Origin of the sequence: Duganella sp. Leaf126 (assembly GCF_001423125.1) — a bacterium.
Classification (GTDB): domain Bacteria; phylum Pseudomonadota; class Gammaproteobacteria; order Burkholderiales; family Burkholderiaceae_D; genus Rugamonas.
The window spans coordinates 740,926-796,964 of the sequence record NZ_LMNW01000001.1; the positions used below are offsets into that span (position 1 = coordinate 740,926).

Annotated in this window: 56 protein-coding genes and 3 pseudogenes (2 of these 59 only partly in view); 9 read left to right on the top strand and 50 right to left on the bottom strand. The window is 62.6% G+C overall.

Annotated elements, in window-relative coordinates:
• The 4 genes in view from ASF61_RS03150 to ASF61_RS03165 are tightly spaced (at most 59 nt apart) and all read right to left on the bottom strand, a layout consistent with a single transcriptional unit that may run on beyond the window.
• Window positions 1-3,008, bottom strand: the 5' portion of a protein-coding gene (locus ASF61_RS03150; RefSeq protein ID WP_056150989.1) for an efflux RND transporter permease subunit. The gene continues 85 nt to the left of window position 1, outside the view; 3,008 of the gene's 3,093 nt are visible here — the first part of the coding sequence; its start codon is at window positions 3,006-3,008; the stop codon falls past the left edge of the window.
• Between the two features lie 2 nt (window positions 3,009-3,010).
• Entirely contained in the window at window positions 3,011-4,183 is a 1,173-nt protein-coding gene (locus tag ASF61_RS03155) for an efflux RND transporter periplasmic adaptor subunit (protein ID WP_056150991.1), read from the bottom strand.
• Between the two features lie 59 nt (window positions 4,184-4,242).
• Window positions 4,243-5,577, bottom strand: coding sequence for an ATP-binding protein (locus ASF61_RS03160; protein ID WP_229205685.1), 1,335 nt, complete (start codon window positions 5,575-5,577; stop codon window positions 4,243-4,245).
• A gap of 17 nt (window positions 5,578-5,594) precedes the next feature.
• On the bottom strand, window positions 5,595-6,323 hold the full coding sequence (locus tag ASF61_RS03165; RefSeq protein WP_056151267.1) for a response regulator: 729 nt from the start codon (window positions 6,321-6,323) through the stop codon (window positions 5,595-5,597).
• A 203-nt stretch (window positions 6,324-6,526) separates the two neighbouring features.
• Between ASF61_RS03165 and ASF61_RS03170 the strand changes: the two genes are divergently transcribed.
• Window positions 6,527-7,030: a Spy/CpxP family protein refolding chaperone gene (locus ASF61_RS03170; RefSeq protein ID WP_056150994.1), complete on the top strand. Its 504-nt coding sequence runs from the start codon at window positions 6,527-6,529 to the stop codon at window positions 7,028-7,030.
• 280 nt (window positions 7,031-7,310) lie between these two features.
• Here ASF61_RS03170 and dsbD read toward each other — a convergent pair whose 3' ends face one another.
• The 29 genes from dsbD to rplC all read right to left on the bottom strand — a co-directional run bounded on the left by dsbD (window position 7,311) and on the right by rplC (window position 23,748).
• On the bottom strand, window positions 7,311-9,230 hold the full coding sequence (gene dsbD / locus ASF61_RS03175; RefSeq protein WP_056150996.1) for a protein-disulfide reductase DsbD: 1,920 nt from the start codon (window positions 9,228-9,230) through the stop codon (window positions 7,311-7,313).
• A gap of 274 nt (window positions 9,231-9,504) precedes the next feature.
• Window positions 9,505-9,903: a 50S ribosomal protein L17 gene (gene rplQ, locus ASF61_RS03180; RefSeq protein WP_056150999.1), complete on the bottom strand. Its 399-nt coding sequence runs from the start codon at window positions 9,901-9,903 to the stop codon at window positions 9,505-9,507.
• A gap of 177 nt (window positions 9,904-10,080) precedes the next feature.
• Window positions 10,081-11,058: a DNA-directed RNA polymerase subunit alpha gene (locus ASF61_RS03185; RefSeq protein WP_056151002.1), complete on the bottom strand. Its 978-nt coding sequence runs from the start codon at window positions 11,056-11,058 to the stop codon at window positions 10,081-10,083.
• 140 nt (window positions 11,059-11,198) lie between these two features.
• Window positions 11,199-11,822 (bottom strand): 30S ribosomal protein S4, encoded by a 624-nt coding sequence (gene rpsD / locus ASF61_RS03190; protein ID WP_056151003.1) that lies wholly within the window; start codon window positions 11,820-11,822, stop codon window positions 11,199-11,201.
• Between the two features lie 316 nt (window positions 11,823-12,138).
• The gene (rpsK, locus tag ASF61_RS03195; protein WP_008444339.1) at window positions 12,139-12,543 is read right to left on the bottom strand and encodes a 30S ribosomal protein S11; all 405 of its coding nucleotides are present in this window, start codon (window positions 12,541-12,543) and stop codon (window positions 12,139-12,141) included.
• 14 nt (window positions 12,544-12,557) lie between these two features.
• Window positions 12,558-12,923: a 30S ribosomal protein S13 gene (rpsM, locus tag ASF61_RS03200; protein WP_019923475.1), complete on the bottom strand. Its 366-nt coding sequence runs from the start codon at window positions 12,921-12,923 to the stop codon at window positions 12,558-12,560.
• A gap of 27 nt (window positions 12,924-12,950) precedes the next feature.
• Window positions 12,951-13,064, bottom strand: a complete 114-nt coding sequence (rpmJ, locus tag ASF61_RS22515) for a 50S ribosomal protein L36 (RefSeq protein ID WP_005663407.1) — start codon at window positions 13,062-13,064, stop codon at window positions 12,951-12,953.
• Between the two features lie 32 nt (window positions 13,065-13,096).
• Window positions 13,097-13,315 (bottom strand): translation initiation factor IF-1, encoded by a 219-nt coding sequence (gene infA, locus ASF61_RS03205; RefSeq protein ID WP_005663428.1) that lies wholly within the window; start codon window positions 13,313-13,315, stop codon window positions 13,097-13,099.
• An 18-nt stretch (window positions 13,316-13,333) separates the two neighbouring features.
• Window positions 13,334-14,668, bottom strand: a complete 1,335-nt coding sequence (secY, locus tag ASF61_RS03210) for a preprotein translocase subunit SecY (protein WP_056151005.1) — start codon at window positions 14,666-14,668, stop codon at window positions 13,334-13,336.
• 33 nt (window positions 14,669-14,701) lie between these two features.
• Complete coding sequence (rplO, locus tag ASF61_RS03215; RefSeq protein WP_008444334.1) at window positions 14,702-15,133, bottom strand: 50S ribosomal protein L15; 432 nt, start codon at window positions 15,131-15,133, stop codon at window positions 14,702-14,704.
• A 27-nt stretch (window positions 15,134-15,160) separates the two neighbouring features.
• Window positions 15,161-15,343, bottom strand: a complete 183-nt coding sequence (gene rpmD / locus ASF61_RS22520) for a 50S ribosomal protein L30 (RefSeq protein ID WP_019923477.1) — start codon at window positions 15,341-15,343, stop codon at window positions 15,161-15,163.
• A gap of 10 nt (window positions 15,344-15,353) precedes the next feature.
• Window positions 15,354-15,872, bottom strand: a complete 519-nt coding sequence (rpsE, locus tag ASF61_RS03220; protein WP_019923478.1) for a 30S ribosomal protein S5 — start codon at window positions 15,870-15,872, stop codon at window positions 15,354-15,356.
• A gap of 9 nt (window positions 15,873-15,881) precedes the next feature.
• A complete protein-coding gene (gene rplR / locus ASF61_RS03225; protein WP_056151007.1) occupies window positions 15,882-16,244 on the bottom strand; it encodes a 50S ribosomal protein L18 in 363 nt (120 codons plus the stop codon).
• A 13-nt stretch (window positions 16,245-16,257) separates the two neighbouring features.
• Window positions 16,258-16,791, bottom strand: coding sequence for a 50S ribosomal protein L6 (rplF, locus tag ASF61_RS03230; RefSeq protein WP_056151009.1), 534 nt, complete (start codon window positions 16,789-16,791; stop codon window positions 16,258-16,260).
• Window positions 16,792-16,801: 10 nt separating this feature from the next.
• A complete protein-coding gene (gene rpsH / locus ASF61_RS03235; protein WP_056151011.1) occupies window positions 16,802-17,197 on the bottom strand; it encodes a 30S ribosomal protein S8 in 396 nt (131 codons plus the stop codon).
• Between the two features lie 14 nt (window positions 17,198-17,211).
• Entirely contained in the window at window positions 17,212-17,517 is a 306-nt protein-coding gene (gene rpsN / locus ASF61_RS03240) for a 30S ribosomal protein S14 (RefSeq protein WP_019923482.1), read from the bottom strand.
• A gap of 6 nt (window positions 17,518-17,523) precedes the next feature.
• Entirely contained in the window at window positions 17,524-18,063 is a 540-nt protein-coding gene (gene rplE / locus ASF61_RS03245; protein WP_056151013.1) for a 50S ribosomal protein L5, read from the bottom strand.
• Window positions 18,064-18,069: 6 nt separating this feature from the next.
• Window positions 18,070-18,384 (bottom strand): 50S ribosomal protein L24, encoded by a 315-nt coding sequence (gene rplX / locus ASF61_RS03250; protein WP_056151015.1) that lies wholly within the window; start codon window positions 18,382-18,384, stop codon window positions 18,070-18,072.
• Window positions 18,385-18,394: 10 nt separating this feature from the next.
• Window positions 18,395-18,763 (bottom strand): 50S ribosomal protein L14, encoded by a 369-nt coding sequence (gene rplN, locus ASF61_RS03255; protein WP_019923485.1) that lies wholly within the window; start codon window positions 18,761-18,763, stop codon window positions 18,395-18,397.
• 265 nt (window positions 18,764-19,028) lie between these two features.
• Window positions 19,029-19,298, bottom strand: coding sequence for a 30S ribosomal protein S17 (gene rpsQ, locus ASF61_RS03260; protein ID WP_056151017.1), 270 nt, complete (start codon window positions 19,296-19,298; stop codon window positions 19,029-19,031).
• Window positions 19,295-19,486, bottom strand: a complete 192-nt coding sequence (rpmC, locus tag ASF61_RS03265; protein WP_056146773.1) for a 50S ribosomal protein L29 — start codon at window positions 19,484-19,486, stop codon at window positions 19,295-19,297. Before rpmC ends, rpsQ begins: the two co-directional genes overlap by 4 nt.
• 12 nt (window positions 19,487-19,498) lie before the next feature.
• Window positions 19,499-19,918 (bottom strand): 50S ribosomal protein L16, encoded by a 420-nt coding sequence (gene rplP / locus ASF61_RS03270; protein ID WP_019923487.1) that lies wholly within the window; start codon window positions 19,916-19,918, stop codon window positions 19,499-19,501.
• Window positions 19,919-19,920: 2 nt separating this feature from the next.
• Window positions 19,921-20,703, bottom strand: a complete 783-nt coding sequence (rpsC, locus tag ASF61_RS03275) for a 30S ribosomal protein S3 (protein ID WP_056151019.1) — start codon at window positions 20,701-20,703, stop codon at window positions 19,921-19,923.
• Window positions 20,704-20,712: 9 nt separating this feature from the next.
• Window positions 20,713-21,045: a 50S ribosomal protein L22 gene (rplV, locus tag ASF61_RS03280; protein ID WP_174864456.1), complete on the bottom strand. Its 333-nt coding sequence runs from the start codon at window positions 21,043-21,045 to the stop codon at window positions 20,713-20,715.
• The gene (gene rpsS / locus ASF61_RS03285; RefSeq protein WP_050409767.1) at window positions 21,042-21,317 is read right to left on the bottom strand and encodes a 30S ribosomal protein S19; all 276 of its coding nucleotides are present in this window, start codon (window positions 21,315-21,317) and stop codon (window positions 21,042-21,044) included. The genes rplV and rpsS overlap by 4 nt, the downstream gene beginning before the upstream one ends.
• A gap of 9 nt (window positions 21,318-21,326) precedes the next feature.
• Complete coding sequence (rplB, locus tag ASF61_RS03290; protein ID WP_056151022.1) at window positions 21,327-22,157, bottom strand: 50S ribosomal protein L2; 831 nt, start codon at window positions 22,155-22,157, stop codon at window positions 21,327-21,329.
• Entirely contained in the window at window positions 22,157-22,471 is a 315-nt protein-coding gene (rplW, locus tag ASF61_RS03295; RefSeq protein WP_019923491.1) for a 50S ribosomal protein L23, read from the bottom strand. Before rplW ends, rplB begins: the two co-directional genes overlap by 1 nt.
• A complete protein-coding gene (gene rplD / locus ASF61_RS03300; RefSeq protein ID WP_056151025.1) occupies window positions 22,468-23,088 on the bottom strand; it encodes a 50S ribosomal protein L4 in 621 nt (206 codons plus the stop codon). The genes rplW and rplD overlap by 4 nt, the downstream gene beginning before the upstream one ends.
• Window positions 23,089-23,091: 3 nt before the next feature.
• Window positions 23,092-23,748, bottom strand: a complete 657-nt coding sequence (gene rplC / locus ASF61_RS03305; RefSeq protein ID WP_056151027.1) for a 50S ribosomal protein L3 — start codon at window positions 23,746-23,748, stop codon at window positions 23,092-23,094.
• A 351-nt stretch (window positions 23,749-24,099) separates the two neighbouring features.
• On the opposite strand from rplC, the gene ASF61_RS03310 reads away from it, so the two are divergent.
• A complete protein-coding gene (locus ASF61_RS03310; RefSeq protein ID WP_056151029.1) occupies window positions 24,100-24,951 on the top strand; it encodes a PEP-CTERM sorting domain-containing protein in 852 nt (283 codons plus the stop codon).
• Window positions 24,952-25,019: 68 nt separating this feature from the next.
• Here ASF61_RS03310 and ASF61_RS03315 read toward each other — a convergent pair whose 3' ends face one another.
• From ASF61_RS03315 to rpsL, 11 genes and pseudogenes are all read right to left on the bottom strand, one after another.
• Entirely contained in the window at window positions 25,020-27,776 is a 2,757-nt protein-coding gene (locus tag ASF61_RS03315; protein WP_056151030.1) for a TonB-dependent siderophore receptor, read from the bottom strand.
• Between the two features lie 203 nt (window positions 27,777-27,979).
• On the bottom strand, window positions 27,980-28,984 hold the full coding sequence (locus tag ASF61_RS03320) for a cupin-like domain-containing protein (protein ID WP_056151033.1): 1,005 nt from the start codon (window positions 28,982-28,984) through the stop codon (window positions 27,980-27,982).
• A complete protein-coding gene (locus ASF61_RS03325) occupies window positions 28,977-29,690 on the bottom strand; it encodes a SapC family protein (RefSeq protein ID WP_056151035.1) in 714 nt (237 codons plus the stop codon). The genes ASF61_RS03320 and ASF61_RS03325 overlap by 8 nt, the downstream gene beginning before the upstream one ends.
• A gap of 82 nt (window positions 29,691-29,772) precedes the next feature.
• The gene (locus ASF61_RS03330; RefSeq protein WP_229205686.1) at window positions 29,773-32,754 is read right to left on the bottom strand and encodes a TonB-dependent receptor; all 2,982 of its coding nucleotides are present in this window, start codon (window positions 32,752-32,754) and stop codon (window positions 29,773-29,775) included.
• Between the two features lie 283 nt (window positions 32,755-33,037).
• The gene (gene rpsJ, locus ASF61_RS03335; RefSeq protein ID WP_005663509.1) at window positions 33,038-33,355 is read right to left on the bottom strand and encodes a 30S ribosomal protein S10; all 318 of its coding nucleotides are present in this window, start codon (window positions 33,353-33,355) and stop codon (window positions 33,038-33,040) included.
• A 259-nt stretch (window positions 33,356-33,614) separates the two neighbouring features.
• Window positions 33,615-33,695: pseudogene (locus tag ASF61_RS24505) on the bottom strand (elongation factor Tu); the annotation flags it as partial.
• 83 nt (window positions 33,696-33,778) lie between these two features.
• Window positions 33,779-34,782 (bottom strand): annotated as a pseudogene (tuf, locus tag ASF61_RS03340) (elongation factor Tu); the annotation flags it as partial.
• A 1-nt stretch (window position 34,783) separates the two neighbouring features.
• A pseudogene (locus ASF61_RS23860) lies at window positions 34,784-35,004 on the bottom strand (GTP-binding protein); the annotation flags it as partial.
• Between the two features lie 69 nt (window positions 35,005-35,073).
• Window positions 35,074-37,179 carry an elongation factor G gene (gene fusA, locus ASF61_RS03345; RefSeq protein ID WP_056151039.1) on the bottom strand — a complete coding sequence of 702 codons (2,106 nt, stop codon included), beginning with the start codon at window positions 37,177-37,179 and terminating at the stop codon, window positions 35,074-35,076.
• Between the two features lie 114 nt (window positions 37,180-37,293).
• Complete coding sequence (rpsG, locus tag ASF61_RS03350) at window positions 37,294-37,764, bottom strand: 30S ribosomal protein S7 (protein ID WP_008444271.1); 471 nt, start codon at window positions 37,762-37,764, stop codon at window positions 37,294-37,296.
• 149 nt (window positions 37,765-37,913) lie between these two features.
• Window positions 37,914-38,294, bottom strand: coding sequence for a 30S ribosomal protein S12 (gene rpsL / locus ASF61_RS03355; protein ID WP_019923502.1), 381 nt, complete (start codon window positions 38,292-38,294; stop codon window positions 37,914-37,916).
• 332 nt (window positions 38,295-38,626) lie between these two features.
• On the opposite strand from rpsL, the gene ASF61_RS03360 reads away from it, so the two are divergent.
• Entirely contained in the window at window positions 38,627-40,333 is a 1,707-nt protein-coding gene (locus ASF61_RS03360; protein WP_056151041.1) for a phosphoethanolamine transferase, read from the top strand.
• 66 nt (window positions 40,334-40,399) lie between these two features.
• On the opposite strand, the gene ASF61_RS03365 is transcribed toward ASF61_RS03360, so the two are convergent.
• The 6 genes from ASF61_RS03365 to ASF61_RS03395 all read right to left on the bottom strand — a co-directional run bounded on the left by ASF61_RS03365 (window position 40,400) and on the right by ASF61_RS03395 (window position 47,940).
• Window positions 40,400-41,371, bottom strand: coding sequence for a TIGR01777 family oxidoreductase (locus tag ASF61_RS03365; protein ID WP_056151043.1), 972 nt, complete (start codon window positions 41,369-41,371; stop codon window positions 40,400-40,402).
• Window positions 41,368-41,922 (bottom strand): GbsR/MarR family transcriptional regulator, encoded by a 555-nt coding sequence (locus tag ASF61_RS03370; RefSeq protein WP_056151045.1) that lies wholly within the window; start codon window positions 41,920-41,922, stop codon window positions 41,368-41,370. The genes ASF61_RS03365 and ASF61_RS03370 overlap by 4 nt, the downstream gene beginning before the upstream one ends.
• Before the next feature lie 41 nt (window positions 41,923-41,963).
• On the bottom strand, window positions 41,964-42,428 hold the full coding sequence (locus ASF61_RS03375) for a DUF2269 domain-containing protein (RefSeq protein WP_056151047.1): 465 nt from the start codon (window positions 42,426-42,428) through the stop codon (window positions 41,964-41,966).
• A gap of 2 nt (window positions 42,429-42,430) precedes the next feature.
• On the bottom strand, window positions 42,431-44,428 hold the full coding sequence (locus ASF61_RS23865) for a DoxX-like family protein (RefSeq protein ID WP_229205687.1): 1,998 nt from the start codon (window positions 44,426-44,428) through the stop codon (window positions 42,431-42,433).
• A 162-nt stretch (window positions 44,429-44,590) separates the two neighbouring features.
• Window positions 44,591-46,207: a methyl-accepting chemotaxis protein gene (locus tag ASF61_RS03390; protein WP_056151271.1), complete on the bottom strand. Its 1,617-nt coding sequence runs from the start codon at window positions 46,205-46,207 to the stop codon at window positions 44,591-44,593.
• A gap of 119 nt (window positions 46,208-46,326) precedes the next feature.
• A complete protein-coding gene (locus ASF61_RS03395; RefSeq protein WP_056151049.1) occupies window positions 46,327-47,940 on the bottom strand; it encodes a DNA mismatch repair protein MutS in 1,614 nt (537 codons plus the stop codon).
• A 282-nt stretch (window positions 47,941-48,222) separates the two neighbouring features.
• Here ASF61_RS03395 and ASF61_RS03400 point away from each other — a divergent pair, with 282 nt between their 5' ends.
• From ASF61_RS03400 to ASF61_RS03425, 6 genes are all read left to right on the top strand, one after another.
• Window positions 48,223-50,367, top strand: a complete 2,145-nt coding sequence (locus tag ASF61_RS03400) for an exo-alpha-sialidase (protein ID WP_156369428.1) — start codon at window positions 48,223-48,225, stop codon at window positions 50,365-50,367.
• A gap of 180 nt (window positions 50,368-50,547) precedes the next feature.
• Window positions 50,548-51,816 (top strand): efflux RND transporter periplasmic adaptor subunit, encoded by a 1,269-nt coding sequence (locus ASF61_RS03405; protein WP_056151051.1) that lies wholly within the window; start codon window positions 50,548-50,550, stop codon window positions 51,814-51,816.
• A gap of 44 nt (window positions 51,817-51,860) precedes the next feature.
• Entirely contained in the window at window positions 51,861-52,574 is a 714-nt protein-coding gene (locus ASF61_RS03410; protein ID WP_056151053.1) for an ABC transporter ATP-binding protein, read from the top strand.
• 9 nt (window positions 52,575-52,583) lie between these two features.
• Window positions 52,584-53,906: an ABC transporter permease gene (locus ASF61_RS03415; RefSeq protein WP_056151055.1), complete on the top strand. Its 1,323-nt coding sequence runs from the start codon at window positions 52,584-52,586 to the stop codon at window positions 53,904-53,906.
• 37 nt (window positions 53,907-53,943) lie between these two features.
• Complete coding sequence (locus ASF61_RS03420) at window positions 53,944-55,182, top strand: ABC transporter permease (RefSeq protein WP_056151057.1); 1,239 nt, start codon at window positions 53,944-53,946, stop codon at window positions 55,180-55,182.
• Between the two features lie 38 nt (window positions 55,183-55,220).
• Window positions 55,221-56,039: the 5' portion of a sigma-54 dependent transcriptional regulator gene (locus ASF61_RS03425; RefSeq protein WP_056151059.1), read on the top strand. The gene runs 567 nt beyond the window's last position; 819 of the gene's 1,386 nt are visible here — the first part of the coding sequence; its start codon is at window positions 55,221-55,223; its stop codon lies off the right edge, out of view.

Below are 56,039 nucleotides of genomic sequence, written 5' to 3' on the forward strand. Positions count from 1 at the left end.
GTGATGTAGAGCGTGATCGCCTGCGAGAAGATCAGGCCGCCCACCACGGCCAGGCCCAGCGGCTGGCGCAGTTCGGCGCCGGCGCCCAGGCCCAGCGCGATCGGCAGCGCGCCCATGATCGCCGCCAGCGTGGTCATCATGATCGGCCGGAAGCGCAGGATGCAGGCTTCGCGGATCGCGTCCTGCGGCGCCCTGCCCTCGGTGCGCTGCACGTGCAGCGCAAAGTCGATCATCATGATGGCGTTTTTCTTGACGATGCCGATCAGCATCAGGATGCCGATGATGGCGATCATGGTCAGATCGAGCTTGAAGATCCACAGCGTGATCAGCGCCCCCACCGCTGCTGACGGCAAGCCGGCCAGGATGGTCAGCGGGTGGATATAGCTCTCGTACAGCACGCCGAGCAGCACGTAAATCACGCCCAGCGCGGCCAGGATCAGCACCACCTGGCTGCCCTGCGAGCTCTGGAACACGGCCGCGTCGCCGCCGTAGTTGGTGATGATCGACGGCGGCAGCTGCATGTCGATGCCCATCTGGTCGATCTTGGCAGTAGCCTTGCCCAGCGGGACATCGGGCGCCAGGTTGAACGACAGCGTGATTGCCTGCAGCTGGCCCTGGTGATTGACGGCGGTGGGGCCGACCGTGCGCTCGACGCTGGCAAAGCTCGACAGCTTGACCAGCTGGCCGGCCTTGTTGCGCACCGAAATCTTGGTCAGCGCGCTGTCGAACTGGCGGTCGGCGTCGGCCGCCTCCAGGATCACGTAGTAGCTGGCCGCCGGCGAATAGATGGTCGAGACCTGCCGTTCGCCGAAGGCCAGGTAGAGCGCGGTGCGCACGTCGCCGAGCGCCACGCCGAGGTTGTTGGCCTTGTCGCGGTCGATCTTGAGCGACGCCTGCAGGCCACGGTTTTGCGTGTCGCTGGTGACATCGCGGAAATCGGGGTCGGCGCGCAGGCGGTCCAGGTATTTCTGTGCCCACTCGCCGAGCGCACCGGGGCTGACCGACTGCAGCGTGTACTGGTAGCGGCTCTTGGACTGGCGCCCGCCCAGCTGCAGGTTCTGCACCGGGCTCAGATAGACGGCAATGCCGGGAATGGCGCGGGTGGCCTTGCGCAGGCTGTCGAGCACCTGCGGCATGCTGTCGCGCCGGCTGCGCGGCTTGAGCACCAGGAACATGCGGCCCGTGTTGCCGCCACCGGTAAACGACGTCACATCCTGCACATTGGGGTCGGCGCGGATCACGTCCACCACGCGGTCCTGCAGCGCCAGCATGGCCGAGGTCGAGATATCCTCGGACGCTTCGGTATTGACGCGGATTTGCCCCAGGTCTTCCTCGGGAAAAAAGCCTTTCGGAATCGCCAGGTACAGCACCACGGTCAGCGCAAACGTGCCGAACGCCAGCATCAGCACCGGGAAGCGGTGGCGCAGCGCGATGTCGAGCGTGCGGGCGTAACCGTTGCGCAATCTGGTAAAGCCGGCCTCGAACCAGCGCCCGAGCCAGTTGCCCTGGTCGTGCTCGGGGTCGATGGTATCGGCCGGCAGCAGGCGGCTGGCCAGCATCGGCACCAGCATCAGCGACACGGCCGCCGACACCAGCACCGCCAGCGCCACCACCACCGCGAATTCGTGGAACATCAAGCCGATCACACCGGGCATGAAGAAAATCGGGATAAACACGGCCACCAGCGAGACCGAGATCGAGATGATGGTAAAGCCCATTTCCTTCGCACCGATCAGCGCGGCCTGCAGCGGTTTCTTGCCCAGCTCGATATGGCGCACGATGTTTTCCAGCACCACGATGGCGTCATCGACCACCAGGCCCACGGCCAGCGTGATGCCGAGCAGCGAGACGTTATCGAGGCTGTAGCCGAACGCGTACAGCAGCGCCAGCGCCCCGAGCAGCGAGATCGGCATCGTAATGGCCGGGATGAAGGTGGCGGCAGCGCGGCGCAGGAACAGGAAAATCACCAGCACCACCAGCACGATGGTCAGCAGCAAGGTCAGGTTGACGTCGTGGATCGCCTCGCGGATCGACACCGACCGGTCGTTGACCAGGTTGATGTTGACCGACGCCGGCAGCTGCGACTGGAAACGCGGCAGCAGCCGGCGCACGCCATCGACCACCTGCACCGTGTTGGCGTCGGGCTGGCGCTGCACCAGCAGCACGATCGAGCGCTCGCCGTTGTAGCTGCCGGCCGCTTTCACGGACTGGAAGCTGTCCTCGACCGTGGCCACATCTTTCAGGCGCACCGGTTCGCCGTTGCGCACCGCCACGATCAGGTCGGCAAACTCGGACGCCTTCATCAGCTGCGGATTGCCCTGGATGGTCAGGGTCTGGCTGGGGCCGTCCAGGATGCCGAGCGGCGTGTTGGCGTTGGCCGACTTGATCGCCTGCTGCAGTTCTTCGAGCGTCAGGTCGCGCGCGTTGAGCAGGTCGGCGCGGGCGCGGATGCGCACGGCAAAACGCTTCTGGCCGTTGACGCTGACCTGGGCCACGCCGGGCAAGGTGGACAGGCTAGGCGCCACCAGGTTTTCGGCATAGTCGTTCAGTTCGGCCAGCGTCAGCGACGGCGAGTTCATGGTCATGAACAGCACCGGCGCATCGGCCGGGTTGACCTTGCGGTACGACGGCAAGTCCGTCATCTCGAGCGGCAGCTGGCGCTGGGCGCGCAGCAGCGCGGCCTGCACATCGACCGCTGCCTCGTTGACGTTGATGGCGGGATCGAATTCGAGCGTCAGCGACGAGTTGCCCAGCGTATTCGACGAGGTGATCATGGTCAGGCCGGCAATCGTGGAAAACTGCTTTTCCAGCGGCAGCGCCACCGACGAGGCCATGGTCTCGGGCGAGGCGCCCGGCAGATCGGCCGAGACATTGATGACCGGCGTGTTATAGCTCGGCAGCGCAGCCACCGGGATGTAGAAATACGACAGCACGCCGGCCAGCACCAGCGTAACCGACAGCAGCACCACCATCACCGGACGGCGGATGCACAATTCGGAAATGTTCATGCTCAGCCCTTGAAGATGGTCGGCGTACTGGCGTCGGCCGTCTTGTCGGCACTGGCAACGGCGATGATCCGGACCTTGCCGCCCGGGCGCAGGTTCTGCTTGCCGTCCACGATGACCTGCTCGTTGCCCTTGAGGCCGGACACGGCGGCAAATTCTCCGAACGCATGCAGGCGCTTGACCGGCACCACGCGCGCCGACTGCTGGCCATCGACCGCGTACACGAAGGTGCCGCTGGTGTTGCTGATGATGGCGTTCTGCGGGATCACCACCGCGTTTGGCAGCACGTGCGACACCAGCTGCGCATTGACGTACTGGCCCGGCCACAGCGTGGTGAGCTTGTTGTCGAATTCGGCTTTTACCCGGATCACGCCAGCCACCGGATCGACCGTGCTGTCGATGAAGCTCAGGGTGCCGGTCAGTTCCTTCTCCGCATTGGCGGGCGTGACGCGCACCGGCACCGGGCCGCGCCGCTGCGCCTCGAGCAGGCCGCCGAGCGCCGATTCCGGCAGCGTGAAGGCAACATTGACCGGATCGAGCTGGGTGACGGTGGTCAGCGACGTGCTCATCTGCACCAGGCTGCCCGCGTAGACATTGATGGCGCCGACACGGCCCGCCATCGGTGCGCGGATGGTGTTGTAGCTGGCGTCCACGCCGACCGCGCTGGCAGCGGCCAGGTCGGCGGCCAGCACGGCGCGCGCCGCCTCGACCTGGCTTTTGAGGGTATCGACTGCGCCCTGGGCCACGTATTTTTGCGCCAGCAAATCCTCGGCGCGCTGGTACTGGCGCTCGACGTCGGCCAGCGCGGCGCGGTCGCGCGCCACCTGGGCTGCGGCTTTTTCCACGTTGGCGCGGGCGCTGCGGTCGTCGAGCGAGAACATCAGCTCGCCGGCCTTGACGAACTGCCCTTCCCTGATGTGGACGCGCACGATGGTGCTGGTGGTTTGCGGATGCAGGTCCACGGTGCTGATCGGCGTCACCGTGCCGTTGGCCTGCAGTATCACCGGCACGTCGCGCCGCTGCGGCGCCACCACGCTCACCGTGGTCGGGCCCTGCCCTTGCCCCTGCGCCGGCGGCGCCGCGGGAGCGCCGCCGCTGCCGTTGTGGCGCATGGACCAGGCGCCGAGGCCGATGACGGCGGCCGTGGCCACCAGCGTAACGATCGTCGATTTTTTCATGATGAACAGTCTTTGTATTCTAGGTATGGCTGTTATGTCTGGTAAAACTGAAGCGGGAGCTAAAGGCGGCTCCCGTACGACTCCGGCAGGATCAGGGTCACTTCCAGACCGCCGTCCGGGTGGTTGTCGAGGGCCACGGTGGCGCCGTGCTGCTCGGCGATATTGCGGGCAATCGTCAGTCCCAGACCGGTGCCGCCCGACTCGCGCGAGCGCGACGATTCGATCCGGTAGAACGGCTCGAACACGTGCGCCATCTGGTCCCTGGCGATGCCGGGCCCGCCATCGCGGATGACCACGCGCGCCGCACCGGCGATGCGCTCGACCGCCACGTTGGCGTAATGGCCGTACTTGACGGCGTTGTCGATCAGGTTGACCAGGCAGCGCCGCATGTCGAGCGGACGGCCCATCAGCGCCATGTTGGCGCGGCCGCGCAGCTGCACCGGCTGGCCGCTGTCGGAGGCGTCGCTGCAGACGCTGTCGAGCAGCGAATCGAGATCGAGCGCCTGCATGGTTTCCGAGGTATCCATGCTGCGCGCCAGGTCCAGGCCTTCGCGCACCATCTGCTGCATGGCGGACAGGTCGTCGATCAGGCGCTGCTGCAATTCTTCGTCCTGCACCTTTTCCAGCCGCAGCCGCAGCCGCGTGAGCGGTGTCTGCAGGTCGTGGGTGATCGCGGCAAGCATCTGCGTGCGCTGCATGATGTGCTGGCGGATGCGCGCCTGCATGGCATTGAAGGCGGCGCTGGCCTGGCGGATCTCGGCGGCGCCGCTGAGCGCCACCGGTGCGTGGTTGATGTCGTTACCGAGGTCCTTGGCGGCCTTGGCCAGCAGCTTGAGCGGACGCACGGCCATGCGCGTAACCAGGTAGGCCAGCACGCCCACGCACAATAGAAACGGCAGCAGGGTCAGAAATTCGCTCAGCGACGTGGGCGGCCCCTCGGGCGGCGGCAGGATCGACAGCTTGAGCCTGGCACCGTCGCGCAGCGTCACGCCCATCGCCTCGCAGGCGCCGCCCCACTGGCTGGGCGCGAAGATCGAACGCTGGCGCGGATGGCCGCATTCGGGCGGGCGGCCGGCCAGCGGCAGCACCTGCACGCCCTTGGGCAAGCGCTGCTGCAAGGTGGTGGAAAACGGCGTGGCCGCACCGATGGCCGCCGGCGCGCCGGTCCGCGGCTCGAGCTTGATGGTGCTGCGCTCGGCCATGCGCAGATAGGTCGGCCGCGATGCGGTCGCCAGCGCGTCAGCCGTGATCACGAGCTGCTCGGCGCGCTCCATGGCGTGGAAATCGCGGTAGCGTTCGAACGCGCGCGTGCGTTCGCCGACCGACAGCCATTGCGTGAGCGCTGCCGAGGCGATCATCCCCAGCAGCAGCACCATGAATACCCGGCCGGTCATCGACCTGAAAAACTCCTTCACGCGTGCGGCTCCACCGAGACCTGGCCGGCCAGCACATAGCCGCCGTTGCGCACGGTCTTGATAATTTGCGGCACGCGGGCGTCTTCACCGAGCTTCTGGCGCAGGCGGCTGATCTGGATATCGATCGAGCGGTCGAACGGGTCGGCGTCGCGCCCTTGCGTGAGGTTGAGCAGCTGGTCGCGGTTGAGCACGCGGTTCGGGTGCTCGAGGAAGACTTTCAGCAGGCGGAACTCGGCGCCCGACAGCATGATCACCAGGCCGTCCGGGTTGAGCAGGTGGCGCGCGGTCAGGTCCAGCGTCCAGTTGGAAAAGCGCAGCTGCTGGGCCTTCTCGGTACCGCTGCCGCTGGGCATGGCATTGCTGCGACGCAGGACGCTGCGGATGCGCGCCAGCAGCTCGCGCGGCTCGAACGGCTTGGGCAGGTAGTCGTCGGCGCCCATTTCGAGGCCGAGGATGCGGTCGAGCGGCTCGGCGCGGGCGGTCAGCATGATCACCGGCAGCGTCGATTGCGCGCGCAGCCTGCGGCACAGGGTCAGGCCGTCATCGCCAGGCAGGTTCAGGTCGAGCACGACCAGGTCGGGCTTGGACTCGTCGAGCAGCTTCCACATGGCCGTACCGTCGGCAGCGCACAGCGCCCGGTAGCTGTTCGACTCGAGGTAGTCGGCCAGCAGGGTGCGGATGTCGCGATCGTCGTCGACGATCAAGATAGTCGATGTAGGTTCCATGGTCGTCATTATCCCCAGTTAGCGCAGCGCCGACCAACCCCCAATTGTATCGGCTTGTATATATACCGTGGGTACCACGAAAATATACATCTGGATACAAATGCTGTGGCGAGAGAAACGTCGTGGCAATCTTTCGCAGCGAAGATGACGTCAAGCGCAGCAACCACACTGCGCTACTCCCAACCAAGACGAAAGGAACGACCATGAACATCATTCGCAAGAGTATCCTCATCGGTTTCACGGTACTGGGCATGGCAGCGGCCCACGCGCAGGACGCCGCGCCACAGGACAAGCCGCAGCACAGCCAGCGCGCCACGCCGGAGCAGCGCCATGCGAAAATGGAAGAGATGTATGCCAGGCGCCAGGCGCGCCTGCACGATCAGCTCAAACTGACGGCGCAGCAGGAGTCGGCCTGGGCTGCTTACCAGGCCGCGGTCAAGCCGGCGCCCCGCACCGGGGAACGGCCGCCGCGCGGCGAGTTCGCCAAGCTGTCCTCGCCTGAACGGCTGAGCAAGATGATCGAGATGACCAAGCTGCGCGAAGACAAAATGCAACAGCACCTGACCGCGCTCACGGCGTTTTACAACCAGCTGACGCCCGAGCAGAAAGCCACGTTCGACCAGCACGGCATGCATACTATGCGCGGCAAGCATGGCGGCTGGGGCGGCCGCGGTGGCATGGCAGCACACGGTCCGCAGCGCGGCTAAACCGACCGGTGATGCTTCCCGCGCAGGCGGGAAGCAACTGCCATCCAGGCAAGGTCGCCATTGCCTGCATGCGGTCCGTCGTTGGCGCACGATCTGTCATGCCTGCCCACGGGGGCGCATCTGTCATTCATACAAGGTCGCTGTTGCCTGCACGGGTCCATGGTTGGCACATGATCCGTCGCAGGCGGGAAACAACTGCCATCCATGCAAGGTCGCCATTGCCTGCATGCGGTCCGTCGTTGGCGCCCGATCCGTCATGCCCGCGCAGGCGGGCATCCCATTATTTCAACCGCTCCAGCGATTGCGAAAATTTGGCCGCATTCTGGTAACCGATCACGCGCGAACCGGCGATTTCTCGCCCCTGTGCATCGAACAGGATGATGCCCGGCGGCCCGAACAGGCCGAAGCGCTTGAGCATGGCCTTGTCGTCGGCATCGTTGGCGGTCACATCGACCTGCAGCAGCAGCGTGTTGGCCAGCCGTGCCTGCACCTGCGGATCGACAAAGGTCAGCTTTTCCATCTCCTTGCATGACACGCACCAGTCTGCGTAAAAATCGAGCAGCGCGGTCTTGCCGCCCGTTTGCGCCAGCATCGCATCGAGTTCGGCCACGGTCTTGATGCGCTGGAACTGCAGGTGCCGTTCCGGCGCGCCCAGCACATGGGCCAGCGGCGCCAGCGGGTCGCGCCCGCCCGTCACCACGCCGCCCAGTTGCACCAGGCCCAGCGCCACCGCAACCACGGCCAGCGCCTTGCCCTGCCACCTGGCGCTGTTGAGCAGCAGGTAAGCGCCGTAGCCGACCAGCAGCGCAGCCCAGCCCATCATCTGCACCACCGGCGGCAGCACCGGCGACACCAGCCACAAGGCCATCGCCAGCATCAGCACGCCAAAGAAACGCTTGACCGCATCCATCCACTTGCCCGCCCTGGGCAGCAGCGCGCCGGCCGAGGCGCCCACCAGGATCAGCGGCACGCTCATGCCCACCGCCATCGCGAACAGTGCGCTGCCGCCGATGAAGACATCGCGCGTCTGGCTGATGTACACCAGCGCGGCCGCGAGCGGCGCTGCCACGCAGGGTCCCACAATCAGCGCCGAAATGGCGCCCATCACGAACACGCCCGCCAGCTTGCCCGACGATTGTCGGTTCGAGACGGTGCTGAGTTTCGATTGCAGCGCGGCCGGCACCTGCAATTCGTAGTAGCCGAACATCGACAGCGACAGCAGCACCATCAGCACGCCGAAGCTGCCCAGCACCCACGGGTTTTGCAGCGCAGCCGACAGGCCTTCGCCGGCCAGGCCGGCCGCCACGCCCAGCGCGGTGTACACGATCGCCATACCCAGTGCATAGGTGACCGACAACAGCAGGCCGCGCTTGCGGTTGCTGCGGTCGCCCTCGCCGACGATGATCGACGACAGGATCGGCACCATCGGCAGCACGCACGGCGTGAACGACAAACCCAGGCCCAGCAGCGCGAACAGCGGCAGGATCGCCAGCAGGCTGCCGGTCTTGAGCGCTGCTTCCAGGCGGCCGCTGTCGTTGGCGGGCGCGGACGCAGTCGTGGATGCGGCAGCGGCGACCGGGGCTGGCGGTGGCGCGATGTCCTCTGCCGTCGGCGGCGCAATCGGGTAGATCGTCACGCCGGGACTGACGGCTGCGGGCTTGCCTTCACCACCGGCAGTCTGCCTGGGCAGCGCTGGCGCAGTGGCAGCGTTTGCGACAGTGGCAGCAGGGGCTGCTGCGGTCGCACCGGCGCCCGTGGCGGCCTTGCCGGCCGCCGGCAGCGGCACCGCGCCGCTGCCGGTCAGCTGCGCCGTGTAATCCTGCGGCGAATAGCACAGTCCTTTTTCGGAGCAGCCCTGGCCGCTCACATGCAGCGTGAACGGGCCGCTGGCGTCCACCGGTATCGTGATGGTCACGCTCTTGCGGTACGTTTCCACGTCTTTTTCGAAGGTGGGATCGTAATGCACCTTGCCGGCCGGGATGGCAGGCGCACCGAGCTTCGCGCCGGTGGCGCCGAACTTGAATGGCTCGCGGTACATATAGTAGCCGTCGGCGATCTGGAAACTGACGGCCACCGTATGGCCGTCGACCATGCTGGCGGAGAAGCGGAAAGCCTTGTCGGGCTCGAGAAAATCCTGGGCGCGGACGGGACCGGTCAGCAGCAGGACCAGCAGGGCAAGAAATCGGACGACACGTTGCATAAACGGCTTTCTTCAAGCGGGAATCGTTGAGACAGCAGCATAGTACACCGGGATCGCGCTCGGTGGCCGGCGCCCGGCCGGCGCAGCGCCCCGTGGTCATCAACGGCCAGCGACGGCGCCACCGGCCTCGCCAGCACGCGCTAAACCTTTCGATACGCCACGCAGCGCAGGTGATGGCCGATGCGAGCGGCGTGTTTGCCGAGGGCGAAAAAAAAAGCCAGGCTGTGCCTGGCTTTTTCACTACTGCTGACAGCTGCAGTCCAGCTGGCGAAGATTACTCTTCGGCAGTTGGTGCTGCATCGATGTCGGTCGCTTCCGGACGGTCCAGCAGCTCGACGTAAGCCATTGGAGCGTTGTCGCCAACACGGAAACCCATTTTCAGGATGCGCAGGTAGCCGCCGTTGCGGGTGGCGTAACGTGGGCCCAGTTCCGAGAACAGTTTGCCGACGATTTCGCGGTCGCGCAGACGGGAGAATGCCAGACGCTTGTTGGCCAGGGTATCGACCTTGCCCAGGGTCAGGATAGGCTCGACAACGCGGCGCAGTTCCTTGGCCTTTGGCAGGGTGGTTTTGATGGCTTCATGACGCAGCAGGGAAACGGTCATGTTGCGCAGCATTGCCAGGCGGTGGGACGAGGTACGGTTCAGCTTACGGAGGCCGTGACGGTGACGCATGGTACTTCCTTTCAGGTGTTTAAATCCGAGTTCTTCGATCGCTCGGGATGAGCGCGGACCGGTTAGTGATTAACGCCGCGGACAACGTGTTCGCGGCGGGTACTGCAACGGTATAACTGCAAATCGGTTGGCAGGACAGCACACCGCTACACGATGTCCGGCCCTGCCCCCGAGGTATTACTTTTCCAGCCCGGCAGGCGGCCAGTTTTCCAGCTTCATGCCCAGGGTCAGGCCGCGCGAGGCAAGTACTTCCTTGATCTCGTTGAGCGACTTGCGGCCCAGGTTAGGCGTTTTCAGCAGTTCGTTTTCCGAACGCTGGATCAGGTCGCCGATGTAGTAGATGTTTTCTGCTTTCAGGCAGTTGGCCGAACGCACGGTCAGTTCCAGGTCGTCCACTGGACGCAGCAGGATCGGATCGACCAGCGGTGCGCGCGATGGCGCTTCGGCAGCCGCTTCCGTGCCTTCCAGGGCAGCGAACACGTTCAGTTGATCGACCAGCACGCGCGCCGATTGACGGATCGCTTCTTCCGGCGAAATCACGCCGTTGGTTTCGATGTTGATGATCAGCTTGTCCAGGTCGGTACGCTGTTCGACGCGAGCGGACTCGACGAAGTACGAAACGCGACGCACAGGCGAGAACGACGCATCGAGAATGATGCGGCCGATGGTCTTGTTGGTGTCTTCCGACAGGCGACGCACGTTACCAGGAACATAGCCGCGGCCTTTTTCGACCTTGATCTGCATGTCCAGCTTGCCACCGGCAGTCAGGTGAGCAATCACGTGGTCCGGGTTGATCAGTTCCACGTCGTGTGGCAGATCGATGTCCGACGCCAGCACAGCGCCTTCGCCTTCTTTTTTCAGGGTCAGCGTGACGGAATCACGGTTGTGGACCTTGAAGACGACGCCTTTCAGGTTCAGCAGCATGTCGACAACGTCTTCCTGCACGCCGTCGAGCGACGAATATTCGTGCACGACGCCGGCGATCGTCACTTCGGTCGGGGCATAGCCGACCATCGACGACAACAGCACGCGACGCAGCGCATTACCCAACGTATGGCCATAGCCGCGTTCGAACGGCTCCATGACGACTTTCGCGTGGCCGGCGCCGAGCGCCTCTACATCGATAATACGTGGCTTCAACAAACTGTTTTGCATGTAAATGTCCTTTTCAATACCCTCGGCGCGTTAGGCCGATAAGGCTGATGGCATTAGTAAAAAAGCCCGCTTACAACATAAGCGGGCGGGGAGCGATAATTGGGCCCCCGCCTGCGCGGGGATGACGGCGATGCCGTCGATTAACGCGAGTACAGTTCGACGATCAGCGATTCGTTGACGTCGTTGGCGATTTCGTTACGCTCTGGCAGGGACTTGAACGTACCTTCCATTTTTTTCGAATCAACCGATACCCAGGCTGGCATGCCGACTTGTTCAGCCAGCGACAGCGCTTCGACGATACGCACTTGCTTTTTCGACTTTTCACGCACAGCGATGACGTCGCCGACCTTGACCGAGTACGAAGCGATGTTGACCACTTGGCCGTTCACGGTGAACGCCTTGTGCGAGACCAGCTGACGCGCTTCAGCGCGGGTCGAGCCGAAGCCCATGCGGTATGCAACGTTGTCCAGGCGGGTTTCCAGCAGTTTCAGCAGGGTTTCGCCGGTGTTGCCCTTGCGGCGGTCGGCTTCTGCGAAGTAGCGACGGAACTGACGTTCCAGCACGCCGTACATACGCTTGACCTTTTGCTTTTCGCGCAGTTGGTTGCCGTAGTCGGAGGTGCGGGCACCCGACTTGACACCGTGCTGGCCTGGCTTGACGTCCAGTTTGCACTTGCTGTCGAGCGAGCGACGTGCGCTCTTCAGGAACAGGTCAGTACCTTCACGGCGGGAGAGTTTTGCTTTTGGTCCGATATAACGTGCCACGATGCTTCCTTTGTTTAAATAATGACGCCCCAGCCATGCAACAGGATGGTTGCCTGGTTAGGCGCTAGTCTGTGCCGCGAGGGGCCAGACGTGGCTAAAGTCTGCCAGCCTTGCGACATGACAGACGAGAATAGCCGGGCAGTATAACCGTTTCCGGTCACCTGCTCCAGCGATTTTTCAGCTAGTTAGCTAGCTGCAAGAATCTCGCAAAACCGTCGCGAGCGGTTCACTATCGTCTCGGGTAGCGCAAGCGTACGGAGGTACGCTGAGCAACGCAGGGGCGATAGCGGATCGCGCGGCAGTTTTCCGGGATTCTTTAGATACGACGACGCTTTGGTGGACGGCAGCCGTTGTGTGGCACTGGGGTCACGTCCTGGATCTCGGTGATCTTGATGCCCAGGTTGTTCAGTGCGCGCACTGCGGATTCGCGACCAGGACCTGGGCCCTTGATACGCACTTCCAAGTTCTTCACGCCGCATTCCACTGCCACTTTACCAGCGGCTTCCGCTGCAACCTGCGCTGCGAACGGGGTCGATTTACGCGAACCCTTGAAGCCGGCGCCACCGGAGGTAGCCCACGACAGAGCATTGCCCTGACGGTCGGTAATGGTGATGATGGTGTTGTTGAAGGAAGCGTGAACGTGTGCGATACCTTCTGCAACGTTCTTCTTGACCTTCTTGCGCACGCGAGCTGCTGCTGCGCTGCTTTGTTGCTTAGCCATGTGATTTCCCTAGATTATTTCTTGAGCGATTGAGCGGCTTTGCGCGGACCTTTGCGGGTACGGGCATTGGTGCGGGTGCGTTGACCGCGGACCGGCAGGCCCTTACGGTGACGCATGCCGCGGTAGCAACCCAGATCCATCAAACGCTTGATGTTCATGGACAGTTCGCGACGCAGATCGCCTTCGACGATGAATTTTGCTACTTCATCGCGCAGCTTTTCCAGTTCGCTGTCGTCCAGGTCTTTGACCTTTTTGTCGGTCGCAATACCCGTCGCGGCGCAGATGAACTTTGCGCGCGGGCGGCCAACACCGTAGATGGCCGTCAGGCCGATAACGGTGTGCTGATGATTTGGGATATTAACCCCTGCAATACGTGCCATTCGTTATTCCTCGATAAATAACGGTTATTAACCTTGACGCTGTTTGTGACGTGGTTCGACGCAGATTACGCGAACAACGCCTTTGCGCTTGATGATCTTGCAGTTGCGGCAGATCCGCTTGACTGAGGCGTTAACTTTCATTATGAACTCTCTTCTAAAAGGTTCGATTAAATTTACTTGGTCCGGAACACGATGCGGGCACGGGACAGGTCGTAAGGTGTCAGTTCTACCGTCACCTTGTCGCCAGGGAGAATGCGAATGTAGTTCATCCGCATTTTACCCGAAATATGTCCGAGCACCACGTGTCCGTTTTCCAGTTTCACTCGAAATGTTGCATTTGGGAGATTCTCAAGAATCTCGCCCTGCATCTGTATGACGTCGTCTTTTGCCATTCGGTATGTTTACCGCGCTTATCGCGTCGGAATTCCGCCCTTGAAGTTTGCTTTGCGCAGCAGCGATTCATATTGCTGCGACATCACGTAGTTTTGTACTTGCGCCATGAAGTCCATGGTGACAACCACAATAATCAACAGAGAAGTACCGCCAAAATAGAAAGGTACTTTCCACTCAGCGACCATGAATTCCGGCAGCAAGCACACCAGGGTGATGTAAATGGCGCCAGCCAGTGTCAGTCGTGTCAGGATCTTGTCGATGTAACGGGCAGTCTGCTCACCGGGACGAATCCCTGGCACAAAGGCCCCGCTCTTCTTCAAGTTATCTGCTGTTTCCTTGCTGTTGAAGACCAGCGCGGTGTAAAAGAAGCAGAAGAACACGATGGCCACCGCGTACAACAGTGCGTGGATGGGCTCGCCTGGCCCCATCGATGCAGCCAAATCTTTCAGGAACCGCACCACCGGATTGGTGACATCGGCGCCTGTCGTGAACCAGCCCACGATCGTTGCCGGGAACAAGATAATCGACGAAGCGAAGATCGGTGGGATCACGCCGGCCATGTTCAATTTCAATGGCAGGTGCGACGTTTGTCCACCGTAAATCTTGTTACCCACCTGGCGTTTCGCATAGTTCACCAGAATTTTGCGTTGGCCACGTTCGACAAATACCACGAAGAACGTTACCGCCACCACCAGGATCATGATGATGATCGCCGAGAAAGCACCAATCGATCCGTTCGACACCGAGGAGCCCAAGCCACCCAGCGCGCCCGGCAAACCGGCTGCGATACCTGCGAAAATGATGATCGAGATGCCATTACCCAAGCCACGCTCGGTAATTTGCTCGCCCAACCACATCACGAACATGGTTCCGGTCAACAGCGTTACGACCGTTACGAAACGGAATGCATAACCAGGATCGAGCACCAGACCTTGTTGCGATTCCAGCGCCACGGCAATGCCGAGGGCCTGGAACGTCGCCAGCACGACCGTAAAGTAACGGGTGTACTGGGTGATCTTGCGACGGCCTGCTTCGCCTTCCTTCTTGAGCGCTTCCATCTGCGGCGAGACGATCGACACCAGTTGCATGATGATCGAGGCCGAGATGTACGGCGTGATACCCAGCGCAAACACCGTAAAGCGCGCGAGAGCGCCACCGCTGAACATGTTCAACATGCCCAGGATGCCGCCCTCTTGCGACTTGAACAGTGCGGCCAGCTGTACCGGATCAATCCCGGGGACCGGGATGTGAGCACCGATACGATATACCACCAATGCGCCAAGCAGGAACCAGAGCCGGCCCCAGGGGAACCCGGCTGCTGCGCTTTTTGCAAGTTGTGGATTAGTCGCCAATTTTCGCTCCGATCAAGCTGTTTAGCGGCAAGCTCAGGCTACCGAGCCGCCAGCTGCTTCGATGGCTGCTTTCGCGCCAGCGGTCACTTTCAGGCCTTTGAGGTTCACCGCCTTGGTGATCTCGCCGGACAGGATGACGCGCACGTCGCGTGCCAGCACGCTCAGCACGCCAGCTTGCTTCAGCACCAGGATGTCGACATCGCCGACAGCCAGGTTGTTCAGGTCGGACAGACGCACTTCAGCTTTGAAGGTGGCGTTGAGCGACTTGAAACCGCGCTTAGGCAGACGGCGTTGCAGAGGCATCTGACCGCCTTCGAAGCCGACTTTGTGGAAGCCGCCCGAACGCGATTTTTGACCCTTGTGACCACGGCCCGAGGTTTTGCCCAGACCGGAGCCGATACCGCGGCCGACGCGACGCTTGTAGTGCTTGGCGCCGTCGGCTGGTTGAATGGTATTCAGTTCCATGATTTCTCCGTGTGTAAGCCTGACGGCTTACCCAACTACTTTAACGAGGTACGAGACTTTGTTGATCATGCCGCGCACGGATGGGGTGTCCTGCAACTCGGAAACCGAGTTAACACGACGCAGGCCCAGGCCGCGTACGGTGGCACGGTGATCTTCACGCGTGCCGATCAAGCCCTTGACCAGTTGTACTTTGACAGTTTTGTTCGTCATATCGTTCACCTTAGCCCAGGATCTCTTCAACCGACTTGCCGCGCTTGGCAGCGATGTCGGAAGCAGTCGTCATTTTTGCCAGACCGTCGAGGGTCGCACGCACCAGGTTGTAAGGGTTGCTCGAGCCGGTGGATTTCGCCACGACGTCGGTCACGCCCATTACTTCGAAGATCGCGCGCATGGCGCCACCAGCGATCACGCCGGTACCAGGTTTCGCAGGGATCATCATCACTTTCGATGCGCCATGACGACCGTGGACGGTGTGGTGCAGGGTGCCGTTTTTCAACGGTACTTTGATCAGGTTGCGACGGGCTTCTTCCATTGCCTTCTGCACACCCACTGGTACTTCTTTCGACTTGCCCTTGCCCATGCCGATGCGGCCATCGCCGTCACCAACCACGGTCAGCGCGGCGAAGCCCATGATACGACCACCCTTGACCACTTTGGTCACGCGGTTGATCGCGATCATTTTTTCGCGCATGCCATCATCCGGCTTGTCGCTTGCCATTTTTGCTTGCATTTTTGCCATGATCGTTCCTTAGAACTTCAGACCGGCTTCACGCGCGGCTTCTGCCAGCGCCTTCACACGGCCGTGGAAACGGAAACCGGAGCGGTCGAACGCGACTTCGGTGATTCCTGCTTTCAGTGCTTTCTCTGCGACACGCTTGCCCACCAGTGCGGCAGCAGCGGCGTTACCGCCCTTGCCCGATTGGCCAGCCAGTTCAGCGCGTACTTCCGCTTCCAGGGTCGAGGCCGAAACCAGTACTTTGGCTTCCGGGCTGATCAGGTTTGCGTAGATATGCAGGTTGGTGCGGTGTACCGACAGGCGGTTTACCTTCTGCTGCGCAATCTTGATCCGGGTTTGACGTCCGCGACGCAGACGAGATTCTTTTTTATCCATCGTCAGCCCCTAATTACTTCTTCTTGGTTTCTTTAAGCTTCACCACTTCGTCCGAATAACGGACGCCCTTGCCCTTGTAAGGCTCAGGAGCGCGGTAAGCGCGAACTTCAGCAGCCACCTGGCCCACTTTTTGACGGTCGATGCCTTTGATGACGATCTCGGTCGGGGTGGCGGTAGCAACGGTGACGCCTTCTGGCATCGCGTGCACGACCGGGTGCGAGAAACCGAGCGACAGGTTCAGCTTGTCGCCCTGGGCCTGGGCTTTGTAGCCCACGCCGATCAGGTTCAGTTTTTTCTCGAAGCCCTTGGTGACGCCGGTGACCATGTTGTTGACCAGTGCGCGCAGCGTACCGGACATGGCGTTGGCTTCACGGCTGTCGTTCGCTGGCTCGAAGCTCAGCGTGCCGTCGTTGTTTTGTACTTTTACCAGACCGTTCAGGTTCTGGGTCAGGACGCCCAGCGGGCCCTTGACGGTGATCGCTTGTGCGGAGATGGCGACATCAGCGCCAGCTGGCACAGCGATAGGCATTTTAGCTACACGGGACATGTCTTACTCCTTAAGCGACGTAGCAAATAACTTCGCCGCCGACACCGGTAGCGCGTGCTTTGCGATCGGTCATGACGCCTTGCGGAGTCGACACGATGGCCACACCCAGACCGTTCATCACCGATGGGATCTCGTCTTTGCCTTTGTACACACGCAGGCCAGGACGCGACACGCGCTCGAGGCGCTCGATGACGGGACGACCGACGTAATATTTCAAACCGATTTTCAGTTCCGCTTTGCCACCTTCTTGGGCGACGGCGAAATCTTCAATGTAACCCTCGTCCTTGAGGACGTTGGCAATCGCTACTTTGACTTTCGACGATGGCATCGCCACGGTCGTTTTTTGAACGCCCTGGGCGTTGCGAATGCGGGTCAGCATATCGGCGATAGGATCGCTCATACTCATTGCTTATTCTCCTATTACCAGCTAGCTTTAGTCATACCCGGAATCTCACCACGCATGGCGAATTCACGGAGCTTGATACGGCCCAGACCGAATTTACGGAAGGTGCCGCGTGGACGACCGGTGACGGCGCAGCGGTTACGCTGGCGGGTCGGAGCCGAGTTACGTGGCAGCGTCTGCAGTTTCAGACGGGCTTCGTAACGTTCTTCTTCCGATTTCGACTGGTCATCGATGATGGCCTTGAGCGAGGCGCGCTTGGCGGCGAATTTGTTCGCCAGTGCCACGCGTTTCGCTTCACGGTTAATCAGTGCGAGTTTTGCCATGATCTCTTAGTTCCTGAACGGGAATTTGAAGGCGGCGAGCAAAGCTTTGGCTTCGTCGTCGGTCTTAGCGGTGGTGGTGATCGAGATGTTCATACCACGCAGCGCATCGATCTTGTCGTACTCGATTTCCGGGAAGATGATCTGCTCTTTCACGCCGATGTTGTAGTTACCACGGCCATCGAACGAACGGCCATTCACACCGCGGAAGTCGCGCACGCGTGGCAGGGCCACGGTGATGAAGCGATCCAGGAACTCGTACATGCGAGCGCCACGCAGGGTGACCATGGTACCGATCGGATAACCTTCACGGATTTTGAAACCCGCGATTGCTTTGCGCGACTTGGTGGTCACTGGCTTCTGGCCGGCGATCTTGGTCAGGTCGCTGACAGCGTGCTCGAGGACCTTCTTGTCCGCGATGGCCTCACCAACACCCATGTTCAGGGTGATCTTGGTCAGACGAGGAACTTCCATCACCGACTTGTAACCGAATTTTTCGGTCAGGTCAGCGACGACTTTTTCTTTATAGAACTCTTGGAGACGTGCCATGATTTCTTAAGCCTTCACTACTTCGCCGGACGATTTGAAGACGCGGACTTTTTTGCCGTCGACATCTTTGAAACCAACACGGTCTGCCTTGCCAGTCGCTGCATTGAACAATGCAACGTTGGACACGTGAATCGGCATAGTCTTGTCGACGATACCACCTTGTACGCCAGTCATCGGGTTCGGCTTGGTCGCTTTTTTGGCAACGTTGACGCCTTCCACCACTACGTGTTCTGCGTCGACACGGCGCGAAACGACACCGCGTTTGCCCTTGTCTTTACCGGCCAGAACGATGACTTCGTCGTTTTTACGAATCTTATCCATTGCTGACTCCTTACAGTACTTCAGGTGCCAGGGACACGATCTTCATGAACTTTTCAGTGCGCAGTTCGCGCGTCACTGGTCCGAAGATACGGGTACCGATCGGTTCCAGCTTGGCGTTCAACAGAACGGCGGCATTGCCGTCGAACTTCACCAGGGAACCGTCTTGGCGGCGAACACCTTTAGCGGTGCGCACAACCACGGCGTTATAAATTTCACCTTTTTTGACACGACCACGTGGGGCAGCAACCTTGACGGTTACTTTGATCACGTCGCCAATGCCAGCATAACGGCGCTTGGAGCCGCCCAATACCTTGATGCACAGAACTTCTTTTGCACCGGTATTGTCGGCAACTTCGAGCCGGCTTTCAGTTTGAATCATAGTATTCTCTTTCCCAACTTAAGCCGAAGAATCCACACAATGCGGACCTGCGGTCAGTCTTGGTCCCGCCAATGCGCTCAAGCAGAGTGCATTGTTTGGGTGCTTGACCTTCGTACTGCTACTGACCGCACGGTTCAGCGTCTGTGGCCAGACACTTTGCGGCGTTACATGAACGAAGCCCGCAAGTATTACATACCTTTTGCGGGCTTGCAAGAATTAATTGAAAAGCGCCGCCGGAACCACAGTTCCGGCGGCGTGACTTCAATTAAACGATTTGTGCGGCTTGCACCACACGGGTCACGGTCCATGCCTTGGTCTTGGAGATCGGACGACCTTCCACGATTTCCACCGTGTCACCGGCTTTCACCTGGTTGGTCTCGTCGTGGGCGTGGTACTTTGCCGAACGAACGATGATCTTGCCGTACAAAGGATGTTTCACGTGACGTTCGATCAGAACGGTAACGGTTTTGTCCATTTTGTCGGACACCACTTTACCGATCAGGGTGCGCTTGAGCGACTTTACTGGTTCGGTCATTTGGCTTCCTTGGTGTTCATTACCGTTTTTACGCGTGCGATATCGCGACGTACCTTCTTGAGCTGCGAGGTGTTGCTCAGCTGCTGCGTAGCGATTTGCATACGCAGGCCGAACTGGGCCTTCAACAGGTCATTCAGCTCTTTTTGCAGAGCTGCCTGGTCTTTGCCGCGGAGTTCAGATGCTTTCATATTTCACTCCTGTTATTGGCCAACTTGACGGACCACGAAGGTGGTCGCCAGTGGCAGTTTGGCAGCGGCCAGGCGGAACGCTTCGCGCGCCAGTTCTTCTGCGACGCCGTCCATTTCGTACAGGACTTTGCCTGGACGGATTTCAGCGACGTAGTACTCTGGATTACCTTTACCGTTACCCATACGAACTTCAGCTGGCTTGTTCGAAATCGGCTTGTCCGGGAAAACGCGGATCCAGATACGACCGCCACGTTTGATGTGACGGGTCATGGCGCGACGAGCGGCTTCGATCTGGCGTGCCGTGATACGACCACGGGCGACCGCTTTCAGACCGAATTCACCGAACGATACCGAAGTGCCGGTGCCATGCGAAATGCCGGTGTTACGGCCTTTCTGCTCTTTACGATACTTTCTGCGTGCTGGTTGCAGCATGATTATTCTCCTGCTTTCTCAGCCGGCTTGGCAGCAGCACGACGGGCGCCTGCAGGACCAGCTGGACGTGGACGGCCCGATGGCTTGCCGTCGTCACGACGTGGGCCACGTGGCTTTTTCTCGTCTGGTGGGGTATCGATCACTGGTGCGTCGCCGTTCGCCGAACGATCACCCTTGTAGACCCACACCTTGACGCCGATGATGCCGTAGGTGGTCGAAGCTTCGCTGGTGCCGTAGTCGATGTCGGCGCGCAGGGTGTGCAGTGGCACACGGCCTTCGCGATACCATTCGGTACGAGCGATCTCGATGCCGTTCAGACGACCCGACGACATGATCTTGATGCCCAGGGCACCCAGACGCATGGCGTTTTGCATCGCGCGCTTCATGGCGCGACGGAACATGATGCGCTTTTCGAGCTGCTGCGAGATCGAATCGGCGATCAGCTGCGAATCGATTTCCGGCTTGCGGATTTCCTCGATATTGACGTGCACCGGCACGCCCATGATCTTGGTCAGCGCCGACTTCAGTACTTCGATGTCTTCGCCTTTTTTACCGATGACCACGCCCGGACGCGAGCTGTAGATCGTGAAACGCGCGTTCTTGGCTGGACGCTCGATGACGATGCGGCCGACCGAAGCGTTTTTCAGCTTGGTCTTCAGGTAAGCGCGTGCTTTCAGGTCTTCGTTCAGCATGGCAGCGAAATTGCCGTTGCCTGCGTACCAGCGCGAAGCCCAGTTACGGGTGACCGCCAGGCGGAAACCGGTTGGATGAATTTTCTGACCCATCGTAGCTCCTTAGTTACCGACGGTCACATAAATGTGACACGATTGTTTCGAGATACGATCGCCACGACCTTTAGCGCGTGCAGTGAAGCGCTTGAGGATCGGGCCCTTTTCAACGTAGATCGTTTTCACGAACAACTCGTCGATATCGGCACCGTCATTGTGCTCGGCGTTGGCGATTGCCGACTCGAGCACCTTCTTGATGATGGTGGCGCCTTTTTTCGGGCTGAATTGCAGAATGTTGAGTGCTGCGTCAACTTTCTTGCCACGAATCAGGTCAGCAACCAGACGGCCTTTTTGGTCCGACAGGCGCACGCCTTTGAGAATAGCTTTGGTTTCCATTATTTCTTCGCCTTCTTGTCAGCGGCATGGCCCTTGAACGTGCGGGTCAGCGCGAATTCGCCGAGCTTGTGACCTACCATGTTCTCGGAAACGTACACAGGCACGTGCAGCTTGCCGTTGTGGACAGCGATCGTCAGGCCGATGAAGTCAGGCATGATGGTCGAACGACGGGACCAGGTTTTAATTGGCTTTTTGTCTTTTGTCGCTTGCGCGGCTTCGACTTTTTTCACCAGGTGGGCGTCACAGAACGGCCCTTTTTTCAATGAACGAGTCATGATTTATCCTTATTTCTTGCCGCGGCGCGAGACGATCATGGAAGACGTACGCTTGTTGCTGCGCGTCTTCTTACCCTTGGTCTGCTGGCCCCATGGCGACACTGGGTGACGACCTGCTGCCGTACGACCTTCACCACCACCGTGCGGGTGGTCGATCGGGTTCATGACCACACCGCGCACGGTCGGACGGACACCGCGCCAACGCATGGCACCGGCTTTACCGATCTTGCGCAGGCTGTGTTCGGCATTGCCGACTTCACCGACGGTGGCGCGGCACTCGATGTGCACGCGGCGCACTTCACCCGAGCGCAGGCGAACCTGGGCGTAGGTGCCGTCACGGGCCATCAGGACCACGCCGGCGCCGGCGGTACGGGCGATTTGCGCACCTTTACCTGGCAGCATTTCGACGCAGTTCATGATGGTACCGACCGGGATGTTGCGGATCGGCAGGCAGTTACCGGCCTTGATCGGGGCTTCCGAACCGTTCATCACGGTGTCGCCGACAGCCATGCCTTTGGTGGCGATGATGTAAGCGCGGGCGCCGTCGGCGTAGCACAGCAGTGCGATGTGCGCGGTACGGTTTGGATCGTATTCGATACGTTCCACTTTCGCCGGGATGCCATCCTTGCTGTTACGCTTGAAGTCGATCAGACGGTAGTGCTGCTTGTGACCACCACCGATGTGACGGGTGGTGATGTGACCGTTGTTGTTACGGCCAGCGGTCTTCGATTTTTTCTCAACCAGCGCTGCCAGCGGACGACCTTTGTACAGGTCGCTGTTGACAACTTTCACCATGCCGCGACGGCCTGGGGAGGTTGGCTTCATCTTAACGAGTGCCATTATTTAGCCTCCTCGGTGAAATTGATTTCCTGGCCAGGCTTCAGGCACACGAAAGCACGCTTGGTGTGGTTGCGACGGCCAGTGTGGGCGCCCGAGCGCTTCTGCTTACCTTCGCGGTTCACGGTTTGCACCGATTCCACTTGCACTTTGAACAGCAGTTCAACGGCAGCCTTGATTTCTGGCTTGGTTGCGTCGGTGGTGACGCGGAACACGATCTGCTCGTTCTTTTCCGCGACCATGGTGGCCTTCTCGGAAATCACCGGAGCAACCAGCACCTTCATCAGGCGCTCTTCGCTAAATTTCAATGCGCTCATGCCAGCATCTCCTCAATCTTGGCCAATGCAGCTTTGGTGACCACGATCTTCTTGTAGAACACCAGGGACATCGGATCTGCGTGACGCGGTTCAACAACCAGTACGTTAGGCAGGTTGCGCGATGCCAGTTCCAGGTTTTCGTTGGCGACGTCGGTGATGATCAGCACGGACTCCAGGCCCATACCGGTCAGCTTTTGCGACAGCAGCTTGGTTTTTGGAGCTTCGATGGCGAAGTCTTCAACAACAACCAGGCGCTCTTCACGAGCCAGCTGGGACAGGATCGAGCAGATACCTGCGCGATACATCTTCTTGTTCACTTTGTGGGTGAAGTTCTCGTCAGGCGAGTTCGGGAAGATGCGACCACCGCCGCGCCACAGTGGCGACGACGACATACCAGCACGAGCACGGCCGGTACCTTTTTGGCGCCATGGCTTCTTGGTCGTGTGGTGGACTTCTTCACGGTCTTTTTGTTTACGGTTGCCGCTGCGAGCATTGGCTTGGTAAGCAACGACGATCTGGTGGATCAGGGCTTCGTTGTAGTCACGGCCGAAAACGGAGTCGGCGGCAGCAACGTTAGAGGCGGCTTGACCTTGAGCATTCAAGAGCTTGAGTTCCATCGTTTAAGCTCCCTTCTTTGCTTTAACTTTGACAGCAGGCGATACCACGACCTGGCCGTTTTTGGCGCCAGGAATCGCACCTTTGACCAGCAGCAGCTGGCGGTCGGCGTCGATGCGGGCGATTTCGAGGTTCTGCACGGTGCAGGTAACGTCACCCATGTGACCGGTCATGCGCTTACCAGGGAATACGCGACCTGGATCCTGCGCCATACCGATCGAGCCTGGTACGTTGTGCGAACGCGAGTTACCGTGAGTCTGACGACCCGAAGCAAAGTTGTGACGCTTGATGGTACCGGCATAGCCTTTACCGATCGACACGCCTTGAACGTCGATTTTCTGACCGACTTCGAACAGGGAGGCAGCGATGACTTCGCCAGCTTTCAGTTCTGCCGCTTTGGCTGCGTCGATGCGGAACTCCTTAAGCAGAGTACCAGCTTCAACACCAGCTTTGGCGTGGTGACCAGCAACAGCTTTCGTTACGCGGGAAGCGCGACGTTGACCGAATGCGACCTGAACTGCAGTGTAACCATCAGTTTCAGGAGTTTTGATTTGTGCAACACGGTTGTTCGATACGTCAACCACGGTGACTGGGATCGAATCCCCGTCATCGGTGAAGATGCGCATCATGCCAACCTTGCGACCGAGGAGGCCAAGGCTCATTTTTTCTCCAATTCCCACCTACGATTGGGCAGGGATATGTTGAACTACAAAATAAGTACGGACCAATAAAAAGATGAATCCATACCGAAGCCGGCTAGTGTAGCGTGAAAAGACCCTTGACGCAACAACTTAGTACGAGGTATGTCAGGTTTTTCAGGCGCCGTGGCAGCTGGCGCATTGCGAGACGGAAAAGCTGTGGCAAAGATGACTGCTTGCGCGCGCAAAGGCCCGCGCCATGCGGGTTTGGCGGCGCACCCTGCGTGTGCGCAAACGGCCGGGGCGTCAGCGGCCTAGCATCGGTCAGGCAGGCGTCCGCCTGCCTCGTCCCACCGTCCACCTACCGGAGTTGCCATGAAAACCGTGCTCCCCGCCGTGCTGCTGACCCTGGCCGCACTGTCCACCACCCTCGCCTCGCCGTCGGCCCTGGCCGGCGCCGACGGCACCACCCGCATCGACAACATCACGCTCGGCGTGATCGACCTCACGCCCGGCGACGGCGCTCCTGCCGGCTATACGCTCGGTTATGCGGAAAGCCGCTTGCTGACCTATCTGAACACCGTCAACAACGGCGGCAGTTACACCCAGACCAGCGTGTTCCCGGCGCCGTACGGCGCTGGTCAGGCGCAACTGCCCGCCAATGCCGGTCCCGGCACCGCAGTGGCCAGCACTGCCGGCGGCATCGGCAACCTCACCTCCAGTGCCGCGGCCGACGCCACGCTGGGCACCGGCAATTACCTCGGCGCCGAGGGCACCCAGCAACTGTCGCTGACGCTGGCGCCGCACAGCCTGCTCACGGTCGGCGGCGACCTGTTTACCCAGGTGCGCCGCACCCTCGACCCCGGCGTACAGTACGCGCTGTTCGGCTGGGCCTCGGTCTTCATCACCGACGCCGACGGCACCACCACCAGCCTGCTCACGCGCGAGAGCGCCCTCAACACCTGGGATCCGCTGGCCACGCTGGCCGAGCGCCAGGAACGCTTCCTGCTGGCCTTCGCCAACCCCGGCGACAGCGCCCTGCTCCTGAACCTGCGCTTCCTGGCGCTGACCGACATCACGGTCAGCCCTGTCCCGCTGCTCGGCGGCGTCGCCCCGGTTCCGGAGCCCGGCACTTACGCCCTGCTGCTGAGCGGCCTGCTACTGACGGGCACCCTGGCCCGGCGCCGCGCTGCAGGCGGCCAGCGTCCGATCCGGCGGCCGTGCTAAAAAAAAGACCAGGCGCGCAGGCCTGGTCTCGGGGCGTGCCGGCACGCATGCCGGCGATCAGCTGACGATCAGAAGAACGTGTAGCTGGCGCTCACGCCGATGCGACGGAACTGGAACGAGTCCGCATAGCCACGACGCCATTGGATCGGCGCCGCTTGGTCGAACAGGTTGTCGATGTACAGCATCAGCTTGGTGTTCTTGATGCCGGTGTAGGCCAGGTTGTAGTCGACCGTGGTGTTGCTGCCGACATGACCGCAGGTGTCGAGATTGGCAGCTGCGACCTTGTTGGTGGCGCAATACGTCATCGCGTCCAGGCTGTTGTTGCTAAAGCCGCTCAGGTAGTTGAGCGTCAGGCCGTTGTCGAAGTTGCCCGACTTCAGGTAGCCGCGCAGCTTGGTGTTCAGGCGCGAACCGAGGTCATAGGTGCCAGCCATGTTGACGTCGTAAGCACCGTTGGCCACGCTGTACTGCTGGTACTTCCACAGATAGCTGCCCTCGAGCTTCAGGCGCACCTGACCGAGGTCGGTGTTGAAGCGACCCGAGGCGTCGAAGTCGAAGCCCGACGCGCGGGTCTTGCCACTGTTGACGTACGGGTTGTACAACAGGCCGATGGCGCCGACGCCGCCGAAATTGACCGTCGTGTTCGGTGCGTATTTTTTCACCAGGGTGATGAATTCCGCATCGGACGCGCTGTTATCGACGCGCACCAGCTGGCCCGCAGGCAGGCTGGCTTCGCCGCGCAGGATGTCGGAAACCGGGCGGGTACCGATCTCGTCCTTGCGTTCGATGTGGTAGTAGTCGAGCGCCATGGTCCAGTTCTTCACCGGCTCGAACACGAAGCCTGCCGTGACCGAACGCGAGGTTTCCGGCTTCAGGTCCTTGTTCGACGACACGAACGTCGGAATGCCGGCCTTGCAATCGGCATTGACGAAGGTGTTGGCGCGGGTCTTGTCCGCAGTGGCGGACGCCGGCACCAGGTTGCCCAGCGTGCTGGCGATCTCGCAACGGCGCGGGTCGGTGACATTGGTCGCGAACGAGCTGCGACCGAGGCCGTTACCGGTTTCCACCACGTTCGGCGCGCGGAAGCCGCCGGACACGGTCGCGCGCAGCAACAGGCTGTCGGTGGCGTTGTAGCGCAGGCCCAGCTTGGGCGAGTAATGGACGTCGCTGTTGGTCGATTTGTCGGCGCGCAGCGCAGCACTGAGCTCGACACGCTTGATCACCGGGATGGTCGCTTCCGCGAACAGCGCGTAGTGATCCATGGTGTCCTTGACCTGCAGGCCGGCAATGCCGACCAGTTCGCCGCGGAGCACATTGTCCGAGCTGGCCATCTCGTATTTTTCCTGGCGGATGTCGGTGCCGAAGGCAACGCTCAGCGGGCCGGCCGGCAACTGCATCACTTCGCCCGAAACCACGGCATTGGCGAACGCAATCTTCGATTCGCCGGTGGTGGTACGTACCGGGAACATCGAATCGAGCAGGGCGTAATCGTTTTGCTGACCGAACTTGTAGGTACCGTTGACGATGGCGTCGGTGTAGCCTTTGGCGCTGGCAGCGCGGGTGGCCTTGGTCGCTGTCGACTTCATGTAGCCGACCGACGATTTCCAGTCGAAGTCGCGGATGTCGCCGCTCAGGCTCAGCATGGCGCGCGACTGGTCGGACTCGGTGCGGTTGAAGTTGAAGCCGTTACCGGTGTCCATCAGGCGCGCACGGTATTCGACCGGGACGTTGTACGGATTGTTCGGATGACCGACCGGCAGCTTCGGATAGAAGAACGGGCCCACCATTTTGCCGTCGATGGCGTTGTACCAGGTGCTCGACGAGCTGGTAGCCGAACCATTGCTGGCATTGAGCGGCGGCACGATGTAATCGTTGCTGGCGCCGGCGGCGGTGATCTCGAAGTTGGCATCGACGCTCTTGCCGATACGGAAGTGCGTATTGCTGGCCACCGCGTAGCGCTTGGCGTTGGTGCTCAGTCCCGTGTACGGCAGCACGTCCAGCTTGCACAGGCCGTCCGCCGGATCGATGGCGTCGGTCGGGCAGCCGGCTGCGCGCACCTGCTTGCCATCGGCCTGCAGGTAGTTACCGGTAGGCGAAAACACGCTCTTGGCGTCCCAGGTCGAGCGCGCCGGGGTCTGGCGATGCCATTCCGGATAGTGGCTGCGCAGGTCGCCCACGCTGAAGCCGTCGCTCTTGTACGCTTCGTAGGTCAGGTAGGTATTGAAGCCGTTCTTGTCGATATCGCCCCAGCCGACGATGCCGGAAACGCTGCGGTTGCGCTGGTCCCGGAAGCCGTCCGATTCCTTGTAGTTGCCGGTGATCTTGGCGCCTTCGAAATCCTTGCGCAGGATGATGTTGACCACGCCGGCAATCGCGTCCGAGCCGTAGATGGCCGAGGCGCCGTCTTTGAGGATCTCGATCCGGTCGATGGCGGCCGCCGGAATGGCGTCGAGGTTGGTGAAGTTTTCCTGGGCGCCATCGGCCAGGCCGTACTGGGCGATACGCTGGCCGTTGACCAGCACCAGCGTGGCGACCTTGCCCAGGCCGCGCATGCCGACTGCCGACGAACCGGTGGCAAAGCTGCCCGAGCTGCTGGTCGACGAATTGATGCTGGTGCTGATGGCGGACGATGCATTGAGGATGCCCAGCGCCGAGGTCTCACCGGTGCGCTCGATGTCGTCGCGGTTGAGAATCTGGATCGAACCGGCAGCTTCCTGCTCGGTACGCTTGATGCTGCTGCCGGTGATCTCTACGCGTTGCAGCTTCGGTTGGTCCGCTGTCTCCTGCGCTGCACTGTGCTGCGAAAATGCCAAACCCAGCGCCATGGCCACAGCGCTTTTTTCATGGTGTGTTTCAAAACTACTCCTGAAAGATTGATCTACTTTGCGTTTTTCAGTGCGACCGCACTTATAACGTCTGGGCAGCAATTTCGCACAATATTGGTGCGCAGGAGAAGAGGCAAAGCCGTTTTTAGGATGGCGAAAGGCAAAAAAGCCCGTATTTTGTTGTATTTTTGTTGTAGCGCTGGTTACCGCTTCATGCGATTGAGCAGGTGGGCGCGCAGCATGCGGGCGCCGTTGGCGTCGAGCGGGGCCAGCACGTGGCGGGCTGCGGCGGGGATGTGGGCCGCTTCGCTGCCATCGCTCTCGAACACATAATGGCGGAACAGTTCCTGCCAGGCCTGGCGCTGCGCCGGCGGCAGATCGCGCATGGTCAGCAGCGCATGCAGCAGCGTGGTGGCCGGTGTGTCCATATAGGCGGGCGACTGCCGCCACCAGTAGTTCACCAGCACGTTGAAGCTGTCGAGCGCTTCGATGTGGTGCCACCACATGCTGGGGATGAAGATGGCGTCGCCGGCAGCCAGTTCGGCCTGCTGTCCGTGGGCCCAGGCCTCGGCAAAGCGCGGATAGCGGGCCGGGTCGGGCGCGGTAAAGTCGACCAGGCTGACCGCCTGGCCGGCCGGCGTCAGGTCCAGCGGGCCGATATACAGGTTGGCCAGTTGATCGGGCGGGAACAGGGTGAAGCGGCGGCGCCCGGCCGCCACGCAGGCCAGGTTATCCGGTAAATCGTAGTGGGCCGGAATGCGGGTACGGTTGCCGACCCAGATGCTGGCCAGCGCATCGCGGCCGCCAAGGTCGATATCGTTTTCAGCACGCAAGCCCGGCAGGCAGGCGTCGATCGTGGTCGAGCCCACGTACAGCGTGGGCGGGCGCGCATCGTCGCGGTGGGCGCGCAAGGCGTCGAGCACGGCGTCGAAGCGGACCTGCTGCATGGTGAAATTAAAGCCGCTCAGGTCGTCGTTGTAAAAGATCCGCCCGTCGATCTCGGGCGCGCCGTGCATGGCCATCACGGTGGCGTCGCGATAGAAGCCGCGCAGGTAGGCGTCCGCCGCGGCCGCCGAGGTGCGCGCAGCGCGCACCAGCGGCCAGTGCGCTGCCAGGCCGCGCAGGACCACCGGTTCGGTGGCGGTCAGCACCGTGTCGGGCAGCGGCGCGCCGTTGCTGCAGTCGATGTCGGTAACCGGTTTAACCACGGTTGTTGCGGTCGATGAGGGCGCGGAAATTCGACAGCGACGCCACCACCATGTAAATCGGCAGCAGGTAGCCGGCGCGGTGCAGGCGGTCGAGCGCGGTCGCGTCCAGCGCCGCCAGCACCTCTTCGTTGATCGTGTACAGGCCACCGAGCCGGCGTTCGCTGCCATCGGCCAGTTCGACCTCGAACGTGAAAGGCTCGAGCAGCGCATGCGCTTGCAGCGCAGCGATGAAGTCGGCCATGGCCAGCATGCCTTCGTGCAGCGTGAACAGCATCGAATTGATCTCTTCGAGGTAAGGCGCAGGACTGCCCTCTTCCAGGAACACGGCTTGGCCCTCTGCGGGGCCGCAGCGCAGGCGGGCGCTGTCCTGGTCCACGTGCACGGTCAGCTCCTGGCCCGAGACGCCGATCAGGAAGGGCTGGCGGCGCACGGCCAGCGGCACGTAATCGGCATCCCAGCCACCCTCAGCATTGGCATCGGCATCGGTCAGGAACAGGTTTTCGCCGGCCGCCAGGCCGAACAGGGCGAGCGCCTCGAAACCGCTGTCGGTGGCACGGAACACGATCGGATAATGGGCCTGCACCTGGCGGAACTCGGCCGCGACGATGGGCGCGGCCATCTGGTCGTCGCCGAAGGCGGCGCCGTAGCCGGTGCGCACGCGCAGGTGTTGGTGGGTAATATTGTTGAGTAAGACTGGCTTGGCCATGGCTCGCTGAATGGAGGTTCGTTTAAACAAGAAAAGGGCGACGTGTGACACGCCGCCCCCGGTTACACCACGATGTGGCCGATCAGAACTTGTAGCGCGCGCCCAGCATATACCGCGGACCGGCCTGCGTCACGTTCAGCGTGGAGCGGCTGGTGCGGCCGTGCTGACGCTGGGTCTCGTCGGTCAGGTTGATCGCCTCGAGCTGGAAGCTCAGGTTCTTGTTGTAGTTGTAACCGATGCTGACGTCGGTCTGGCCATAGCTGTCGGTGTACACCGGCGCTGCCTTGCCCGAACCATCGACGGTGGCCGCGAGGAACTCGCCGCGCCAGTTGTACGCCAGGCGCACCGACCACGTCTCGTTCTCGAAGATACCGACCACGTTGGCCGAATTGCTCAGCCCCAGGATCGCGAACTGGTCGCTGATATTGGCATTGTCGTACTTGAGCGGCGAGCGTACATAGGTGTAGTTGGCCTGGACGCCAAAGCCGGTGCGGCCGAACATGTGCTGGATGTTCGCTTCGGCGCCACTGACGCGGGCCGAGCGCTGGTTGGCATAGCTGGTGGTCAGGAAGTTGGCCAGCGGATCGGTCGGCAAGCCCGTGATATTGCCCTTGAGATTGCCGTCGGAGTTCACGCCCGTGCGCTGCACGCCCGGCTGACCGTCGTAGTTGCTCAGGATGTAGTTGCGGATGCAGTTGGTGTCCGCCACCGTGCAACCGCCGTTGGCCAGCGCCGCCTTGTAATAGGCGCCGCCGACCGGCGTGTGCAGGTCGTACAGCGATTGCGGGACCACGATGGTGCCGGCGTAGTTGTCCATCTCCTTGCGGAACAGGGCCAGCGAGAACACGCTCTGCTTGTCGTAGTACCACTCGTAGGACAGGTCGAGGTTTTTCGATTTCACCGGTTTCAGGGCCGGGTTGCCGACCGAGGCCGTGCCGTTGTAGGTGCTGGCAATGGTACCCAGGCTCAGGCCGCCCTGCAGCTGGTCGTAACGGGCGCGGCCGATGGTGGTGCCGGCGCTGGCGCGCAGCTTCATGTCGGGACGCAGATCGACGTCGAAGTTCAGGTTAGGCAGCAGGTTGGTGTACGACGAACCCGTTTCGGACAGGGAAATGCCGCCGAAGGTGACGGGCAGCTCGTTCTGGGACACCCAGACCATGGCCGTGCCGGGTTGCACCTGCGCCACCGAGGTCACCTTGGTTTTTTCGAACCGCAGGCCGACCGAGGTGTGCATCGGCATGGCCGTGTCCCAGTCGGTATTGAACGACGTGTACACCGAGCTGGTCTTTTCCGTCAGGCGGCGATCGGTGTCGGCGCTGGCGAAGTTCGGCAGGTAGGCAGCCTGGTTGCCGACGGCGTTGGCGGTCAGCGCGCGCACGGTGGCGAAGTCGAACGTGTACAGGCTGCCGAACAGGTTGGGCGAGCTGCCGATCTTGCTGAAGTAATCGCCGAGCGGGTTGGCCTGGTACAGATTGGCCGGGTAGTCGGACGCCTTGCTGGCGCCGCTCCAGGTGTTGTTCTGGACGTTCGAGTAGGTCGAGCGGTTCGACGACTTGATGTAGCCGGCGCCGAATTTGACGGTCGAGGCATCGAGCACCTGCCAGTCGCCGCCGGCTTGCACCTGGTCGATCTTCGATTTCTCATAGCTGTTGTGGAACCACGAACCGGTGCCCTGGATCGGCTGCGCCGTCAGGTTGGCCGCCGGCATCGAGACGATCGGCAGCTTGTTGGTGAAGTCGACCATGGTGTCGCCACGGCTGAAGGTCGCGTTCGACAGGTTGTTCTCGGTCCCGAACGGGCTGTCGGCGCCCGATTCGGCGGTCGAGTGGTGGGCGTCGAACTGCAGGCGCAGGGCGTTGGTGGCCTTCCACACGGTGTTGAAGCCGATCGACTCGTTCTTGGTCTTGGTGGCGTAGTCGCCGCCCACGATCGAGATGTCCTGCGGCGTCTTGTAGGTTTCCATGTAGGTCAGCGGCGTCTGCACGTGACCGCCTGGCCAGCTGCTGGTGGACGTCGGCGTCTGCGCGAACCATACGCTCAGTTCGTTACGCTTGGTCTGCACCTTGTTTTCCGAATAGGTGAAGTCCAGCGTGCTGGTGATGTCCTTGACCGGACGGAATTGCAGGGCCAGCTGGCCGTTGGTGCGCTGGCGCTGGATGCCGTTGACGCCATAGCCGAAGTTTTGCGGGATCGAATAGACGTCGGTCGGGCCGGGACGGTTGGTAATCTTTTCCGAACCGGGCTGGCCCGGCTGCGGCAGCGTCGACCCTTCGGTCGTATCCGAACCGAGGTGCGGATCCTGGTAACCATTGGCCAGGCCGGCGCGGTTGAAGCCCGAGTTGCGCTCCTGGTAGCTGGCGCTCACGGCCACACCGAAGCGGCCGTCTTCGCTGGTGTTGGTATAGATGCCCGAGATTTCCGGGGTCACGCTGTCGCCCTTGAGCATGCTTGGCAGGTGCTTGTTCGAGGTGTCGTTGACGGCCTTGATGCCAATGCTCGAATGCATGCCGGGATTGTCGAACGGACGGGCGGTCATCACATTGATGGTGGCGCCGATGCCGCCGGTCGGGTTGTCGGCGCGGCCGGACTTGTACACCTGCAGCTGCGAAATCGCTTCCGACGCCAGGTTCGAGAAGTCGAACGAACGGCCGCCCAGGTCGCCCAGGTCGGTGGTCGGCATCTGGCGGCCGTTGAGCAGCACCAGGTTGAAGTCGGGACCGAGGCCGCGCACGGTCACTTTCTGCCCTTCGCCGTTGCTGCGGTCGATCGACACGCCACTGATGCGCTGCAGCGACTCGGCCAGGTTGGTATCGGGGAATTTACCGATGTCGTCCGCGACGATGCCATCGACGATGCCGTCGGCATTGCGCTTCATGTTCATGGTGGATTGCATGCTGGCGCGGATGCCGGTCACGACCACTTTCGGACCGTCGACATCGCCAGGCACGGGCGCCGATTGCTGGGCATGGGCCGGTGCAAAAGTGGCGAAGCTGGCGCACGCGCCGGCCACGGCCAGGGCGATCAGACGACGTTGCCTGGGCTGGCGGCTTGAAAACGTTTTCATGTGTTGCTGCATTTTGTCTCCGTTATGTATCAGTACGTTTTTACGACTTTTTTTCGGGTTAAGCAGACGGGACTACAGTGGTCCCGGGGGACGCGCTTAGCGTGTGGATAGCGCTATCAAGGATAGGAGGAAAATGATTTTTAGTCAATTCAACTCGTTAATTGTTCGAGACAGACGCGAGAGTGAGGTAAACGCGCAACGGTTTGCGCCCATAAAAAAAGCCGGACGTTACCGTCCGGCCTGATCAGCTGGCGATGCGCTGCACCGCCCCGCTGGAATCCGATTATTGCAGTTTGATTTCGACGTCAACACCAGCTGGCAGGTCCAGCTTCATCAGGGCGTCAACGGTCTTGTCGGTTGGATCGACGATGTCCATCAGGCGCTGGTGGGTGCGGATCTCGAACTGGTCGCGCGAGGTCTTGTTGACGTGCGGGGAACGCAGCACGTCGAAGCGCTGGATACGGGTTGGCAGTGGGACTGGGCCTTTGACCACGGCGCCGGTGCGCTTGGCGGTGTCAACGATTTCCAGTGCGGACTGGTCGATCAGCTTGTAGTCGAAAGCTTTCAGACGGATACGGATTTTCTGGTTTGGTGCGGACATGACTTTTCCTTGAAAAGAGCGAACTGGCTACTTTGTAGCGCCAGCATTTAAAAAGAACGATGTGGTTCAGTCTTACAACCGAGCCCAGCATGGTATCACACCTTGCGGGGACATCGCGAAACCTGCTGCGCGTCCCGCTATCGCCGCTCCGTTGCTCAGCGTACCTCCGTACGCTTCCGCTACTCCCGACGATAACGAACCGCTCGCAACGGTTTTTCGACGCCCCCTTGCCGGGCCCGGTTTATTCAGCGCTCAAAAATTAAGCGATGATTTTTGCAACAACGCCGGCGCCGACGGTACGACCGCCTTCACGGATAGCGAAACGCAGACCTTCTTCCATCGCGATCGGGTTGATCAGCTTGACGGTGATCGACACGTTGTCGCCTGGCATAACCATTTCTTTGTCGGCTGGCAGCTCGATCNCGCAGACCTTCTTCCATCGCGATCGGGTTGATCAGCTTGACGGTGATCGACACGTTGTCGCCTGGCATAACCATTTCTTTGTCGGCTGGCAGCTCGATCGAACCGGTCACGTCAGTCGTACGGAAGTAGAACTGTGGACGATAGTTGTTGAAGAACGGGGTGTGACGACCGCCTTCGTCTTTCGACAGCACGTAGATCTCGCCGGTGAAGTGGTTGTGCGGCTTGATCGAGGCTGGCTTGGCCAGCACTTGRCCACGYTGCACGTCTTCACGCTTGGTGCCGCGCAGCAGCAGACCGACGTTGTCGCCAGCYTGACCCTGGTCCAGCAGCTTGCGGAACATTTCCACGCCGGTGCAGGTGGTTTTCACGGTGTCGGTGATACCRACGATTTCGATCTCTTCGCCGACCTTGATGATGCCGCGCTCGACACGACCGGTCACCACGGTACCGCGGCCCGAGATCGAGAACACGTCTTCCACTGGCATCAGGAAGGCGCCGTCCACTGCGCGCTCTGGCGTAGGGATGTAGCTGTCCAGTGCTTCGGCCAGGGCCATGATGGCTTGCTCGCCCAGTGGGCCGGTGTCGCCGTCCAGTGCTTTACGTGCCGAACCTTTGATGATTGGCAGGTCGTCGCCTGGGAACTCGTAYTTCGACAGCAGCTCGCGCACTTCCATTTCGACCAGTTCCAGCAGCTCTTCGTCGTCGACCAGGTCGCACTTGTTCAGGAACACGATGATGTATGGAACGCCAACCTGACGGGCCAGCAGGATGTGCTCGCGGGTCTGTGGCATTGGGCCGTCAGCAGCCGAGCACACCAGGATYGCGCCGTCCATCTGCGCTGCGCCGGTRATCATGTTCTTGATGTAGTCGGCGTGGCCTGGGCAGTCAACGTGGGCGTAGTGACGGCCAGCGGTTTCGTACTCAACGTGGGCGGTGTTGATGGTGATGCCGCGTGCTTTTTCTTCTGGTGCAGCGTCGATCTGGTCGTAGGCTTTCGCTTCGCCNCCAGCGGTTTCGTACTCAACGTGGGCGGTGTTGATGGTGATGCCGCGTGCTTTTTCTTCTGGTGCAGCGTCGATCTGGTCGTAGGCTTTCGCTTCGCCRCCGAATTTCTTCGACAGAACGGTTGCGATTGCAGCGGTCAGGGTGGTTTTGCCGTGGTCGACGTGACCGATGGTGCCTACGTTGACGTGCGGTTTAGTCCGCTCGAACTTTTCTTTTGCCATTTTGAATCATCCTTAAAACATTGTTTGAAATATGCGGCCCGGTGATCGACCGGACCGCAATGACACTAATTACTTGGCTTTCGCGGTAACGATCGCGTCGATCACGTGCTTAGGCGCTTCCGAGTAGTGCTTGAATTCCATCGTGTAGGTTGCACGGCCTTGCGTTGCGGAACGCAGGGTGGTCGAGTAACCGAACATTTCCGACAGTGGCACTTCGGCTTTGATGATCTTGCCACCGCCGCCTGGGATTTCGTCCATGCCCTGCACCATACCGCGGCGGGACGACAGGTCGCCCATCACGGTACCGGCGTAGTCTTCCGGCGTTTCCACTTCCACAGCCATCATCGGCTCCAGGATGACTGGCGATGCTTTGCGGCAGCCTTCCTTGAATGCCATCGAAGCGGCCATCTGGAACGCGTTTTCGTTCGAGTCCACGTCGTGGTACGAACCGAAGAACAGCGTGACCTTGACGTCCACCACGGGGTAACCCGCCAGCACGCCGGTGTTCAGGGTGCCGCGCACGCCTTTTTCCACCGCAGGGATGTACTCGCGTGGCACGGTGCCGCCCTTGATGGCGTCAACGAACTCGAAGCCCTTGCCTGGCTCTTGCGGTTCGATCTTCAGCACCACGTGACCGTACTGACCACGACCACCGGATTGCTTGACGAACTTGCCTTCCGATTCTTCGCAGGTCTTGCGGATCGTTTCGCGGTAAGCCACTTGTGGCTTGCCGACGGTCGCTTCCACGCCGAATTCGCGCTTCATGCGGTCAACGATAATTTCCAGGTGCAGCTCGCCCATACCACCGATGATGGTCTGGCCCGATTCTTCATCGGTCTTCACGCGGAACGACGGATCTTCCTGTGCCAGGCGGTTCAGCGCCAGGCCCATTTTTTCCTGGTCGGCCTTGGTTTTTGGTTCCACGGCCTGCTGGATCACCGGCTCAGGGAAGACCATTTTTTCCAGGGTGATGATCGAGGTCGGATCGCACAGGGTTTCACCAGTGGTCACGTCTTTCAGGCCCACGGCAGCGGCGATGTCGCCGGCGCGCACTTCCTTGATCTCTTCGCGCTGGTTGGCGTGCATCTGCAGAATACGGCCCAGACGCTCTTTACGACCTTTAACCGAGTTGTACACGGTATCGCCGGCATTGACCACGCCCGAATACACGCGGAAGAAGGCCAGCTGGCCGACGAACGGGTCGGTCATGATCTTGAATGCCAGCGCCGAGAACTTCTCGTCGTCCGATGCTTTACGGGTGACTGGTGCTTCGTCTTCGTCGGTACCGCCCACGGCAGCGATGTCCACCGGCGATGGCAGGTATTCGATGACCGCGTCCAGCATGGCCTGCACGCCCTTGTTCTTGAAGGCGGTGCCGCACAGCATAGGAACGATTTCCGAGGCGATGGTACGGGTACGCAGTGCCTGCTTGATCTCGGCTTCCGACAGGTCGCCTTCTTCCAGGTACTTGTTCATCAGGTCTTCGGTCGCTTCAGCAGCGGCTTCAACCATCTTCTCGCGCCACTCGGCAGCCGAATCGGCCAGCTCGGCAGGGATATCGACGTAGTCGAACTTCATGCCTTGCGAAGCGTCGTCCCACAGGATCGCTTTCATCTTGACCAGGTCGATCACGCCCTTGAAGTTGTCTTCAGCGCCGATCGGAATCTGGATCAGGACCGGGTTCGCCTTCAGGCGGGCGCGCATCTGCTCGTACACCTTGAAGAAGTTGGCGCCGGTACGGTCCATCTTGTTGACGAAGGCCAAACGTGGCACTTTGTACTTGTTAGCCTGACGCCACACGGTTTCCGACTGTGGCTGCACGCCGCCGACTGCGCAGTAAACCATGCAGGCGCCGTCGAGCACGCGCATCGAGCGCTCAACTTCGATGGTGAAGTCGACGTGGCCCGGGGTGTCGATGATGTTGATGTGGTGCTCAGGGAAGTTGTTGGCCATACCCTTCCAGAAGCAGGTCGTCGCTGCCGAGGTAATGGTAATGCCGCGCTCTTGTTCCTGCTCCATCCAGTCCATGGTGGCGGCGCCATCGTGAACTTCACCGATCTTGTGGTTCACGCCCGTGTAGAACAGAACGCGCTCGGTGGTAGTGGTCTTACCTGCATCGATGTGAGCGGAGATACCGATGTTGCGGTAGCGCTCGATGGGGGTCTTGCGGGCCATAATTAATCCTAAATCTTTTAATGGACAAAACCGAGCACCATTTTTTGTGACAAAAAATGAGCCCGGCCTCGAACAACAGATAACAACCAGACCACAGTGGCCCGGTCGATTTTATTAGAAGCGGAAGTGCGAGAACGCCTTGTTCGCTTCTGCCATACGGTGCACTTCATCACGCTTTTTCATCGCACCGCCGCGGCCTTCAGCCGCTTCCATCAGCTCACCGCCGAGGCGTTGTGGCATGGATTTTTCGCTGCGCTTGTTCGCAGCTTCACGCAGCCAACGCATCGACAGCGCCATGCGACGGACTGGGCGTACTTCAACCGGCACCTGGTAGTTTGCACCACCGACGCGACGGGATTTTACTTCAACCAGCGGCTTGGCGTTGTTGATTGCGGTGGCGAACACTTCCAGCGGGTCTTTGCCCGACTTGGCAGCGATGTGCTCGAAGGCACCGTAGATGATGTTTTCTGCGACCGATTTTTTACCGGACAGCATCAGAACGTTCACGAATTTGGCGACATCCGTGTTACCGAATTTTGGATCCGGCAGGATTTCGCGCTTGGGTACTTCACGACGACGTGGCATATCAATTCCTTTCAATCTTCAGTTGAGGTGCGCAGATATGGGATTCGCACTCTCGCGGAGGGTCATCATAACCATCCACTTACTCGACCATTTCCGGTCGATTACATTCACTTAGCTAGTTGCCACTGAGCGAAAACTTTTAATGCAGATTACTTCTTGGCCTTGGCACGCTTGGTACCGTATTTCGAGCGAGCTTGCTTACGGTCTTTGACGCCCTGGGTATCGAGTGCACCGCGAACCATGTGGTAACGCACACCTGGCAAGTCTTTGACACGGCCGCCGCGCAGCAGGACAACGCTGTGCTCTTGCAGGTTGTGGCCTTCACCGCCGATGTACGAAATGACTTCGAAACCGTTGGTCAGACGCACCTTGGCGACTTTACGCAAAGCCGAGTTAGGCTTCTTAGGAGTGGTGGTGTACACACGGGTGCAAACACCGCGCTTTTGCGGGCTGTTTTCCAGCGCCGGCGATTTGCTTTTCACGGTCAGGGCGACGCGTGGATTGCGAATCAGTTGATTGATGGTTGGCATCGTTCTAAACCCAACTTAATAACAACGTGGACAACCCGGACGAAGTCCGGGGACGAATCTCAGTCTCGATCGAGCGGACGCTGCAAGCGCGCAAAGCCGGCCTCAGGAACCAGCCAAAAACAGCGTATACGATGCGCACACTAAATAGAGAACTCGAAAGTGTAGGGTAATTGACCTGAACAGTCAACATAAATGGCAGAAAGATGTGCTAGCGGCACACATGAAAATTGCCAGAATACAATCATAAAAGCCGCCCGCGCCGGCCGGAAACGCCTGATAATAGCGGACTCTCCCATTCACCGCTGTCCTGACCGCCGTTCCCGTTGCCTCCCATGCGATCCGTGTTGCGCTTCCCTCCCCTGTTCGTGCTCGGCAGCTACCTGCTGCTGTCGCTGGTGCCCTGCGTGCCGCTCTTGCTGGGCCGGCCGGCGCCCGGGCTGGACGCCATCCTCGGCGTCGAGGTGCTGCTGTGGGTGGTGGCGTGGGGCGTGTTCCAGCGCCCGGCCTGGTTCCACTGGCTGCTGCTGCCCGCCGTGCTGGCACTGCCGACCGAGCTGTACCTGTTCATGTACTACGGCCAGGGCATTTCCACGCACCACCTCGGCATCATCGCCGAAAGCAGCCCGATGGAAGCGATGGAGTTTCTCGGAAACAAGATCTGGCTGATGGCAGGCGTGCTGGTGGCCATGCTGGCCTGGTGGACCGCGATCTTCCTGGCAGCGCGGCGCAGCCCGGCACTGGCCTGGCGCGGCAAGACCCGCTGGCTGGTCGTGCCGGCAATCGCCGCGCTGGCCGTGCTGGGCTGGCCCACCCCGACGCCGATGTTCCAGCAGGCGCCGTTCAGCTTCAATAACTTTGCCAACTCCTGGCCGTTCGGCCTGCTCGCGCGCGGCGTCGATTTTTACAACGAGCGCCGCTACCTGGCCGCACTCGGCGAGCGCAGCAGGAACTTCACGTTCCGGGCCCGCCAGGCCGCGCCCGACAAGGAACCGGAAGTGGTGGTCATGGTGATCGGCGAATCGTCGCGGTACGACCGCTGGGGCATCAACGGCTACGCGCGCGCCACCACCCCGCTGCTGGCCCAGGAACCCAACCTGGTGTCGCTGACCGACATGATCACGTCCGTCTCGGCCACGCGGTTGTCGGTACCGGTGCTGGTTTCGCGCAAGCCGGCAACGCAGAGCCTGAAGGCCGGCTTCTCGGAAAAATCGTTCCTGACCGCCTACAAGGAAGCAGGCTTCAAGACCTGGTGGTTGTCGAACCAGATCTCGTTCGGCGAGTTCGACACGCCGGTGTCGGTGTTCGCCAAGGAGGCGGACGTGATCCAGTTCATGAACCTGGGCAGTTTCAACAACCGCTCCAACCTCGACCAGATCCTGCTCGGGCCGCTGCAGCAGGCGATGCACGATCCGTCGCCGAAAAAGCTGATCGTGCTGCACACGCTGGGCAACCACTGGAATTACAGCGAGCGCTACCCCAAAGAGTTCGACCAGTGGCAGCCGTCGCTGTTCGGCGTGGACAAGCCGGAACACACGAATGTCAAGATCAAGACCGAGCTCAATAACAGCTACGACAACGCGATCCTGTACACCGACTGGTTCCTGGCCCAGGTGATCGGCCAGCTCAGGCAGAGCGGCCAGCGCACGGCGATGATGTATGTGGCCGACCACGGCCAGGTGCTTTATGACGGCAGCTGCCAGATCGCCTTCCACGGCCATAACACGCAGTACGACTTCCACGTGCCGGCGCTGGTGTGGTATTCGGACCAGTACCAGTCGCGCTACCCGGACAAGATCCAGCAACTGAAACGCCTGCGCAAGGCCAGGCTGGCCACCGAAAACGTGTTCCACAGCCTGCTCGACCTCGGCGACATCGCCTATCCCGACCAGCACCTCGAGTGGAGCTTCCTGAGCCGGCAATTCAAGCCGCACACGCGCTACGTGGACAGCTACGGCTGGGCCCACTACGACAATGCCACCTTCAAGGGCGATTGCCGCGAGGTGATCGACAAGGGCACGCCGCTCAAGCGCGAGAAATAACTGTCGCGATAACCGGGCCATCATGACTGCGACCGTCCGCCTGCGCCATGCCGGACCGGCCTCCCCTCAGACCAGGCTCTCGAGCGCCGGTTTCAGTTGCGGGTAGCGGAAGGCAAAGCCGCTGGCGAGCAAACGCTGCGGCGCCACCCGCTGCCCTTCAAGCAGCAGGTCGGCCTGTTCACCGAGCGCCACGCGCATCGGCCAGCCCGGCGTCGGCAAACCATACGGGCGATGCAGCACATGCGCCGCCACCTTGCTGAACTGCGCCTGGGTCAAGCTTTCCGGCGCCGTGAAGTTATAGCTGCCACCCTCGCCGGTGCGACACAGGTGTGCCATGCCGCCGATCACGTCCTCGACATGGATCCACGACTGCCACTGGCGTCCGCCACCGAGCGGTCCGCCCAGGCCCAGCTTGATTGGCAACAGCAACATCGGCAGCGCGCCCTGGCGGCCCAGCACCAGGCCGAAGCGCATGCAGGCCACCGTCACGCCGTGGGCAGCGGCGCGCCGGGCCGCCTCCTCCCACTCGCGGCACAGGTCGGACATGAACACCGGCTGCGGCGGCGCCGTTTCGGTCAGCACCGTGTCGTCGCCTTGCGGCTGCACGCCGTAGTAACCGATGGCCGACCCGGACAACATCAGCGCCGGCTTGTGCTCGGCGCGGGCGATCCACGCCACCAGCTGGTCGGTCAGCGCCACCCGGCTCGCGCGCAATGCGGCCCGCCGCGCCGCCGTCCAGCGCCAGCCCAGGATGCGCGCCCCGGCCAGGTTGATCACCACGTCGATGCGGCGCAATGGCGGCAGCTGGTCCATGCTGCTGACGCAATCGACGCTGGCCGCGCCGTCCACCGATGGCTGGCCGAACAAGGACTGTGCCTTGCCGGGGTCGCGCGTGAGTACCGTCACCTGCTGGCCATCACGCAGTAAGGCGCGCACCAGTTGCTGGCCGATGAAGCCGGTGGCCCCGGTGACCAGGAAGTTGCGCTGGCCGCTGCCAAAGCTCGGGGTGGCCGCCATCGGCGGCGCTGCGTCGTTCATAACCGTCCTTTGTTGTTATCCGCTTTATTGGTTCCGACCAGCCGCGCCAGCTTGCTTCCCATGGTCAGCATGCGCTGCAGCGTGGCCGGGGGCAGGTGCCTGGTGTCGCCGTAGGCGGCGGTGAGCATTTCCAGGAAGTCGAGCACCTGGTCCATCTTGACCTTGGTGGCCGGCTCCAGGGCGGGATCGTTTTCCGCTTCCTGCGCGCACTCGCGCAGCACGCTGAGCGTGGGGTCGATTTCGCGCTTCTTGCGCTCCTCGACGATCACGCGGAAAATTTCCCAGACGTCCTGCAAGGCCAGGAAGTGGTCGCGGCGGTCGCCGGCCAGGTGAGTGACGCGCACCAGCCCCCAGCTTTGCAGTTCCTTCAGGCTGTTGCTGACATTGGAGCGGGCCACGGTGAGGGTCTCGGCGATTTCCTCGGCGTGCAGCGGGCGGTTGACCAGGAACAGCAGCGCGTGGATTTGCGCCACGGTGCGGTTGACACCCCAGCGGGTGCCCATCTCGCCCCAGTGCAGGATGTATTTTTGGATGGTCGGTGCGAGGGTCATGCAAGGTCCTTGTGTTCGATAGCATGGTTATAACATGGCGCTCACATCGGCTTGTGCACCATCAGCCAGTACACCACCATCAGTGCGCCGAAGGCGGGGAAGCCGAGCGCGGTCCAGATCTTTTCGTAGCGCCAGTAACGGGCCGGCAGCGGCTGCAGGTGGCGCGCCGCCTCGGCTGCCATGTCGCGCATGCGCAACTGCAGCCAGACCACCGGCAGCCAGCACAGGCCGGCCAGCACGTACAGCGCCAGCGACCACATGATCCAGCGCGACTGCCACGGATAGCCGGCCAGGTGCACCATCCAGAAGCCCGACAGCGGCTGGATGATGACGGCCGGCGTGGTGAACCACCAGTCGGCGCGCGCCACCAGCCGCGTGACCACGGCCATGGCCTGCACATTGCCGCTGCGATTGACGAAAAACATGTAGAAGGCGGTACCGAAGCCGGTGCCCACCATCAGCGTGGCGGACAGGATGTGCAGCACCTTGACGGCAAAATATTCCATGATCATTCTCCTGGTTTCGGTGGATGCGGTGGACTGGCGCGCCACATCACCAGCATCAGCGCCAGCAGCGGCAGATTCTTGGTCAGCGGTCCGAACGGATGCAGCCAGAAGCCGGGCAGACATACGCTGAGCATGGCGGTGTAGCCGCCGACCAGCACCAGCTGCGCCGCCCACAGCCAGCGGCGCGGACGCCACAGCAGCAGCGCGCCGATGGCCGCATCGGTCAGACTGGCGGCCAGCAGCATCGGCTCCTGCAGCGCGGTCGGCACGCCGCACGCGGCCAGCCAGGACCGGCTCTCGGCATGGGGCCAGCCGAACCACGACACCCACGCCGTGATCAGCCACATCAGTGCGATGGTAATCGTCAGCAGCGGCGCGCCCCACGACCAGCTTGCCGCAAGCCGATCGGCCGGTCCGGCAAAGCCGGCCGGATCACGTAGAGGCCGGCCCAGCAGCGACTGCGCGGGCGCCGGGTCGGCCGTGTTGGAACCGTCAACGCTCTGCTCGAGCATCAGCAACGATGCCGGCGTCAAGGCGGCCGACGGTGACAGCGCAGCCAGGTGCGCCGCCAACCGCGCCACCGGCGACGGCAGCGACCACACCAGCGCAGCGGGCGCCTGCATGCCGCGCCGCAGGTCGCCCAGATAATCGGCCAGCGTCATCGCGCGCGGACCGACCACGGCCAGTTCGCGCGGCAGCATTTCCGGCGCAACTGGCGTCGCTGTGGCCGCCAGTGGTGCTGGTGCAACCGCCATGGGCGACGTGACAGGCTCGGCAGCCATTTCGGATGAATACGGCGTGGGTGACGGCGAGACAGAGATTGCCGGTGAATACAGCGTGGTTGAAGGCGCGACAGGAATGGCCAGCATGGCCGGTTCAGCCGGCCCGGCCGATGCGTTCGGCGTGGCGGACGGCGCGATCGGGATCGCCGGCGTGCCCGGTTCGACCAGCGCGGCGGTTGGGTATGGCGTGGCGAACGGCGAGGCTGGAGTGGTCCGCATCTCAGGGTCAGCCGGCGTGGCCGTCGAGTCCGGCGTGGCGGACGGCGCGACCGGGATCACCGGCGTGCGCGGTTCAGACAGCGCGGCGGTTGGGTATGGCGTGGCGAACCGAGGGGCTGGGGTGGTCCGCATCTCAGGGGCAGCCGGCGTGGCCGTCGAGTACGGCTTGGCGGACGGCGCGACTGGGATCGCGGGTGTGGCAAGGTCAACCGGCGTGGCCGTTGAGTACGGCGTCGCTGGCGGCGCGACCGGGATCGCGGGCATGGCCGGCTCGGCCGGCGCGGCAGTTGAGGATGACGTAACGACCGGCGAGACTGCGGTGGCCAGCATGGCAAGTTCGGCCGGCGCAGCGAAGGGAGCCGGGCTGGCAGGAGTCGCCGGTAATCGTGCATCACCCAGCGCAGCCGGGTTGGTCCGCCTGGTCAGCAGGCCCACCACGATGGCGGCCAGGTCGGCGACGTGCACCGGTTGCACCCGCGCCCGGTGGGCGGCGGGCAGCAGCAACAGCGGCAAGGTGGCCAGCGTGCGGAACAGCATGCTGCTGGCGCCGTTCTGGCCATATACCAGCGATGGCCGGACCACGGTCGCGTCGATTTGGCGCGCCAGCAGGTCGGTGTCGGCTGCGCCCTTGCTGCGCCAGTAGGCAGTGGCCGCTTGCGGATGGCTGCCCAGCGCGGACACCTGGATCACGCGAAGCCCCAGCTGCTCGCACGCGGCAAACAGCGCCACCGGCGCCGCCCGGTGCAGCCGGTCGAAGTCGCCTTGGCACCGTTCGCGGATGATGCCGACGCTGTTGACCACGGCATCGTACCCTTGCAGCAGCGGCAGCCATTGCGCGCTGGCGGCCATGCCGCCGAAGTCGAGTGCAAGCCAGTCCTGCGGCAGTTCGCCGGCCGGTCGGCGCCGGCTGGCGCCAGCGGCCGATACGCCTGCTGCCCGCAATGCCTGCAACACGTGCGAGCCGATCAGTCCCGTGGCGCCAATGACCAGTACCCGCATGCGACCTCCGTCAGCAAATTCTGTAAAGACAGAAATCAGCGGTGAAAAAATTGACCGACGAATCGGTCCGGGTGCTGAGCGAGAAATGCCTCTGTTTCTGTCATTACAGAAATAATAGAATTCCCCGCCGCCCGTGTCAAGCGCTGTTCGTCGGGATTCAGGTCAGCGCCAGATCCCGTCTGGCCGCGCGCGCCGGCCGGCCGGAACGACGGGCGCCACCGTGCCGCCTGCTTCGACCTTGAAGATGCTCACCGTCTGCGTCAGTTCGGTGGCCTGGTCTTGCAGCGACTGGGTGGCGGCGGCTGCCTCTTCCACCAGCGCCGCATTTTGCTGGGTCACCTGGTCCATCTGGGCGATGGCCTGGTTGACCTGGTCGATGCCTTCGCTCTGTTCGCGGCTGGCGACGGCAATTTCGCCGACGATCTGGGTCACCTGGTGGACATTGCCGACCAAGGTGTTCATGGTGGTGCCGGCCTTCTCCACCAGGTCGGTACCGAGCTCGATTTTCTCGACCGAGGCATCGATCAGCACCTTGATTTCCTTGGCGGCCGAGGCCGAGCGCTGCGCGAGGTTGCGCACTTCGGACGCCACCACCGCGAAGCCCCGTCCCTGCTCGCCGGCCCGGGCCGCTTCCACTGCCGCGTTCAGGGCCAGGATATTGGTCTGGAACGCGATCCCGTCGATCACGCCGGTGATATCGACGATCTTGCGCGACGCATCGTTGATGTCGTTCATGGTGGACACCACCTGCTGCATCACTTCGCCGCCATGGGCAGCCGTGCCCGATGCCTGTTCCACCAGGCCGCGCGCATGCTGGGCGTTTTCCGAGTTCTGCTTGACGGTGCTGGTCAGTTCCTCGATCGAGGCGGCGGTTTCTTCGAGCGAGCTGGCCTGGGTTTCAGTACGCGACGACAATTCCATATTGCCCGATGCCAGCTCGCGCGCGCCGCGGTCGATCATCTCGGCGCCGCCGCGCACGCGCGACACGGTCTGCAGCAGATCGCCCTGCATGCGCGCGATCGCCTGCAGCAGGCGCGCGATTTCGTTCTCCCCGTGCTCGTCGATGCGGGCGGTCAGGTCGCCGCGGGCCACCTGGTCGAGCAGCACCACGGCGCGTTCGAGCGGATGCAATACCACCGACTTGAGCAGCAGATGCGCGCCCACCACCAGTGCCAGCGCACCCAGCAGACCGAAGCCCACCAGCCATTTGACCAGCGCGTAAGCGCTCTGGCGCTCGGCCGTCAGGCACGTCATCTGCGCGTCGCTGAGCTGCTGGTATTTGTCCAGCTGCGCCGAAAACGCCGCGCCGGTCGGCGTCAATTCCTTGACGTTGATGGCGGCATACGCTTCGGCGTCGCTGTTGGCCAGCGCGCCGATCGCGCGGTCCAGTACTGCCGACTGCGCACGGCCGGCGTCGATCAGCGATTTTTTCAGCGCCGCATCTTCGCCCGGATAGCTGGCCGCCTTGTCGTACTTGTCGATGAAGTCGAGTCCGCGCACATACGACTTCTTGGCGGATGCCAGCGCCGACGCAAGATCGGCCGGCGCGCCGCCCGCCTTGACGACCGTGTAGGCGCGCGTCATCGCCGAGCGGGTGCGGGTGGTGTCCTTGTAGGCATCGTTGATGGCCATGACCTGCATGCTGGCCTGGTACATGGTGGACATCGCATCGTTGGCTTGGCGCAGCGCATGAACGCCGAGGCCGGCGCCGGCCAGCAGCATCGCGGCAAACACCAGCAAAACGCCCATCAGACTCGCGCGCACGGTCACATTCTTCATTTCCACTCCCACCTTGATCATCGTTGTAAATTGCCGAATGGCAATAGTGTGAAGCCCGAATATACCAATGAATTGACATTTGGTGGTTGAAATCGGCGCATGCAAACAGGTCGGCGTAGTTAATCGAGTACAGCCGCGTCCGCCGGCGGGGTGGTCAGATAGTAGTCGGCCAGCATGTCGTACACGCGCCCAGCCTTGGCGGCCAGCATGCCATCGGCATCGATGGCCGCCAGCAGCGCGAGACCATTGGTGTGCCGCAGCACGCCCGGCGCCACCTGCAGCATGCCCGCAACGCGGGCCACGCACAGCGGCGCCAGCCGCTGCGCCAGCAATGGCGCCAGAATCAGGTTGTGCGACGACACCAGCACGCAGCCGGCCCTGGCCAGCGTGTCGAGCACGGCCGCCGAGGCCGAGACCGACTCCAGGTGATTGGTGCCCCGGAAAATCTCGTCGATCAGAAACACCGCCGGCCCGCGCCGCGCGAGCGCCAGCAGCTCGCCTGCACGGCGCACCTCGGCCAGGTACAGGCTCTCGCCGCCCTCGAGCGCATCCTCGTTCTGCATGCTGGCATGGACGGGCACGTCGGGCGTGACGGCAGCGCTGGCGTAGCAGAAGCCGAAGGCGCGCGCAGTGACCAGGTTCAGGCCGACCGTGCGCAGCAAGGTGCTCTTGCCGATGCCGTTCTGGCCCGACAGGAAGGCGCCGCGGCCATCGTCGCCCACCCGCAGCGACAGCGGCGTCGGCGCATCGAGCAGCGGATGGACCGCGTGCTCGAACGCGAAGCGAACGCCGGCACCAGTGCAGTCCACGGCGCCATCCGCTGGGGCCGCATGGCGGGTGGACCAGCAATAACGGGGCGTGGCCGCCAGGTGGCGCGCCAGCGCCAGGTCGGCTTCCACTGCCGCCACGCGCGTAAAACTCGTGCGCAGCAGCGGCAGGCGCGCCGCGACCACTGCGCGTGTGGCAAAGTAATGGCGTACATTGCGCAGCAACACCCAGTCGCCATACTCGCTCAGTCCGGGAATCGCGGTCAGCGGCATCAGCCACAAGCGGCGATTGAGCTTGCTGGCCGCAGCGGCGTCGGCGCGCAGCGGCGCCGCCACGGTATCCTGCTCGAGGCCAGCCAACAGCACGTGGGCGCGCAACATCAGGGCGATGGCGCCAAGCTGGCGCTGCCAGTCGGCGACAGCTTGGTGGAAACGCATCTGGACCGCCATCAGCGCCAGCCACAGCCCCAGCACCACGCCCCACAGCAGCATCGACCCGGTCAGCAGCGCCAGCACGATCGCTGCCATGAACGACAGCGGCAGCGCGCCCAGCAAGGGCACCCAGCGCGGCGCCGCTGCCAGCGCCGGGCCGAACAGGGTCACGCTGACTTCGCTGTCGGCCTGGCGCAAGCCGGCGCACGCCGCCTGCAGGCACGCCCGCGCAGCGTCATCGGCAACGAGCATCCGCAAGCGTTCCGTGCACGCCGCCAGCCCGCTGTCGGCGCGGGCCTGCAAGCGCCGGTACAGTTCCTGCCGGCCGAAGATGCTGGTGCCGGGCGCCAGGCGCTCGCTGTATTGCGCCAACATCAAATCGTTCCAGGTCTGGTCATCGACCACGCCCGCCGCGCCGTGCACCATGCGCTGGTACAGCGCCACGTCGCTGGCGACAAACGGATAATCGACCACCGGCGCCGGGGCCGGAACCGCTGAACGGCAGACGCTGACAAGGCGGGCAAGGACGGACATGGCATGCTCAAAAGTTTCGAATGAGCATCAAGTGGGCATGCTTACAAGAATATCAAGGCGCCCCCGGATATTCAGCCCGCTGCGGACACCGGCCGGGACAGCACCGCACCGAAAATCTTGCGCAGGCGCGCCGCGACCACCGCATGTTGACATTGCCATTCATTTAATTAGTATGCAGGAACGACGCGCCCGTGCTGACGATGCCAGGCGATTCTCGGGGAGCGTCCGGAGACCAGGACCACAACTTCTACAACCACGGGAGCAGACACGATGGGCGGAATCATGATGACAACGGCAAGGACAAAAGCGGCAGCGATGCTGGTGACAGCAGCGCTGGCCGGGACGGCAGGAACGGCGACGGCCTACACCTGGGACAGCGTGGCCATCGGCGGCGGTGGTTTCGTTTCGGCGGTGATCCCTGCCAAGTCCGAGCGCGGCGTGGTCTATGCGCGCACCGATGTCGGCGGCGCCTACCGCTGGGATAACAGCAAAGCCCGCTGGGTGGCGCTGCTGGACTGGGTCAACGAAGACCAGGTGGGCCTGCAAGGCGTCGATGCCCTGGCAGTCGATCCGAAGAATGCCGCCCGCGTGACGATGTTGGCAGGCACCAGCTACTTCAATGACGGCAAGACGGCCATCCTGCGCTCCACCGATTATGGCAAGACCTTCACGGTGACGGACGTCTCGGCACAATTCAAGACCCACGGCAACGGCATGGGCCGGCAAAACGGCGAACGCCTCGTGCACGATCCCAGCTCGAGCAACGTGATGTATGTCGGCACCCGCTACAACGGCTTGTTCAAGAGCACCGACTACGGCGCGACCTGGGCCCGCATGACCGCGCTCAACGTAACGACCACGCCCAATGGCGTCGGCATCAGCTTTGTGGTGCCCGACCCGCGCAGCGTGGCCAACGGCGTCGCCCAGCGTTTGCTGGTCGGGGTCTCGCGCTTCGGTTCGGCCGGTCCCAATCTGTACCTGAGCACCAATGCCGGCGCCTCGTTTGCCGCCGTCGCCAGTTCGCCTGCGGGCCTGATGCCGCAACGCGCCGTGTATGACGGCGCCGGCAATTATTTCATCACCTACGGTAACGGCGCCGGTCCGTCAGGCAATGGCGCCTCGGAGCCGATGGACCAGGGCCAGATCGCCAGATACAGCATCGCTGCCGGCACCCTCAGCAACGTTACGCCAGCCGGCGTCAATCGCGCATTCAGCGGCATCAGCGTGGCGGCCAACAATCCGTCGCGTCTGGTGGCTTCGACCATCAACACCTATCTGCAGCAGGGCGATGCCTGGGGCGACCGGATCTTCGTGTCCAGCGACGGCGGCGCCACCTGGACCGACGTCATTGCCCGCGGGTTCGCGCGCGACGCCAACGGTGTCTCGTGGATCGCGGGCCAGGCGATCCACTGGGCCGGGTCGATCGCGTTCGATCCGTTCGACAGCAGCGCGGTCTGGGTCAGCTCCGGCAATGGCATCTTCAAGACCGCCAACATCGATCTGGCCACGACCACCTGGAAATTCGACGTCAAGGGACTCGAGGAAACCGTACCGCGCAATATGGTCAGCCTGACAGGTGGTCCGCTGCTGTCGGTCATCAGCGACTACGACGGCTTCCGCCATACCGATCCTTCCCAGTACGCGCCCATCCATACGCCCCGCATCGGCACCACCACCGGCCTGGCCGTTGCGGCAGCCAACGACTGGGGCGTGGTACGGGTGGGCGGCGACGATACGCCGGCCATGTATTACAGCTGGGATCGGGGCGCAAGCTGGATCAAGACCAGTGTCAACGGCAAAAACGGGCAGGTAGCGCTGTCCGCCAACGCCGGGGTTCTGCTGCACAGCCCGGAGAACCTGGCCACCACCTACCGCTCGACCAATATGGGCGGCAGCTGGACGGCGGTCAGCGGCCTCAACGGCGCCGGTCTGCGTCCGGTCGCCGACCCGGTCAATGCCAGCAAGTTCTACGTGTATGCGAACGGCACGATCATGGTCAGCACCGACGGCGGCATGTCGTTCGCCGCGCGTGCCACCTTGCCGGCCAACAGTACCGGCTTGATTCGTGCCGTGCCCGGTCGCGAAGGCGACATCTGGGTACCGCTGCGCGCCAATGGCCTGCGCCGCTCGACCGATTCCGGCGCGACCTTTGCCACCATCGGCACGGTCAGCGATTGCCGCGCCATCGGTTTCGGCAAGGCCGCCGCCAACGCCAGCTATCCCACCATCTTCATCTGGGGCACGGTCGGCGGCGTACGCGGCCTGTTCCGCTCCACCGATACCGGCGCCAGCTGGACACGCATCAACGACGACAGCCACCAGTTCGGCGGCCCCGGCAACGGTGAGTTCGTGCTCGGCGATATGAACACCTTTGGCGTGGTCTACATGAGCACTGTCGGCCGCGGGATCGTCATCGGCAAGCCTTAACAGCGCAGACCGGTGTCCGCCGCGCGATGCCTGCCCCGGACACCGCGGGCGGACACCGGCGGACACGATCGGACACGCGCGGACAGCGGACACCTGCGCCGCGATCCCTTTCCAATCAAGCACTTAGCAGCTGGCATGGATACTGCATAAAGAGAGCCATTCACTCTTTCCGTACATGCCATGATCCGAGACACTTCGCACCAGGACGCCGTCATCACCGCCCCCAAGGGGCAGCACGCCCGGCGCCGCCTGGCCATCGCCGCCGGCGCGGTGCTGCTGCTGGCGGGCGCCTATTACCTGGTCCACACCTGGCGCGACACCGGCCACTCGGTCTCGCTGGCGCGCCTGCGCATTGCCGAGGTGGGCCGGGGCACGCTGGTGCGCGACGCGGCCGTCAACGGCCGCATCGTTGCGGCCGTCAGCCCCACGCTGTACGCCACCTCGGCTGCCACCGTCACGCTCAAGGTGGCGGCCGGCGACACCGTGAAAAAGAACGACGTGCTGGCGGTGCTCGAATCGCCGGATCTGGCCGACGCCCTCAAGCGCGAACAGTCGGCCTATGCCCAGATCGAGGCCGACGTGGCCCGCCAGCGCATCCTGGCGCGCAAGCAGCAGCTGCTGGCGCGGCGCGACGCCGACACCGCCGAGATCGAGCGCCTGTCGGCGCAGCGCACGCTCGAACGCTACAACGCCGTCGCCAATGACGGCATCGTCGCCAAGATCGACTACCAGAAAGCCAAGGATGCGCTCAATTCGGCCGAGATCCGCGCCCGCCACGCGGGCCAGGCCGCCGAACTCGAAGGCGACAACGTGGCGCTGGAACTGCAATCGAAACTCAAGCAGCTCGACCAGCAGCGCATGATCCTGTCGAACGCCCAGCGCCGCGTGGACGAGCTGACCGTGCGCGCGCCGGTCGATGGTTTCATCGGCACGCTGTCGGTGGCCAACCGCAGCGTGGTGCCGCTCAACACGCCGCTGATGACGCTGGTCGATCTGTCGAAGCTGGAAGTGGAACTCGAAGTGCCGGAGACCTATGTGGCCGACATGGGCCTGGGCATGCGCGCCGAGGTCGATTACGGCACCGGCAACGCCAGCGGCAAGCTGTCGGCGCTGTCGCCCGAGGTGGTCAAGAACCAGGTGCTGGCGCGCGTGCGCTTCGACGGCAAGCAGCCGCCCGGCCTGCGCCAGAACCAGCGCGTGACCGCGCGCCTGCTGATCGACGAAAAGCCCAATGCGCTGATCGTGCCGCGCGGCCCGTTCGTCGAATCCGAAGGCGGCCGCTATGCCTACGTGGTGCGCGACGGCGTGGCCGTGCGCACGCCGATCCGCCTCGGCGCCACCAGCGTGACGGCCGTGGAAATCCTCGACGGCCTGAAAGCGGGCGACAAGGTCGTCGTCGCCGGCAGCGAAACGTTCGAGAACGCTGCCCGCGTCTCCCTCAACAATTAACTCCAATTAATTCAACCAACGACTCCACCATCGAGAGGCCCACCATGCTGCGCATGCGCAACCTGAGCAAGATCTACCGCACCCACATGATCGAAACCCACGCGCTGCGCGGCTTCGAGATCCACGTCGAGCAGGGCGAATTCGTCACCGTCACCGGCCCGTCCGGCTCGGGCAAGACCAGTTTTCTGAACATCGCCGGCCTGCTTGAAGAATTCACCGACGGCGAATACATCCTCGACGGCGTCAACGTCAAGGGCATGGACGACAACGCCCGCTCGCGCCTGCGCAACGAAAAACTCGGCTTCATTTTCCAGGGCTTTAACCTGATTCCGGACCTGTCGCTGTTCGACAATGTCGATGTGCCGCTGCGCTACCGCGGCTTCAACCGCGCCGAGCGCCGCGAGCGCATCGAAGAATCGCTGGCCAAGGTCGGCCTGGCCGCGCGCATGCAGCATTACCCGGCCGAGCTGTCGGGCGGCCAGCAGCAGCGGGTGGCCATCGCCCGCGCGCTGGCCGGCTCGCCCAAGCTGCTGCTTGCCGACGAACCGACCGGCAACCTCGACACGCAGATGGCGCGCGGCGTGATGGAGCTGCTCGAAGACATCAACGCCCAGGGCACGACCATCCTGATGGTGACCCACGATCCGGAACTGGCCGGGCGCACGCGGCGCAATGTCCACATCATCGACGGCCAGGTCTCGGACCTGGTGCAACACAGCCCGTCGCTGGCGCGGGCGCCCCACCCCGCCACGGCCTGAGGAGCGCCCATGTTCAACTATTACTTCAAGCTGGGCCTGCGCAGCCTGCGCCGCAACCGCGCACTGACCGCGCTGATGATCCTGACCCTGGCCGTGGGCGTGGCCGCCAGCGTCTCCACCGTCACCATCCTGCACGCGATGTCGGGCGATCCGCTGCCGCACAAGAGCGACCGCCTGTTCGCACCGGTGATCGACATCCTGCCCCTGCAGGGTTACGTGCCGGGGAACAAGCCGGAGTTTCCGCAATTGCAGCTCAGCTACATCGATGCGCGCAACTTCATGGCCAGCAAGGTCGGCGTGCGCCGCACGGTCATGTACGGCGTGGCCGGCCCGGTGGAACCGGCGCGCAAGGATGTCGGTGCTTTCTACGCCCAGGGCATGGCGCCGACCCGCGATTTTTTCGCCATGTTCGAAGCGCCGTTCCTGTACGGCGAGCCGTGGCGCGATGCCGATGACGCCAGCGGCGCCGACGTGATCGTGCTCAGCCAGGCCTTGTCGGAAAAACTGGTCGGCACCGGCAACCCGGTCGGCCAGCGCGTGACGGTGCTGGGCCGGCCCTACCTGGTCACCGGCGTGCTGGCCACGTGGAAGATGGTGCCACGTCCGTATCACATCATCGGCAGCAAGGGCGCGTTTGCTGCCGAGGACGAATTCTTCATCCCGTTTGCCAGCGCGATCCGCCACGAGACCGAACACGATGGCGCCATGAGCTGCAATGGCGACAACAATTCGCCCGGTTACCAGGGCATGCTCAAGTCGGGCTGTACCTGGCTGCAGTTCTGGTTCGAGATGGCCGGCAGCAGCGAGCGCAGCCAGCTGCAGCAGTACCTGGACGCCTATGCCGACGAACAACGCAAGCTCGGGCGCATGGTGCGCCATGCGCCGAACCGGCTGTACGACCTCAACGAGTGGATGAGCTTGCTGGAAGTGGTGGACAACGACAACCGGCTGGCGGCCTGGCTGGCGTTCGGCTTCCTGCTGCTGTGCCTGGTCAACACGATCGGCCTGCTGCTGGCGAAATTCTCGGTACGCGCTGCCGAGGTCGGCATCCGCCGCGCGCTGGGCGCTACCCGGGGCGCCATCTTCAGCCAGTTCCTGATCGAGACGGGCGTGATCGGCCTGGCCGGCGGCGTACTGGGCCTGCTGTTGGCGTTCGGCGCGCTGGCCGTGGTCAGCCGGCAGTCGGAGCAGCTCGGCATCGTGGCGCACATGGACGTGCCGATGCTGCTGCTGACGTTTGCCATGGCGGTCACCGCCGCCCTGCTGGCCGGCCTGCTGCCGACCTGGCGCGCCTGCCAGGTCACGCCGGCGATCCAGCTCAAGTCCCAGTGACCCCGGTCGCGCTCCTTTTACCTATATGAGGTCCCGCATGGAAATCCGTCCCATCCTGTCGGCGCTGATGCGCAGCAAAACCGGCGCCGTCCTGGTGGCGGTGCAGGTCGCGATCAGTCTGGCCATCCTGGCCAACGCCCTGTACATCGTCAACCAGCGCCAGGCCGTGGCCGCGCGGCCCACCGGCGTGGCAGCCGAAAACGACATCTTCTATGTCAGCATCCAGAATCCGGAGCGCGGCAGCCACGAGCGCCAGCTGGCCGAGCAGCGGCGCCAGGCCGCCTTGCTGCGCGCGCTGCCGGGCGTGCTGTCGGTGGCGCAAACGTCGCAGGCGGTGCTGTCGCGCTCGGGCAACTTCAGCAGTGTCTATCTGAAACCGAATCAGCCCACGCCCAGCGCCGAAGTGGCCACGTATTACACGCCCGATTCGCTGGTCAAGACCTATGGCTTGCAACTGGTCGAAGGGCGCGACTTCCGCCCCGACGAGGTGCCCGATATTAACGAGGATACCGACGACAGTTCGCCCAAGGTCGTGATCGTCACCCGGGCGGCAGCGCAGCAGATATGGCCCGGCGCCACCAGCTTTGTCGGCAAGACCCTGTATCGCGGCAACGGCGCCGGCGACCCTGCATTGCAGGTGGTCGGCATCGTCGAGCGCTTACAGACCCAGGCGGGCCAGGTCAAGCCGCGCGGCGAATACTCGGTGTTGCTGCCGGCGCGCCTGACCGGCGGACGCAACCAGCTGCTGTACGCGGTCCGGGCCGAGCCCGGGCAGCGCAACCGCCTGATGCAGGAAGCCGAACAGGCGATCCGCAAGGCCAGCACCGACCGCCTGCTGGTGCAGATCGATACGCTCGAACAGCACCGCGAGCACCGCTACCGCGCCGATCAGGGCCTGTCCTGGATGCTGATCGCGGTGTCGGCGCTGCTGCTGCTGGTCACGGCCAGCGGTATCGTCGGCATCGCCAGCCTGTGGGTCACGCAGCGGAAAAAACAGATCGGCGTGCGGCGCGCGCTCGGCGCCCGGCGCCGCGACATCCTGCGTTATTTCGTCACCGAGAATGTGATGATCACGAGCCTGGGCGTGGCGGCCGGTGCCCTGCTGGCGCTGGGGCTGAACCAGCTGCTGGTGAGCCAGCTGGAAATGGCGCGCCTGCCGCCGGTCTACCTGCTGGGCGGGGCTGCAGTGTTCTGGCTGCTGGGTGTGGCGGCCGTGTATGGCCCGGCCTGGCGCGCGGCCAGCATCTCGCCGGCCATTGCCACCCGCAGCACATGACCGGCCACGGGACGGGACGGCAATGTTATGCTCATGGCATGCCTACTGTACTGATCATCGACGATAACGCCAGCGTGGCCCTGGCGCTGGACGTGCTGTTCTCGCTGCACGACATCGCCACGCTGCACGCCGCCTCGCCGCAGCAGGGTCTGGAGCTGCTGACGCGGCACCAGGTGGACCTGGTGCTGCAGGACATGAATTTTACCAGCGACACCACGTCCGGCGAGGAAGGCGTAGCGCTGTTTCGCGCGATCCGCGCCCGCCACCCGGACCTGCCGGTGATCCTGCTCACGGCCTGGACCCACCTCGACGCAGCGGTGGACCTGGTCAAGGCCGGCGCCGCCGACTACCTGGCCAAGCCGTGGGACGACACCCGCCTGGTCGCCACCGTCAACAACCTGATCGCGCTGGGCCAGGCGCGGCGCGACCTGGCCCGCCGTGAGCAGGCCGAGCAGCGCCAGCGCCGTGAGCTCGAAGCGGGCCACGACCTGCGCGGCATGGTGTGGCAAGACCCGGCCACCGAACGCGTGATCCACCTGGCCTGCCAGGTGGCGCGTGCCGACGTGCCGGTGCTGATCAGCGGCCCCAACGGCGCCGGCAAGGAAGGCATCGCGGCCATCATACAGGCCAACTCCGCCGTGCGTGACGGTCCGTTCGTGGTGCTCAACTGCGGTGCCCTGCCCGCCGAACTGATCGAGGCCGAGCTGTTCGGTGCCGAAGCGGGCGCCTACACCGGCGCCACCCGTGCGCGCGAAGGCAAGTTCGAGGCAGCCGACGGCGGCACCCTGTTCCTCGACGAGATCGGCAACCTGCCGCTGGCCGGGCAGATGAAGCTGCTACGCGTGCTCGAGACGGGC

Excerpts from the sequence above, each read along its gene's own strand:
- rpsC (WP_056151019.1), bottom strand. The coding sequence starts at position 20,703 with ATGGGTCAGAAAATTCATCCAACCGGTTTCCGCCTGGCGGTCACCCGT.
- rpsK (WP_008444339.1), bottom strand. The coding sequence starts at position 12,543 with ATGGCTAAGCAACAAAGCAGCGCAGCAGCAGCTCGCGTGCGCAAGAAG.
- ASF61_RS03325 (WP_056151035.1), bottom strand. The coding sequence starts at position 29,690 with ATGGCCAAGCCAGTCTTACTCAACAATATTACCCACCAACACCTGCGC.
- ASF61_RS03420 (WP_056151057.1), top strand. The coding sequence starts at position 53,944 with ATGGAAATCCGTCCCATCCTGTCGGCGCTGATGCGCAGCAAAACCGGC.
- rplD (WP_056151025.1), bottom strand. The coding sequence starts at position 23,088 with ATGGAACTCAAGCTCTTGAATGCTCAAGGTCAAGCCGCCTCTAACGTT.
- ASF61_RS03405 (WP_056151051.1), top strand. The coding sequence starts at position 50,548 with ATGATCCGAGACACTTCGCACCAGGACGCCGTCATCACCGCCCCCAAG.
- rpsJ (WP_005663509.1), bottom strand. The coding sequence starts at position 33,355 with ATGTCCGCACCAAACCAGAAAATCCGTATCCGTCTGAAAGCTTTCGAC.
- ASF61_RS03185 (WP_056151002.1), bottom strand. The coding sequence starts at position 11,058 with ATGCAAAACAGTTTGTTGAAGCCACGTATTATCGATGTAGAGGCGCTC.
- ASF61_RS03330 (WP_229205686.1), bottom strand. The coding sequence starts at position 32,754 with ATGAAAACGTTTTCAAGCCGCCAGCCCAGGCAACGTCGTCTGATCGCC.
- rpsN (WP_019923482.1), bottom strand. The coding sequence starts at position 17,517 with ATGGCAAAACTCGCACTGATTAACCGTGAAGCGAAACGCGTGGCACTG.
- ASF61_RS03165 (WP_056151267.1), bottom strand. The coding sequence starts at position 6,323 with ATGGAACCTACATCGACTATCTTGATCGTCGACGACGATCGCGACATC.
- rpsG (WP_008444271.1), bottom strand. The coding sequence starts at position 37,764 with ATGCCACGTCGTCGTGAAGTACCCAAGCGCGAAATCCTGCCGGATCCA.
- ASF61_RS03365 (WP_056151043.1), bottom strand. The coding sequence starts at position 41,371 with ATGAACGACGCAGCGCCGCCGATGGCGGCCACCCCGAGCTTTGGCAGC.
- rplC (WP_056151027.1), bottom strand. The coding sequence starts at position 23,748 with ATGAGCCTTGGCCTCCTCGGTCGCAAGGTTGGCATGATGCGCATCTTC.
- rpmJ (WP_005663407.1), bottom strand. The coding sequence starts at position 13,064 with ATGAAAGTTAACGCCTCAGTCAAGCGGATCTGCCGCAACTGCAAGATC.
- ASF61_RS03395 (WP_056151049.1), bottom strand. The coding sequence starts at position 47,940 with ATGTCCGTCCTTGCCCGCCTTGTCAGCGTCTGCCGTTCAGCGGTTCCG.
- rpsQ (WP_056151017.1), bottom strand. The coding sequence starts at position 19,298 with ATGACCGAACCAGTAAAGTCGCTCAAGCGCACCCTGATCGGTAAAGTG.
- ASF61_RS03410 (WP_056151053.1), top strand. The coding sequence starts at position 51,861 with ATGCTGCGCATGCGCAACCTGAGCAAGATCTACCGCACCCACATGATC.
- rpmD (WP_019923477.1), bottom strand. The coding sequence starts at position 15,343 with ATGACGAACAAAACTGTCAAAGTACAACTGGTCAAGGGCTTGATCGGC.
- rplX (WP_056151015.1), bottom strand. The coding sequence starts at position 18,384 with ATGGATAAGATTCGTAAAAACGACGAAGTCATCGTTCTGGCCGGTAAA.
- rpsH (WP_056151011.1), bottom strand. The coding sequence starts at position 17,197 with ATGAGTATGAGCGATCCTATCGCCGATATGCTGACCCGCATTCGCAAC.
- ASF61_RS03400 (WP_156369428.1), top strand. The coding sequence starts at position 48,223 with ATGATGACAACGGCAAGGACAAAAGCGGCAGCGATGCTGGTGACAGCA.
- ASF61_RS03370 (WP_056151045.1), bottom strand. The coding sequence starts at position 41,922 with ATGACCCTCGCACCGACCATCCAAAAATACATCCTGCACTGGGGCGAG.
- rplP (WP_019923487.1), bottom strand. The coding sequence starts at position 19,918 with ATGCTGCAACCAGCACGCAGAAAGTATCGTAAAGAGCAGAAAGGCCGT.
- ASF61_RS03310 (WP_056151029.1), top strand. The coding sequence starts at position 24,100 with ATGAAAACCGTGCTCCCCGCCGTGCTGCTGACCCTGGCCGCACTGTCC.
- rplO (WP_008444334.1), bottom strand. The coding sequence starts at position 15,133 with ATGGAACTGAATACCATTCAACCAGCCGACGGCGCCAAGCACTACAAG.
- ASF61_RS03360 (WP_056151041.1), top strand. The coding sequence starts at position 38,627 with ATGCGATCCGTGTTGCGCTTCCCTCCCCTGTTCGTGCTCGGCAGCTAC.
- ASF61_RS03390 (WP_056151271.1), bottom strand. The coding sequence starts at position 46,207 with ATGAAGAATGTGACCGTGCGCGCGAGTCTGATGGGCGTTTTGCTGGTG.
- ASF61_RS03315 (WP_056151030.1), bottom strand. The coding sequence starts at position 27,776 with ATGGCGCTGGGTTTGGCATTTTCGCAGCACAGTGCAGCGCAGGAGACA.
- rpsS (WP_050409767.1), bottom strand. The coding sequence starts at position 21,317 with ATGACTCGTTCATTGAAAAAAGGGCCGTTCTGTGACGCCCACCTGGTG.
- rplR (WP_056151007.1), bottom strand. The coding sequence starts at position 16,244 with ATGGATAAAAAAGAATCTCGTCTGCGTCGCGGACGTCAAACCCGGATC.
- ASF61_RS03170 (WP_056150994.1), top strand. The coding sequence starts at position 6,527 with ATGAACATCATTCGCAAGAGTATCCTCATCGGTTTCACGGTACTGGGC.
- rpsE (WP_019923478.1), bottom strand. The coding sequence starts at position 15,872 with ATGGCAAAAATGCAAGCAAAAATGGCAAGCGACAAGCCGGATGATGGC.
- rplE (WP_056151013.1), bottom strand. The coding sequence starts at position 18,063 with ATGGCACGTCTCCAAGAGTTCTATAAAGAAAAAGTCGTCGCTGACCTG.
- rpmC (WP_056146773.1), bottom strand. The coding sequence starts at position 19,486 with ATGAAAGCATCTGAACTCCGCGGCAAAGACCAGGCAGCTCTGCAAAAA.
- rplF (WP_056151009.1), bottom strand. The coding sequence starts at position 16,791 with ATGTCCCGTGTAGCTAAAATGCCTATCGCTGTGCCAGCTGGCGCTGAT.
- ASF61_RS03160 (WP_229205685.1), bottom strand. The coding sequence starts at position 5,577 with ATGACCGGCCGGGTATTCATGGTGCTGCTGCTGGGGATGATCGCCTCG.
- infA (WP_005663428.1), bottom strand. The coding sequence starts at position 13,315 with ATGGCAAAAGACGACGTCATACAGATGCAGGGCGAGATTCTTGAGAAT.
- rpsL (WP_019923502.1), bottom strand. The coding sequence starts at position 38,294 with ATGCCAACCATCAATCAACTGATTCGCAATCCACGCGTCGCCCTGACC.
- rplW (WP_019923491.1), bottom strand. The coding sequence starts at position 22,471 with ATGAGCGCATTGAAATTTAGCGAAGAGCGCCTGATGAAGGTGCTGGTT.
- ASF61_RS03155 (WP_056150991.1), bottom strand. The coding sequence starts at position 4,183 with ATGAAAAAATCGACGATCGTTACGCTGGTGGCCACGGCCGCCGTCATC.
- fusA (WP_056151039.1), bottom strand. The coding sequence starts at position 37,179 with ATGGCCCGCAAGACCCCCATCGAGCGCTACCGCAACATCGGTATCTCC.
- rplQ (WP_056150999.1), bottom strand. The coding sequence starts at position 9,903 with ATGCGTCACCGTCACGGCCTCCGTAAGCTGAACCGTACCTCGTCCCAC.
- ASF61_RS03375 (WP_056151047.1), bottom strand. The coding sequence starts at position 42,428 with ATGGAATATTTTGCCGTCAAGGTGCTGCACATCCTGTCCGCCACGCTG.
- rplN (WP_019923485.1), bottom strand. The coding sequence starts at position 18,763 with ATGATTCAAACTGAAAGCCGGCTCGAAGTTGCCGACAATACCGGTGCA.
- dsbD (WP_056150996.1), bottom strand. The coding sequence starts at position 9,230 with ATGCAACGTGTCGTCCGATTTCTTGCCCTGCTGGTCCTGCTGCTGACC.
- rpsM (WP_019923475.1), bottom strand. The coding sequence starts at position 12,923 with ATGGCACGTATTGCAGGGGTTAATATCCCAAATCATCAGCACACCGTT.
- ASF61_RS23865 (WP_229205687.1), bottom strand. The coding sequence starts at position 44,428 with ATGCGGGTACTGGTCATTGGCGCCACGGGACTGATCGGCTCGCACGTG.
- rplB (WP_056151022.1), bottom strand. The coding sequence starts at position 22,157 with ATGGCACTCGTTAAGATGAAGCCAACCTCCCCAGGCCGTCGCGGCATG.
- ASF61_RS03415 (WP_056151055.1), top strand. The coding sequence starts at position 52,584 with ATGTTCAACTATTACTTCAAGCTGGGCCTGCGCAGCCTGCGCCGCAAC.